This window comes from Alsobacter sp., from assembly GCF_059501845.1.
This window is the reverse complement of record NZ_JCACDK010000005.1, coordinates 57,216-110,128: the sequence shown is the minus strand read 5'-3', so window position 1 is coordinate 110,128 and position 52,913 is coordinate 57,216. Positions and strand designations below refer to the sequence as shown.

52 protein-coding genes (1 of these 52 only partly in view) are annotated in these 52,913 nt (G+C 68.8%); 23 read left to right on the top strand and 29 right to left on the bottom strand.

Annotated features, from left to right (window positions below; genetic code table 11):
* From AC5JCN_RS05775 to AC5JCN_RS05745, 7 genes are all read right to left on the bottom strand, one after another.
* Window positions 1-1,059: 1-deoxy-D-xylulose-5-phosphate synthase N-terminal domain-containing protein (locus AC5JCN_RS05775; protein WP_495754076.1), on the bottom strand; the 1,059-nt coding region annotated here is incomplete at its 3' end.
* Window positions 1,052-1,369, bottom strand: coding sequence for a hypothetical protein (locus AC5JCN_RS05770; RefSeq protein WP_495754075.1), 318 nt, complete (start codon window positions 1,367-1,369; stop codon window positions 1,052-1,054). The genes AC5JCN_RS05775 and AC5JCN_RS05770, both read right to left, overlap by 8 nt.
* A 20-nt stretch (window positions 1,370-1,389) precedes the next feature.
* Window positions 1,390-2,598 (bottom strand): geranylgeranyl diphosphate reductase, encoded by a 1,209-nt coding sequence (locus AC5JCN_RS05765; RefSeq protein WP_495754074.1) that lies wholly within the window; start codon window positions 2,596-2,598, stop codon window positions 1,390-1,392.
* A gap of 3 nt (window positions 2,599-2,601) precedes the next feature.
* Entirely contained in the window at window positions 2,602-3,966 is a 1,365-nt protein-coding gene (locus tag AC5JCN_RS05760; protein WP_495754073.1) for a BCD family MFS transporter, read from the bottom strand.
* A complete protein-coding gene (chlG, locus tag AC5JCN_RS05755) occupies window positions 3,963-4,847 on the bottom strand; it encodes a chlorophyll synthase ChlG (RefSeq protein ID WP_495754072.1) in 885 nt (294 codons plus the stop codon). Before chlG ends, AC5JCN_RS05760 begins: the two co-directional genes overlap by 4 nt.
* 226 nt (window positions 4,848-5,073) lie before the next feature.
* Window positions 5,074-6,513, bottom strand: coding sequence for a transcriptional regulator PpsR (gene ppsR, locus AC5JCN_RS05750; RefSeq protein ID WP_495754071.1), 1,440 nt, complete (start codon window positions 6,511-6,513; stop codon window positions 5,074-5,076).
* 38 nt (window positions 6,514-6,551) lie between these two features.
* On the bottom strand, window positions 6,552-7,427 hold the full coding sequence (locus AC5JCN_RS05745) for a cobalamin B12-binding domain-containing protein (protein WP_495754070.1): 876 nt from the start codon (window positions 7,425-7,427) through the stop codon (window positions 6,552-6,554).
* A gap of 268 nt (window positions 7,428-7,695) precedes the next feature.
* Here AC5JCN_RS05745 and bchF point away from each other — a divergent pair, with 268 nt between their 5' ends.
* From bchF to idi, 16 genes are read left to right on the top strand one after another with little or no spacing between them, the layout of a single operon-like run.
* Window positions 7,696-8,211 (top strand): 2-vinyl bacteriochlorophyllide hydratase, encoded by a 516-nt coding sequence (gene bchF, locus AC5JCN_RS05740; protein WP_495754069.1) that lies wholly within the window; start codon window positions 7,696-7,698, stop codon window positions 8,209-8,211.
* Window positions 8,208-9,485 carry a ferredoxin:protochlorophyllide reductase (ATP-dependent) subunit N gene (locus AC5JCN_RS05735; protein WP_495754068.1) on the top strand — a complete coding sequence of 426 codons (1,278 nt, stop codon included), beginning with the start codon at window positions 8,208-8,210 and terminating at the stop codon, window positions 9,483-9,485. Before bchF ends, AC5JCN_RS05735 begins: the two co-directional genes overlap by 4 nt.
* A 3-nt stretch (window positions 9,486-9,488) precedes the next feature.
* Window positions 9,489-11,072 carry a ferredoxin:protochlorophyllide reductase (ATP-dependent) subunit B gene (bchB, locus tag AC5JCN_RS05730; protein WP_495754067.1) on the top strand — a complete coding sequence of 528 codons (1,584 nt, stop codon included), beginning with the start codon at window positions 9,489-9,491 and terminating at the stop codon, window positions 11,070-11,072.
* Window positions 11,047-14,766 carry a magnesium chelatase subunit H gene (locus tag AC5JCN_RS05725; protein WP_495754066.1) on the top strand — a complete coding sequence of 1,240 codons (3,720 nt, stop codon included), beginning with the start codon at window positions 11,047-11,049 and terminating at the stop codon, window positions 14,764-14,766. Before bchB ends, AC5JCN_RS05725 begins: the two co-directional genes overlap by 26 nt.
* Window positions 14,763-15,650, top strand: coding sequence for a ferredoxin:protochlorophyllide reductase (ATP-dependent) iron-sulfur ATP-binding protein (gene bchL, locus AC5JCN_RS05720; protein WP_495754065.1), 888 nt, complete (start codon window positions 14,763-14,765; stop codon window positions 15,648-15,650). The genes AC5JCN_RS05725 and bchL overlap by 4 nt, the downstream gene beginning before the upstream one ends.
* The gene (gene bchM / locus AC5JCN_RS05715; RefSeq protein ID WP_495754064.1) at window positions 15,650-16,348 is read left to right on the top strand and encodes a magnesium protoporphyrin IX methyltransferase; all 699 of its coding nucleotides are present in this window, start codon (window positions 15,650-15,652) and stop codon (window positions 16,346-16,348) included. Before bchL ends, bchM begins: the two co-directional genes overlap by 1 nt.
* Window positions 16,345-17,790 (top strand): BCD family MFS transporter, encoded by a 1,446-nt coding sequence (locus AC5JCN_RS05710; protein WP_495754063.1) that lies wholly within the window; start codon window positions 16,345-16,347, stop codon window positions 17,788-17,790. Before bchM ends, AC5JCN_RS05710 begins: the two co-directional genes overlap by 4 nt.
* 15 nt (window positions 17,791-17,805) lie before the next feature.
* Window positions 17,806-18,585 carry a photosynthetic reaction center subunit H gene (puhA, locus tag AC5JCN_RS05705; RefSeq protein WP_495754062.1) on the top strand — a complete coding sequence of 260 codons (780 nt, stop codon included), beginning with the start codon at window positions 17,806-17,808 and terminating at the stop codon, window positions 18,583-18,585.
* Entirely contained in the window at window positions 18,582-19,235 is a 654-nt protein-coding gene (gene puhB, locus AC5JCN_RS05700) for a photosynthetic complex putative assembly protein PuhB (RefSeq protein ID WP_495754061.1), read from the top strand. The genes puhA and puhB overlap by 4 nt, the downstream gene beginning before the upstream one ends.
* Window positions 19,236-19,250: 15 nt before the next feature.
* A complete protein-coding gene (puhC, locus tag AC5JCN_RS05695; RefSeq protein ID WP_495754060.1) occupies window positions 19,251-19,730 on the top strand; it encodes a photosynthetic complex assembly protein PuhC in 480 nt (159 codons plus the stop codon).
* Window positions 19,727-20,032 (top strand): hypothetical protein, encoded by a 306-nt coding sequence (locus tag AC5JCN_RS05690; protein WP_495754059.1) that lies wholly within the window; start codon window positions 19,727-19,729, stop codon window positions 20,030-20,032. The genes puhC and AC5JCN_RS05690 overlap by 4 nt, the downstream gene beginning before the upstream one ends.
* Window positions 20,029-21,114: a magnesium-protoporphyrin IX monomethyl ester (oxidative) cyclase gene (acsF, locus tag AC5JCN_RS05685; protein ID WP_495754058.1), complete on the top strand. Its 1,086-nt coding sequence runs from the start codon at window positions 20,029-20,031 to the stop codon at window positions 21,112-21,114. The genes AC5JCN_RS05690 and acsF overlap by 4 nt, the downstream gene beginning before the upstream one ends.
* Window positions 21,115-21,124: 10 nt before the next feature.
* Window positions 21,125-21,991 (top strand): putative photosynthetic complex assembly protein PuhE, encoded by an 867-nt coding sequence (puhE, locus tag AC5JCN_RS05680; RefSeq protein WP_495754057.1) that lies wholly within the window; start codon window positions 21,125-21,127, stop codon window positions 21,989-21,991.
* A gap of 16 nt (window positions 21,992-22,007) precedes the next feature.
* Window positions 22,008-23,222 carry a 5-aminolevulinate synthase gene (hemA, locus tag AC5JCN_RS05675; protein WP_495754056.1) on the top strand — a complete coding sequence of 405 codons (1,215 nt, stop codon included), beginning with the start codon at window positions 22,008-22,010 and terminating at the stop codon, window positions 23,220-23,222.
* A 4-nt stretch (window positions 23,223-23,226) separates the two neighbouring features.
* Window positions 23,227-23,922, top strand: a complete 696-nt coding sequence (gene crtA, locus AC5JCN_RS05670; RefSeq protein ID WP_495754055.1) for a spheroidene monooxygenase — start codon at window positions 23,227-23,229, stop codon at window positions 23,920-23,922.
* 13 nt (window positions 23,923-23,935) lie between these two features.
* Entirely contained in the window at window positions 23,936-24,493 is a 558-nt protein-coding gene (gene idi / locus AC5JCN_RS05665; protein ID WP_495754054.1) for an isopentenyl-diphosphate Delta-isomerase, read from the top strand.
* A 6-nt stretch (window positions 24,494-24,499) separates the two neighbouring features.
* Here idi and bchO read toward each other — a convergent pair whose 3' ends face one another.
* From bchO to AC5JCN_RS05600, 13 genes are all read right to left on the bottom strand, one after another.
* Entirely contained in the window at window positions 24,500-25,423 is a 924-nt protein-coding gene (bchO, locus tag AC5JCN_RS05660; protein WP_495754081.1) for an alpha/beta fold hydrolase BchO, read from the bottom strand.
* A 76-nt stretch (window positions 25,424-25,499) separates the two neighbouring features.
* The gene (pufC, locus tag AC5JCN_RS05655) at window positions 25,500-26,567 is read right to left on the bottom strand and encodes a photosynthetic reaction center cytochrome PufC (RefSeq protein ID WP_495754053.1); all 1,068 of its coding nucleotides are present in this window, start codon (window positions 26,565-26,567) and stop codon (window positions 25,500-25,502) included.
* A complete protein-coding gene (gene pufM / locus AC5JCN_RS05650) occupies window positions 26,564-27,550 on the bottom strand; it encodes a photosynthetic reaction center subunit M (protein ID WP_495754052.1) in 987 nt (328 codons plus the stop codon). Before pufM ends, pufC begins: the two co-directional genes overlap by 4 nt.
* Before the next feature lie 15 nt (window positions 27,551-27,565).
* Complete coding sequence (gene pufL / locus AC5JCN_RS05645) at window positions 27,566-28,393, bottom strand: photosynthetic reaction center subunit L (RefSeq protein ID WP_495754051.1); 828 nt, start codon at window positions 28,391-28,393, stop codon at window positions 27,566-27,568.
* 158 nt (window positions 28,394-28,551) lie between these two features.
* Window positions 28,552-28,695 (bottom strand): light-harvesting antenna LH1, alpha subunit, encoded by a 144-nt coding sequence (gene pufA / locus AC5JCN_RS05640; RefSeq protein ID WP_495754050.1) that lies wholly within the window; start codon window positions 28,693-28,695, stop codon window positions 28,552-28,554.
* Between the two features lie 11 nt (window positions 28,696-28,706).
* Window positions 28,707-28,931, bottom strand: coding sequence for a light-harvesting antenna LH1, beta subunit (gene pufB / locus AC5JCN_RS05635; protein WP_495754049.1), 225 nt, complete (start codon window positions 28,929-28,931; stop codon window positions 28,707-28,709).
* 195 nt (window positions 28,932-29,126) lie between these two features.
* Window positions 29,127-29,450, bottom strand: a complete 324-nt coding sequence (locus tag AC5JCN_RS05630) for a hypothetical protein (RefSeq protein WP_495754048.1) — start codon at window positions 29,448-29,450, stop codon at window positions 29,127-29,129.
* A complete protein-coding gene (bchZ, locus tag AC5JCN_RS05625; RefSeq protein WP_495754047.1) occupies window positions 29,447-30,904 on the bottom strand; it encodes a chlorophyllide a reductase subunit Z in 1,458 nt (485 codons plus the stop codon). The genes AC5JCN_RS05630 and bchZ overlap by 4 nt, the downstream gene beginning before the upstream one ends.
* A complete protein-coding gene (gene bchY, locus AC5JCN_RS05620; protein WP_495754046.1) occupies window positions 30,898-32,448 on the bottom strand; it encodes a chlorophyllide a reductase subunit Y in 1,551 nt (516 codons plus the stop codon). Before bchY ends, bchZ begins: the two co-directional genes overlap by 7 nt.
* 8 nt (window positions 32,449-32,456) lie before the next feature.
* Window positions 32,457-33,467, bottom strand: coding sequence for a chlorophyllide a reductase iron protein subunit X (locus AC5JCN_RS05615; RefSeq protein WP_495754045.1), 1,011 nt, complete (start codon window positions 33,465-33,467; stop codon window positions 32,457-32,459).
* A complete protein-coding gene (gene bchC / locus AC5JCN_RS05610) occupies window positions 33,464-34,411 on the bottom strand; it encodes a chlorophyll synthesis pathway protein BchC (RefSeq protein ID WP_495754044.1) in 948 nt (315 codons plus the stop codon). The genes AC5JCN_RS05615 and bchC overlap by 4 nt, the downstream gene beginning before the upstream one ends.
* Before the next feature lie 173 nt (window positions 34,412-34,584).
* Window positions 34,585-35,736: a methyltransferase gene (locus tag AC5JCN_RS05605; RefSeq protein WP_495754080.1), complete on the bottom strand. Its 1,152-nt coding sequence runs from the start codon at window positions 35,734-35,736 to the stop codon at window positions 34,585-34,587.
* A gap of 21 nt (window positions 35,737-35,757) precedes the next feature.
* A complete protein-coding gene (locus AC5JCN_RS05600; protein WP_495754043.1) occupies window positions 35,758-36,627 on the bottom strand; it encodes a polyprenyl synthetase family protein in 870 nt (289 codons plus the stop codon).
* Between the two features lie 126 nt (window positions 36,628-36,753).
* Between AC5JCN_RS05600 and crtD the strand changes: the two genes are divergently transcribed.
* The gene (gene crtD, locus AC5JCN_RS05595; RefSeq protein ID WP_495754042.1) at window positions 36,754-38,250 is read left to right on the top strand and encodes a 1-hydroxycarotenoid 3,4-desaturase CrtD; all 1,497 of its coding nucleotides are present in this window, start codon (window positions 36,754-36,756) and stop codon (window positions 38,248-38,250) included.
* The gene (locus AC5JCN_RS05590) at window positions 38,247-39,155 is read left to right on the top strand and encodes a carotenoid 1,2-hydratase (protein WP_495754079.1); all 909 of its coding nucleotides are present in this window, start codon (window positions 38,247-38,249) and stop codon (window positions 39,153-39,155) included. Before crtD ends, AC5JCN_RS05590 begins: the two co-directional genes overlap by 4 nt.
* Here AC5JCN_RS05590 and AC5JCN_RS05585 read toward each other — a convergent pair.
* The 5 genes from AC5JCN_RS05585 to bchI all read right to left on the bottom strand — a co-directional run bounded on the left by AC5JCN_RS05585 (window position 39,143) and on the right by bchI (window position 44,848).
* Window positions 39,143-39,325 (bottom strand): hypothetical protein, encoded by a 183-nt coding sequence (locus AC5JCN_RS05585; protein WP_495754041.1) that lies wholly within the window; start codon window positions 39,323-39,325, stop codon window positions 39,143-39,145. The two genes, AC5JCN_RS05590 and AC5JCN_RS05585, sit on opposite strands and share 13 nt — an antisense overlap.
* Before the next feature lie 4 nt (window positions 39,326-39,329).
* Window positions 39,330-40,409 (bottom strand): phytoene/squalene synthase family protein, encoded by a 1,080-nt coding sequence (locus tag AC5JCN_RS05580; RefSeq protein ID WP_495754040.1) that lies wholly within the window; start codon window positions 40,407-40,409, stop codon window positions 39,330-39,332.
* Window positions 40,390-41,919, bottom strand: coding sequence for a phytoene desaturase (locus tag AC5JCN_RS05575; protein ID WP_495754039.1), 1,530 nt, complete (start codon window positions 41,917-41,919; stop codon window positions 40,390-40,392). Before AC5JCN_RS05575 ends, AC5JCN_RS05580 begins: the two co-directional genes overlap by 20 nt.
* 113 nt (window positions 41,920-42,032) lie before the next feature.
* On the bottom strand, window positions 42,033-43,811 hold the full coding sequence (locus AC5JCN_RS05570) for a magnesium chelatase subunit D (RefSeq protein WP_495754038.1): 1,779 nt from the start codon (window positions 43,809-43,811) through the stop codon (window positions 42,033-42,035).
* Window positions 43,808-44,848, bottom strand: coding sequence for a magnesium chelatase ATPase subunit I (gene bchI, locus AC5JCN_RS05565; RefSeq protein WP_495754037.1), 1,041 nt, complete (start codon window positions 44,846-44,848; stop codon window positions 43,808-43,810). The genes AC5JCN_RS05570 and bchI overlap by 4 nt, the downstream gene beginning before the upstream one ends.
* A 356-nt stretch (window positions 44,849-45,204) precedes the next feature.
* Here bchI and AC5JCN_RS05560 point away from each other — a divergent pair, with 356 nt between their 5' ends.
* Both AC5JCN_RS05560 and AC5JCN_RS05555 read left to right on the top strand, forming a co-directional pair.
* On the top strand, window positions 45,205-45,774 hold the full coding sequence (locus AC5JCN_RS05560) for an NUDIX domain-containing protein (RefSeq protein WP_495754036.1): 570 nt from the start codon (window positions 45,205-45,207) through the stop codon (window positions 45,772-45,774).
* A gap of 96 nt (window positions 45,775-45,870) precedes the next feature.
* Window positions 45,871-46,644 (top strand): NAD kinase, encoded by a 774-nt coding sequence (locus AC5JCN_RS05555; protein ID WP_495754078.1) that lies wholly within the window; start codon window positions 45,871-45,873, stop codon window positions 46,642-46,644.
* Window positions 46,645-46,646: 2 nt separating this feature from the next.
* On the opposite strand, the gene AC5JCN_RS05550 is transcribed toward AC5JCN_RS05555, so the two are convergent.
* Entirely contained in the window at window positions 46,647-48,650 is a 2,004-nt protein-coding gene (locus AC5JCN_RS05550; protein WP_495754035.1) for a DUF2336 domain-containing protein, read from the bottom strand.
* Window positions 48,647-49,756 (bottom strand): lytic transglycosylase domain-containing protein, encoded by a 1,110-nt coding sequence (locus tag AC5JCN_RS05545; RefSeq protein WP_495754034.1) that lies wholly within the window; start codon window positions 49,754-49,756, stop codon window positions 48,647-48,649. The genes AC5JCN_RS05550 and AC5JCN_RS05545 overlap by 4 nt, the downstream gene beginning before the upstream one ends.
* A gap of 108 nt (window positions 49,757-49,864) precedes the next feature.
* Here AC5JCN_RS05545 and AC5JCN_RS05540 point away from each other — a divergent pair, with 108 nt between their 5' ends.
* Both AC5JCN_RS05540 and AC5JCN_RS05535 read left to right on the top strand, forming a co-directional pair.
* On the top strand, window positions 49,865-50,374 hold the full coding sequence (locus AC5JCN_RS05540) for a MaoC family dehydratase (protein WP_495754033.1): 510 nt from the start codon (window positions 49,865-49,867) through the stop codon (window positions 50,372-50,374).
* A gap of 37 nt (window positions 50,375-50,411) precedes the next feature.
* Window positions 50,412-51,284 carry an HpcH/HpaI aldolase/citrate lyase family protein gene (locus tag AC5JCN_RS05535; RefSeq protein WP_495754032.1) on the top strand — a complete coding sequence of 291 codons (873 nt, stop codon included), beginning with the start codon at window positions 50,412-50,414 and terminating at the stop codon, window positions 51,282-51,284.
* Window positions 51,285-51,348: 64 nt separating this feature from the next.
* Here AC5JCN_RS05535 and AC5JCN_RS05530 read toward each other — a convergent pair whose 3' ends face one another.
* Together AC5JCN_RS05530 and AC5JCN_RS05525 are read right to left on the bottom strand one after the other, a co-directional pair.
* Window positions 51,349-51,957, bottom strand: coding sequence for a flavin reductase family protein (locus AC5JCN_RS05530; RefSeq protein WP_495754031.1), 609 nt, complete (start codon window positions 51,955-51,957; stop codon window positions 51,349-51,351).
* An 11-nt stretch (window positions 51,958-51,968) separates the two neighbouring features.
* Window positions 51,969-52,541 carry a nitroreductase family protein gene (locus tag AC5JCN_RS05525; protein ID WP_495754030.1) on the bottom strand — a complete coding sequence of 191 codons (573 nt, stop codon included), beginning with the start codon at window positions 52,539-52,541 and terminating at the stop codon, window positions 51,969-51,971.
* A 162-nt stretch (window positions 52,542-52,703) separates the two neighbouring features.
* Between AC5JCN_RS05525 and AC5JCN_RS05520 the strand changes: the two genes are divergently transcribed.
* On the top strand, window positions 52,704-52,913 hold the start of the coding sequence (locus tag AC5JCN_RS05520) for an RgsD C-terminal domain-containing protein (protein WP_495754029.1). It continues 735 nt past the right edge of the window; the window shows 210 of its 945 coding nt (coding positions 1-210); its start codon is at window positions 52,704-52,706; its stop codon lies beyond the right edge, outside the window.

Genomic DNA, 52,913 nt, shown 5'->3' with positions numbered 1-52,913 from the left:
GTCGAGGCCGGTGCCCGACGGCATGGCGGCGGTGACGGCGACGACGCGCTCGTCCTTGCGGGCGGCCCGGATGAGCTCCTGGGCGAAGACGCGGGTGTAGGCCGGCGCATTGGCCTTGGGCTTGGCCTGTGCACCGGTGACCACGTCGAAGGAGGAGACGCCGTGGTACTTGTCGGCCGAGGCCTCGGCCGGTGCGTAGCCCTTGCCCTTCTGCGTGACGACGTGGATCAGCGTCGGCCCCAGCTCGGAGTCGCGCACGTTGCGCAGCACCGGCAGAAGGTGCTCGAGATTGTGCCCATCGATCGGGCCGACATAGTAGAAGCCCAGTTCCTCGAACAGGGTGCCGCCGGTGACGAACCCGCGCGTCAGCTCCTCGGCGCGCCGCGCCGTCTCGTAGATCGGCTTGGGCAGGTGGCGGACGATCCGCTTTCCCGTCTCGCGCAGCCCGCGATAGGCGTGGGTGGAGAGCACGCGCGACAGATGTGCGCTGAGAGCCCCCACCGGCGGGGCGATCGACATATCATTGTCGTTGAGAATGACGATCAGCCGGCTGTCCATGGCGCCGGCATTGTTCATCGCCTCATAGGCCATGCCAGCCGACATCGAGCCGTCGCCGATGACGGCAATGACGTTGTTCGTCCCGGCCTGCAGGTCGCGGGCCACTGCCATGCCGAGGCCGGCGGAGATCGAGGTCGAGGAGTGCGCCGCCCCGAACGGGTCGTACTCGCTCTCGCTCCGGCGCGTGAAGCCGGAGAGGCCGCCGCCCTTGCGCAGGGTGCGGATGCGGTCGCGGCGGCCGGTCAGGATCTTGTGCGGGTAAGCCTGGTGGCCGACGTCCCAGATCAGGCGGTCGCGCGGCGTGTCAAAAACATAGTGCAGCGCCACGGTGAGCTCGACGACGCCGAGCCCGGCACCGAGATGCCCGCCGGTCACCGAGACCGCGTCGATCGTCTCTGCGCGAAGCTCGTCGGCGAGTTGGCGGAGCTCGTTCTCCTCCAGCGTGCGCAGGTCTCCCGGCGTCAGGACTGTGTCGAGCAGGGGGGTGTTGCTCTCAGACATCGGGGGCCTCCTTGCGGGGAGAATAGGAAAGATGCGAACGCAGGGACGCCGGCCAGCGCATCCACAGGTCGGCGATATGGGCGGCGAAGGCGCCGAGCAGCGGCAGGCTGACCGCTGTCCAGTCCCGACCGGTCAGCGCTGCGCGCAGCGCCAGCATCAGGAACACGCCTGAGAGAGCGGTGACCACGACGGCGGACGGCGCCGGCCCGCGGCCGGTAATGCGATTGAGCACGATGAGCACAATAGTCTCGGCCGCCACGATGGCGAGGACGAGATCGACGATACGGCCGCTGTCGAAGAGGGTGGCCATTGCGCTCTGCATGCCGGGCCCTAGGGCGAAACGAGCCGGAAGAGGTGGGCGAGATCCTTGAAGAAGATCTTCACGTGCGCGACCGGCTTCGAACGGACGAGGCGCTTGTTCATGTAGGAATCCCAGGTCAGCGCCTGAACGTCCTTGTCCCGGCACATGCTGACAAAGCGCTCACGCAGCATGTCGTTGCGGTACCAAACCGCCTGCATCATGCGCAGGATCCAGAAGATGCGGCCGTGGTCTCGCATGAAGCGGCGGCGGACGTCCGCCAGCCTGCGGCCGTCCCCGGCCGTCAGTGCCGCAGCCCCCTCCTCCGCAGCCAGCCTGCCGCTCAGCATTGCGTAGTAGATCCCTTCGCCCGAGGCCGGCGCGACGATGCCTGCGGCATCGCCGACCAGCAGCACGTCGCGTCCGTTGTCCCAACGCTTCAGCGGTTTGAGGGGTATGGGTGCGCCTTCACGCCGCAGGGTCTCGGCGGCCGCGAGGCCCGTTTCGGCCCGCAGGTCCCTGATGGCATCCTTGAGGCCAAAGCCCTTCTTGGCCGTGCCTGTGCCGACGCTCATCGTCTTCCCGTGCGGAAAGATCCAGGCGTAGAAGTCCGGCGACAGCGCGCCGCGGTAGTAGATGTCGCACCGCGTGGGGTCGACGGCGTCGCGGCTCGCTTCCGGGGTCCGGATGATCTCGTGATAGGCGAAGACGAACGGCGCCTTCCCGGCCTCGGGCAGCGCCTCGCGTGCCACGGCGGAGTTGGCCCCGTCCGCGCCGATCAGCAGGCGGGTGCGGACGCAGAGCGTCTCGGCGCCGCCGGCCGGGCGGTAGTGCACGAGCAGCGTGCCGTCCGCGTCTCGCGAGACCGTCTCGAACGTGGCGTCGACGCGGCTGGCGCCGCTCCCGGCCGCACGCTTCCGAAGCCATTCGTCGAAAACCTCGCGATCCACCATGCCGACATAGCCGCCGGTGCTGATGGGCATGTCGACCCGCTTGTCCTTGGGCGACACCATGCGCGCCGCCGTGATGCGGGCGCACAGGAGGTCGTCGGGAATGTCGAAGTCGCGGATGAGGCGAGGCGGGATGGCACCTCCGCACGGCTTGATGCGCCCTGCCCTGTCCAGCAGCAGCACCTCGTGGCCCTTGCGGGCGAGGTCGTCGGCCGCCGTCGCGCCGGCAGGGCCTCCGCCGACCACCACGGCGTCGAAGAGGGCGGGTCGTGGCTCCGGCGGCTTCATCATGGCCTACATCCCCTGTGAACCCGCGGTGGCGGCCTGGCCCAGACGGGCCGGAGCCCTGCGGGAGACCGCGCCACCCGACAGGCGGGCGGCGAGAACCGCCCCGCATACGAAAAGAACCGCCTCGCCGACGAACACCGAGGCGTAGGCGGTGGGCGCATCGGCGAAGACATGGCGAGCCACGTCCACTGCCACGGTGCCGCCGAATCCGCCGGCACCGAAAGCAATGCCCTGCGCGGCACCCCACAAACCCATGCGGGTTCCCTCGCGCCGCCCGGCGCCCGCGCCGGCGAGTGCCATCATCTGGCCGATGGCCGCAACCGCGAAGGTGCCGTTGCAGAAGCCGAGCGCGAAGATGGCGGCCCCGATCGGGTAGCCGGGACCAACGGCAGCCGCACCGCCGATGGCGGCCAGCGCGAGGCCGGAGCCGATGCAGCCGCCAATCATCCAGGCGCGCAGGTTGGCCAGCAGCGGATCGCGCGCGAGCGTCGTGACCAGCGCCACGAGGATCATGCCGGCGAGCACCCCGCCGTGCTGGAGGCCTGAGAGCGAGGTCGTCTGCCCCGGTGTCATGCCGAACACCAGGCCTGCGAACGGCTCGAGGATCAGATCCTGCGCGCTGTAGGCCAGCATGGAGACGAAGATGAAGATCGTGAAGCGGCGCGCCTCGGGCTCTGCCCACACTTCGCGCAGGGCTTCACGGAAGGGCGGCTTGGCGGTCGCCTGCTGTGCAGGCCGAGGCTCCGCGACTCTGCTCTCGACACCCCACACCGCGAGCACCGAGACCAGGAAAGCGATGACGGCGACGGTGGCGGTGACGGCAACGAGGCGGCCGGCGGAGAACGGATCGAGATAGCGGCCGGCCAGCGGCGCGGTCACGGCGAAGCCCGCGATCATCATCACCCAGACGATCGTGGCCGCGGCGCCCCGCCGGCGCTCCTGCGTGCGTGTCGCCAGCAGGGCCAGCAGCGACGTCCCGGCTGCTCCCACGCCGATACCGATGACGAGGAAGGCGACGACCGCAAGGGCCAGACCGGCCCAGAGATGCTCCATGGCGAGCCCGACCGCGACGGAGGCCCCGACACCGCCGATGGCCAGCAGCGCCATGCCGCCGATGATCCACGGCGTGCGGCGACCGCCGACGTCCGACCCGTAGCCCCAGCGCGGCCGCAGCGCCTGAACGGCATAGTGCAGCGTCACCAGGGCGCCCGGCACAACCGCCGGGAGCGCGAGTTCCAGCACCATGACGCGGTTGATGGTGGAGAGCATGAGGACGACGATGGCGCCCAGCGATGTCTGCACCAGACCGAGCCGGACGATGCTTCCCCAGCCGAGGTGTGCCGCTTCTTGATGGACCGCCGGGGCGCTCATGAGAGCGCCTGCATGGCAGGACGCAGCGCGAACGCAGCGACGAGCATTCCGAGGACGTAAAGTGTCGTGCCGGTGGCGTTGTACCAGGCCGCCTTCTCGCGCGGCGCCTTCAGCAGTGGCACCATCAGCACCAACTGTCCGGCGAGGAGTAGGCCGACGCCGGCGGCGTGCCACGGGCTGCCCCAGTGCACCAGCAGGCCGATCACCACGACCTGCGGAACGGCCATGACAGCGCAAGCAAGCCGGGCCGCGGTCCCCACGCCGAGTTGCACCGGGAGAGACGCGACGCCCATGCGCGAATCGCCCTCTACCGACTTGAAATCGTTGAGCGTCATGATGCCGTGGGCGCCAACGCTGTAGAGAAGCGCGAGAACGATGATGCGCCAGTCCGGCAGGGCCGAGGCCATCACGGCGGCGCCCGTGAGCCAGGGAAGGCCCTCATAACAGAGTGCAACGGCCGAGTTTCCCCACCAGCCGTTCTGCTTGAGCCGAAGCGGAGGTGCGCTGTAGGCCCAGGCGAGAACGAGGCCGACGATCACCGCCCCCAGGATCCAGGCGCCGAGCGCTGCCGCGACCGCGAGCGAGAGCATCGTCCAGAGCGTCGCAAGGTAGAAGCCCCACCGCCCGGGCACACGGCCCGACGGAATGGGCCGCTGCGGCTCGTTGATGGCGTCGACATGACGGTCGTACCAGTCGTTGACGGCTTGGCTCGTGGCGCAGACGAGGGGACCGGCCAGCACCACGCCAGCGATCACGACCAGCCAGTTGCCTTGCAGCGACTGTCCCGACGAGACGACGCCGCATGCGAAAGCCCACATGGGAGCGAACCACGTGATGGGCTTGAGAAGCTCCAGGAGAGCCGAGGGAGCCGGTCTGGACATGGTGCAACGCTAACAGGACAGATAGGAGTGTCAAGTTGGCGTTACACTCATTTTCGGGGACTTTGGCGACTGAAAGAGGCCGAAGAAGCCAGCGCGCGGATCCACGGCATCGGGCTCCGATCCCGGCGGACTCACGAACGGAGCAGGCGGGCAAAGCAGGTGCAGGCACCGCGAGGATGAGGCGCGGGAAGCGCCCGCGCTTAAGTGGCGCAGGCCGGGTGCTGGGCTATTCGGGCCCGTCGAGATCCCCGAGCCCGTATCGCCTCAGCTTGGCGTAAAGGGCCTGGCGGCTGAGCCCCAGGATCTCCGCGGCGGAAGCACGGTTGTCCCGTGTCATCTCAAGCGCCGCCTCGATGCACAGGCGCTCGATCATGTCGGTGGTCTCGCGCACGAGGTCCTTCAGGGCGACGCGGCCGACGAGCTCGGTGAACTGCTCCGGCGAGCGCGGCAGCGCCGACGTCTGGGCTCCGGCGGCAGGCGTCCGGCGCCAGCCCACGGCGCGGACCGTGAAGCCCATGCAGGGCTGCTCGCCCGTGGGAACCGAGACCGCGGCGATCTCGACCTCTTCGACCGAGCCGTACTCACCGCGCACGATCGTCGCGAAGTGGCGAACCGACCCATGCTCGCGCAAATTGGAGAGCAGCACGTCGAAGTCGACCGCCGGCCTTCCGATCCAGCGCGAGATGGGCTCGCCGCGCACCTGTTCCTCGGTCGCCATCTGGACAAGGTCGAGGAAAGCTCCGTTCGCGGTCAGGATGCGCCCGCCGGGATCGGTGACTGCCAGGCCTTCCGGCAGGCTCTCGACGACGGAGAGCAGGCTTGCCCGCCCACGCGGCACGCTTTCGCCCGCACCGGCGCCGAGCGGCGACACGCGGACGAGGAAATAGGCGAATTTCTCCTGGCGGAAGAGCGATGCGGAAACCAGCACCGGCTGCCTGCCTTCGGACAACCTTGCATGGACGTCGTCCACCCTTCCGGCCACGCGCACGGCGGCCATCAACGACTGGATGGCGGAGACGTTGTCTTCCTCGAACAGGTCGGCAAAGCCGCGGCCCACGAGGCGCTTTGCATCACGCCCCAAAAGGCGGGACGCAGCAGGGTTCAGCTCGGTAACGCGATTCGTGGTCGCGTCGACGATCAGGATCGCCTCGCCGGCGAGCTGGAAGAGTATGCGGTAGCGCGTCTCGGCACCACGGATGCGGGCATATTCCCGCTCCATCGCCTGCTGCGCATCGGCAAGCCGCTTCTGCAGCATCGCAAGGGAGCGGAGATCCCTGCCGATGGCAACGATTCGACCCTCGGTTCCCACGCGTACGGTGCAATAGCTGACTGGCAGGTCCGGTCCGCGCGGCGACGGATGGTTCACCTGCCGCCAGCGTGTGGGCGCTGCCGCCGAGGCTGTCTTCAGCAGATCCTCGATCTTGGAACGGCTCTCGACCGTCACCGTCTCGGACCATTTACGGCCGAGCCAGGCGTCGCCGCCCTCGTTCAGGAGGTCCTCGTTGCCGAACGAGATGTCGCGAATCACGCCATCGGGATCGATGACGAGCGCGACATCCGCTGCCGCAGCGATGAGCGTCGCGGCGACGTCGGGGTCGAGGTCCGCGAGAGACTCGTGGGGCGTCTCAAAATGTTTGGACGCCTTTGGGGGTGCCACAATCTCCATGACCGCCGTTCGCTCGATGCAACGTTGGAGGGGTCCTTTCAGCAGGCCGGTGCGCGCAGATCAAGCAGACTTTGCGCCAACAGCACCGCAGTCAGGCCGTCCGTCGCTGTCAGATCGGCCCCGACGATCGCGACCAGTTCCGGACGTTCGATAAAAAGGTGTCCACCAACCATGACACCGATGCCAGGGTTCCGGGAGGCCCGGCGCACCGCGCGGATGCACGCGCTCAGCGCCTCCAGCTTCGTCTCGGAGCTCAGTGAAAAGCCGATGATCCCGTAGCGGCGAAGCCCCACATGCTTGGCGGGATCGAGGTCGGAATCGCTTGTGACATCCCACCCGGACGAACGGAAAAACGATTCGACCATCGACAGGCCGAAGGTGTGCTGCTCGCCCGGTGCCGGCGCCAGCAGGATCTGCCGGTCGACCGTAGTCAGCGTGGGCGGACTAAGGAATTCCGGGCTCAGCTCGTGCAGAATGTTCTGGAGGCGTGCGAGACCGGAGGTCACATCCATAAAGTCGCAGATGTCCTCCTGCCACAGCTCGCCGAGGCGGCGGGCCGCCGGTGCCAGGACATCGAGGAACAGCGTCTCGCGTGCGACGCCGGCGGCGAGAAGACGCTCGACATGGGCGTAGGCAGGCTCGCCGTCGGCAGCAAGGATGAGGCGGACGAACTGGTCGATTCCGCCTTCGCCCGCAGTGGCGGGGAGGGGCGGGCCGACCGGCTGCCTGTGGGCCAACATCAGCCGGGGAATGATCTCGTTTTCGATGATCGCAGCCAGCCGGGCACGCGTCGCGTCAGTTGACACATCAGGGCGACGAGGCAGTTCCGCACCCGGAACGGGCATGCCGACCGGCATTCTGTCATGGCGATCCGGACGACCCGGTCCCTCGCCTCTATGCTCCTGCTGATCCATAGGAGCCCCTCCCGAATCTGGGCGAATTCAGCAACTTAGCGGGTCCGTACCTCCGTTGACCGGAACGTTTGTCGAAAGCCCCGAGCAAGCATCATAGGCCCAAGCGCCGCGCCTGAGTAGGAAAACTTGAGCGGCGCGCACCGACAGAATTGGCGTCAAACGAACTGGACGTCAAGTTTGATTGACACATCTGCCGACACGGCTCTAGCATCGACGAAACGCCGAGGCCGTTCAGTCACGAGCGGCGGAGGACGGGGGCAGAGACGTCATGGCGGACAGCGTGGTTCAGGGAAACGGAAGATCCCTCTACACGCCAGAGGAGCGGGCAAGGCGTGACCGCTCGCGTTGGACGCTGGTGCAGGGAGTGCTCGCTCCGCTCCAGTTCGCCGTCTTCCTGCTGAGCCTGTTCCTGGTGCTGCGCTTCCTCGCCACCGGCGAGGGATGGACGGCAGCGACCCTGTCGATCGTGGCAAAGACCGCCCTGCTCTACACCATCATGATCACCGGCTCGATCTGGGAGAAGGACGTCTTCGGGCGCTGGCTCTTTGCGCCGGCCTTCTTCTGGGAAGACGTCGTCAGCATGCTGGTGCTGGCGCTCCACAGCGCCTACCTCGGTGCTCTGGTGTTCGGCTGGCTCGACCCGCGCGCCCTGATGCTCCTCGCGCTCGCCGCTTATGCGAGCTACGTCGTCAACGCTGCACAGTTCATCCTGAAACTGCGCGCGGCGCGGCTCGAATCAGCTGCATCCCCGTCCGGGGCGCCGGCCATGGGGGTCGCGCGATGAGTGCCCCCATCGCAACTCCCACGGGCGGCTGCGTCGGCGCCCCCGTTCTTCGCCAGCGCGGACAGCGCGAGGTCTTCTGCGGTCTCACCGGGATCGTGTGGCTTCACCGCAAGATCCAGGACGCCTTCTTCCTCGTCGTCGGCTCCCGCACCTGCGCCCATCTCGTGCAGTCCGCCGCCGGCGTCATGATCTTCGCGGAGCCCCGCTTCGCCACAGCGATCATGGAGGAGCGTGACCTCGCGGGCGTCACGGACATGAACGATTCGCTCGACGAGGTCGTCGGGCAGCTGCTCGACCGCCGGCCCGAGATCCGGCTCCTCTTCCTTGTCGGGTCCTGCCCATCCGAGGTGATCAAGTTTGATCTCGGCCGCGCCGCCCAGCGCCTTTCCGGCGTGCATTCTCCGCGCGTTCGGGTGCTGCACTATTCCGGCAGCGGCATCGAGACCACCTTCACGCAGGGCGAGGACGCCTGCCTCGCCGCGCTGGTCCCGACTCTTCCCGAGGACCGCTCTTCCGAGCCCTCCCTGCTCGTCGCCGGCGCCCTGGCTGACGTGGTCGAGGACCAGTTTGCCCGCACCTTTGCCGAGCTGGGCATCGGCCCGGTTCGCTTTCTCCCGATGCGCCGGGCCGGCGACCTGCCGGTCATCGGCCCGCAGACACGGCTTCTTCTAGCTCAGCCCTTCCTCACCGACACAGCGAGGGCCCTGGAAGAGCGCGGTGTCCGGCGTGTCCCAGCCCCCTACCCTCTCGGCGTCGAGGGCACGACAGCCTGGCTGCGTGCCGCCGCCGACGCCTTCGGCGTTTCCGCTTCCCGGTTCGCAACCGTGACCGCACCCGGCATCGAGCGTGGCCGCCGGGCTCTCGAGCGTCACGCCGAGACCCTGGCGAGCCGCCGCGTCTTCTTTTTCCCCGATTCGCAGCTGGAGCTGCCGCTCGCCCGCTTCCTCTCCCGTGAGATGGGAATGGAGCCGGTCGAGGTCGGCACGCCCTACCTGAACCAGGCGCACATGGCGCCGGAGCTCGCCTTGCTACCGGAGGGCACGCTGGTGAGCGAAGGGCAGGACGTCGAGCGCCAGCTCGACCGCTGCCGTGCTGCAGCGCCGGATCTGGTCGTCTGCGGGCTCGGGCTCGCAAACCCGCTTGAGGCGGAGGGGCTGACGACGAAGTGGTCGATCGAGCTGCTGTTCACCCCCATCCAGGGCTACGACCAGGCCGGCGACCTCGCCGACCTCTTCGCCCGGCCGCTCGTGCGGCGCGCCAGGCTGGAGGTCTGAGCCATGAAACTGACGCTCTGGACCTACGAAGGACCGCCCCACATCGGCGCCATGCGTGTCGCCACCGCCATGGAGGGGCTGCACTACGTGCTCCACGCCCCCCAGGGCGACACGTATGCCGACCTGCTCTTCACGATGATCGAGCGTCGCGCAGCGCGCCCGCCGGTCACCTACACGACATTCCAGGCGCGCGACCTCGGCAGCGACACGGCGGAGCTGTTCAAGACGGCAGCGCGGGACGCCTATGAGCGGTTCCAGCCCGAGGCCATGATCGTCGGTGCGTCCTGCACGGCCGAACTGCTGCAGGACGATCCCGGTGGCCTCGCCTCGGCGCTGGGACTGCCGGTCCCCGTCATCGCGCTCGAGCTTCCCGCCTACCAGCGCAAGGAAAACTGGGGCGCGGCGGAGACGTTCTACCGTCTCGTTCGCGGCCTTTCGCCTGCACCCGGCTCGGTCCCCGCGCGCGAGGCGCACGGCCAGCCGACCTGTAACATCCTCGGACCGAGCGCGCTCGGCTTCCGCAACCGCGACGACGTGACCGAGGTGACCCGGCTGCTCGAACAGCTCGGCATCGCGATCAACGTGATCGCGCCCATGGGCGCCACGCCCTCCGCCCTCGCTCGGCTGCACGAAGCCGACTTCAACGTCGTGCTCTACCCGGAGGTCGCAGGGCTCGCGGCGCAGTGGCTGTCGCGCAGCTTCGGCCAGAAGTCGACGACGGTGGTGCCGATCGGTGTCGGCGCGACCCGTGACTTCGTCGTCGAGGTCGCCCGCCTGGCCGGCGTCGATCCGGCCCCGGCCCTTGCCGGCTCGCCCTCCCGCCTTCCCTGGTACTCGCGCTCGGTCGACTCGACCTATCTCACCGGAAAGCGCGTCTTCATCTTCGGCGATGCGACCCATGCCGTCGCCGCCGCCCGCATCGCGTCCGAGGAGATGGGCTTCTCGGTGTGCGGCATCGGTACCTATGGCCGGGAGTTCGCACGCGAGGTGAGGGCCGCCGCCGAGCGCTACGGCGTCGAGGCGCTGATCACGGACGACTACCTTGAAGTCGAGGCGAAGGTCGCCGAGCTGCAGCCCGAAATGGTGCTCGGCACGCAGATGGAGCGGCACATCGCCAAGCGGCTGGGGATCGCCTGCGCGGTGATCTCCGCGCCGGTCCACGTGCAGGACTTCCCGGCCCGCTACTCGCCCCAGATGGGCTTCGAGGGCGCCAACGTCATTTTCGACAGCTGGATCCACCCCCTGATGATGGGGCTGGAAGAGCACCTGCTCGGGATGTTCCGGGGCGATTCGGAGTTTCACGACGAGGCGGCCCCGTCCCATCTCGGCCACTCCACGACACGCCCGGCCCCTGCTTCCGAACCGGCCGGCGCAGCCGCCGCCGTGCAGGCCGAGGCCGCCGTCGCCGAAGCGTCCGTCCCCGGCACGCCGGGCTGGGCCGCCGACGCCGAAAAGGAACTCCGGAAGATCCCGTTCTTCGTGCGCGGAAAGGCGCGCCGCAACACCGAGACCTTCGCCCGCGACCGCGGACTTTCGCTCATCACCGTCGAGACACTCTACGATGCAAAAGCGCATTTCGGCCGCTGACATCACGCCGTTCCGCTTCGTCATCGTGACGATGGACACCCATCTCGCGAGCGCTGCCGAGCGCGCGCGCCTGGCGCTGATGGCCGAGATGCCTGGCCTCTCGATCGTGCTGCACGCTGCGTCCGAATGGGCGGACGATGCGGTTGCACTCGACCGCTGCCTTGCCGACATCGCATCCGGCGACGTCGTCGTCGCCACCATGCTCTTCCTCGAGGAGCACTTCGCCCCGGTGTTTGAGGCGCTCAAGGCGCGGCGCGAAAGCTGCGACGCGCTCGTCTGCGCCATGTCGGCCTCCGAGGTCGTGAAGCTCACCCGCATCGGCAAGTTCGACATGGGCGCCCCGCAGAGCGGTGCCCTCGCCCTCCTGCGCAAGCTGAAGGGCAAGAAGGAGCAGAGCGCGGAATCCGGCGCCAGGCAGCTCAAGATGCTGCGCCGCCTGCCGCAGATCCTGCGCTTCATCCCGGGCACAGCCCAGGACGTGCGGGCCTACTTCATGACCCTGCAGTACTGGCTGGCAGGGTCGGACGAAAACATCGCCAACATGGTCCGCATGCTGGTCGAGCGTTACGCGGATGGCCCAAGGCGTCCGTTGCGCGGTGCGCTGAAGGCGGCCGCCCCGATCTGCTACCCGGAGGTCGGCGTCTATCATCCCCGCATGAAGGGCCGCATCGGCGCACGCGCCGACCTCGTCCCCGGCAAGGGCGAGCGTGGCACGGTCGGCCTGCTGGTGATGCGCTCCTACGTGCTGGCCGGCAACGGCGCGCACTACGACGGCGTCATCTCGGCGCTGGAGGCACGTGGGCTGCGGGTGATCCCGGCTTTCGCCGCCGGTCTCGACGCCCGCCCCGCCGTCGAGGCCTTCTTCATGAAGGACGGCGTCGCCACCATCGACGCCCTGGTCTCCCTCACCGGCTTCTCGCTGGTGGGTGGCCCGGCCTACAACGACTCCCGCGCCGCCGAGGACATCCTCGCCCGCCTCGACGTGCCCTATGTCGCCGCCCAGCCGCTCGAACTGCAGAGCCTCGAACAGTGGCAGGGCGCCGATCGTGGGCTATCCCCGGTCGAGTCCACCATCATGGTGGCCATCCCCGAGCTCGATGGCGCGACCGGCCCGATCGTCTTCGGTGGCCGCTCGATCGCAGCGTCCTCGGGCAGCCAGCGCGACATGCGCTGCCACGACGAGCGTGCCAACATGCTGGCGGCTCGCGTCGCCCGCCTGGTGGGCCTGCGCCGCAAGGCACTGGAGGACCGCAAGGTCGCCGTCGTGCTGTTCAACTTCCCGCCGAACGCCGGCAATGTCGGCACGGCAGCCTATCTCTCCGTCTTCGCTTCGCTCTTCAACACGCTGAAGGGCCTGCGCGATGCCGGCTACGCGGTGGACGTCCCGGCCTCGGTGGACGCGCTGCGCGAGCGCCTCCTGAACGGCAATTCCCAGCGCTACGGATCATCCGCGAACGTCCACGTCCGCATCGCTGCCGACGATCACGTCCGTCGCGAGCGCTACCTGAACGAGATCGAGGCGCAGTGGGGCCCTGCCCCCGGCCGCCAGCAGAGCGACGGGTCGTCGCTGTTCGTGCTGGGCGAGCGCTTCGGCAACGTCTTCGTCGGGCTGCAGCCCGCCTTCGGCTACGAGGGCGACCCGATGCGGCTGCTCTTCGAGAAGGGCTTCGCGCCGACGCACGCCTTCTCCGCCTTCTACCGCTGGGTTCGCGAGGATTTCGGCGCCGACGCGGTGCTGCACTTCGGCACGCACGGCGCGCTGGAGTTCATGCCGGGCAAGCAGACGGGCCTGTCGTCGGCCTGCTGGCCGGATCGCATGATCCGCGACCTGCCGAACATCTATCTCTACGCCGCCAACAACCCCTCGGAAGGCGCGCTCGCCAAGCGCCGCGCCGCAGCGACGCTTGTCAGCTATCTGACGCCGCCGGTGACGCGCGCCGGCCTCTATCGCGGGCTCCTCGACGTCAAGGCGTCGCTCGAGCGCTGGCGCGGGCTGGACGCGGAGTCCTGCGCCGAGGCGTTCTCGCTCGCCGAACTCATCCAGACGCAAGCCGCGGCAGTCGACCTCGTGCCAGCAGAACCAGCCTGGGGCGAGACGGCACCGGCCGAAATCGCCCGCCTGAGCGACAAGATCCTCGAGCTCGAATACGCGCTGATCCCGCACGGCCTGCACGTGATGGGCGAGCCCGCATCGGAAGCCGAGCGTGCCGACCTGCTGCAGTCCGTCGCGACCTCCTCGCACGGCCTCGACCTGCCGACCGCGGCCGCCCAGGCGCTCGCCGCCGGCGCCACGCCGGAAGCTGTGCTCGCCATGCTCCCGGCCTCCGCTGACGGCAATCCTGCGGAGATCCTGACGGCGCTGAAAGCGCTGCGCCAGACGGGGGTGCTGCTGGCACAGGACCACGAGCTCCCCGCCGTTCTCCGCGCCCTGGACGGCCGCTTCATCCGGCCGGCGCCCGGCGGAGACCTGCTGCGCACGCCCGCCATCCTGCCGACCGGGCGCAACCTGCACGGCTTCGACCCCTTCCGCATCCCCAGCGCCTACGCCGTGGCAGACGGCACGAAGCAGGCCGAGCGCCTCGTCGCCCGCCACATGGCCGATGGCCAGCAGCTTCCAGAGTCGATCGCCATCGTTCTGTGGGGCACGGACAATCTGAAGAGCGAAGGCGGTCCGATCGCCCAGGCGCTCGCGCTGCTCGGTGCCCGCCCCCGGTTCGACTCCTACGGCCGCCTCGCCGGCGCGACGCTGGTGCCGCCGGCCGAACTCGGCCGCGCGCGAATCGACGTCGTGGTGACGCTCTCCGGCATCTTCCGCGACCTGCTTCCCCTGCAGACGAAGCTGCTGGCCGAGGCGTGCTGGCTGGCGGCCTCGGCCGACGAACCCGTCGAGCAGAACTTCGTGCGCAAGCATGCGCTGGCCTATCGCGACCGCCACGGCTGCGACCTGGAGACCGCTGCCCTGCGCGTCTTCGGCAATGCCGATGGCGCCTACGGCTCCAACGTCAACCACCTCGTCGAGAATGGCGGCTGGGACGACGGCGACGAACTCGCGGAGACCTATACGCGCCGCAAGAGCTTCGCCTATGGCCGCTCCGGCAAGCCGGTGCAGCACGCGGCCCTGCTCCAGAGCGCGCTGGCCGACGTCGACCTCGCCTACCAGAACCTCGACTCGATCGAGCTCGGCGTCACCACGGTCGACCAGTATTTCGACACGCTGGGCGGCATCAGCCGCGCGGTCAGCCGGGCCCGCGGCGGCACCGCGCCGGCCGTCTACATCGGCGACCAGACACGCGGCGAAGGCGTCGTGCGCACGCTCTCGGAGCAGGTCGCTCTCGAGACGCGCACCCGCATGCTCAACCCGAAATGGTACGAGGGCATGCTGAACCACGGCTACGAGGGCGTGCGCCAGATCGAGGAGCACGTCCGCAACACCATGGGCTGGTCTGCCACGACCGGCCAGGTGCAGCCCTGGGTCTACCAGCAGCTCACACAGACCTACGTGCTGGACGCCGCCATGCGCGAGCGCCTGGCCACTCTCAACCCGACCGCATCCGTCAAGGTGGCCAACCGGCTCATCGAGGCGCATGCGCGCGGATACTGGTCCCCCGACGAAGCGGTTCTCAACGCCCTGCATCGGGCCGGCGAAGAGCTGGAAGACCGGCTCGAAGGCATCACTGCGGAGGCAGCGGCATGAATCTCGCGATCCGGAAACCCGTCAACCGGTCAGACGGCAGCATGCAGGTCGAGCTCGACCCGAACGTCAAGATCGGGACGGCGAAGGTCTTCGCGGTCTACGGCAAGGGCGGCATCGGCAAGAGCACGACCTCGTCCAATCTCTCGGTCGCGTTCTCGAAGCTGGGCAAGCGCGTCCTGCAGATCGGCTGCGACCCCAAGCATGATTCCACCTTCACCCTGACCAAGCGCCTCGTGCCGACGGTCATCGATGCGCTGGAGGCCGTGCAGTTCCACTCGGAGGAGCTGCGCACCGAGGACTTCGTCGTCGAGGGATACAACGGCGTCATGTGCGTCGAGGCGGGCGGCCCGCCGGCCGGCACCGGCTGCGGCGGCTATGTCGTCGGCCAGACGGTGAAGCTCCTCAAGGAGCACCACCTGCTCGACGACACCGACGTGGTGATCTTCGATGTGCTGGGCGACGTGGTCTGCGGCGGCTTCGCCTCGCCGCTCCAGCATGCCGATCGCGGCCTGATCGTCACCGCCAACGACTTCGACTCGATCTTCGCGATGAACCGCATCGTCGCGGCCATCCACACCAAGTCGAAGAACTACAATGTCCGGATCGGCGGCGTGATCGCCAACCGCAGCGCCGGCACCGACCAGATCGACCGCTTCAACGACGCGGTGGGGCTGCAGCGCCTGGCGCATTTCCCCGACCTCGACGTGGTGCGCCGCAGCCGCCTGAAAAAGTCCACGCTCTTCGAGATGGAGAGCTCGCCGGAACTGGAGGCCGTCAAGGCCGAGTACATGCAGCTGGCAGCGCGCCTGTGGGCCGGCGTCGACGAACTCGACGCCAGGCCCATGAAGGACCGCGACCTGTTCGAATTCCTGGGGTTCGACTGATGCCCACCATCACCTACGACCGCCGCAAGGGTCAGCTGGAGACTTACTTCGACCGCACTGCGGCCGAAGCCTGGTCGCGCCTGACGTCGGACGCGCCGGTCAGCGGCATCCGCGCCACGGTGCGTGCCGGTCGCGACCGGATGCGCGCCACGCTGCTCGGCTGGCTGCCGGAGGATCTCTCCGGCCGCAGGATCCTCGACGCGGGTTGCGGCACCGGAGCGCTGGCCGTCGAGGCCGCGCGGCGCGGGGCCGAGGTCGTCGCCATCGACATCTCGCCGACGCTGGTCGGCCTCGCCCAGGAGCGCACCCCGCCGGAGCTCGCCGGACGCCTGCACTTCCGGGTCGGCGACATGCTCGACGAGACGCTGGGACGGTTCGACCACGTCGTGGCGATGGATTCCCTGATCCACTACGCCAGCCGGGACGTGACCAAGGCGGTAGGCCGCCTTGCCGCGCGCACCGACCGCTCGATCCTTTTCACCTTCGCGCCCCGCACCGCGCTGCTGACCGTGATGCACACGGTGGGCAAGGCGTTCCCGCGCAGCGACCGCGCCCCCGCCATCGTCCCCGTCACCGAGAGCGGCCTGCGCCGCCTCGTGGCCGCGGAGCCGGGCCTCTCCTCCTGGCAGGTGGAACGGACAGAGCGCATCGCCAGCGGCTTCTACACCTCCCAGGCCATGGAGGTCCGGCGGCCATGAACGCGCTGAAGTCAGCCAGCATCCAGGCCCTGAAGACACTCGGGCCGGCCTTCCTCCCCTTCGCCGACGCGGCGACGCCGGAGCTGCCGATGGGCCGCCTTCTGCGCCTGTCGCTGTTCCAGGTGACGGTGGGAATGGCCGCGGTGCTGCTGATCGGCACGTTGAACCGCGTGATGATCGTCGAGCTCGGCGTCAAGGCCTGGCTCGTCGCGGTCATGGTGTCGCTGCCGCTGCTCTTCGCGCCGGCCCGCGCCATCATCGGCCACCGCTCCGACACCTACCGGTCGTTCCTGGGCTGGCGCCGCGTGCCGTTCATCTGGTTCGGCACGATGCTGCAGTTCGGCGGGCTGGCGATCATGCCGTTCGCGCTGATCCTGCTCTCCGGCGACACGACCGGCCCGTGGTGGATCGGCCATGTCGGCGCGGCCCTCGCCTTCCTGCTCGTCGGCGCCGGGCTCCACACGGTCCAGACCATCGGCCTGGCGCTCGCCACGGACATCGCGCCGGCGCAGGCGCGTCCGAAGGTGGTGGCGCTGCTCTGCGTCATGCTGCTCGTCGGTATGATGGTCAGCGCGGTCGTCTACGGCGCCCTGCTCGCCAATTTCAGCCAGCTGCGCCTGATCCAGGTGATCCAGGGTTCAGCCGTCCTCACCATCGTCATCAACCTCGTCGCATTGTGGAAGCAGGAGGCCCGCAACCCGGACCGCACGCGCCCTGATGTGAAGCACGAGGATTTCCGCACCGCGTGGCGGGGCTTCCTGGCCGGCGGAAAGGCGAGCCGCAGGCTGGTCGCCACCGGCATCGGCACGGTCGCCTTCAGCATGCAGGACATTCTGCTCGAACCCTATGGCGGCCAGATCCTGAAGCTCTCGGTGGGCTCGACGACGGCCCTCACCGGCGCGCTCGCCACTGGTGGCGTCGTCGGACTGATCCTGGCGGCCAGACGCCTCGGCCGCGGAGCGGACCCGCATCGTGTGGCCGCACTGGGCGTGCTCGCCGGCATCTTCGCCTTCTCGGCGGTGATCTTCGCCGGCCTGCTGCAGATGGGCTGGCTGTTTGCCGCCGGCGTGACGATGATCGGCTTCGGTGCCGGCCTGTTCGGCCACGGCACGCTCACCGCAACCATGGCCTCGGCCCGCGACGGCTCCGATGCCGGCCTTGCGCTGGGGGCGTGGGGCGCCGTCCAGGCGACGGCGGCCGGGCTGGCCATCGCGACCGGCGGCATCCTGCGCGACGGAGTGGCAAGCTGGGCTTCGACCGGCGCGCTCGGCGAGGTCATGGCCGAGCCGGCCTCCTCCTACACCTTCGTGTACCACCTCGAGATCCTGCTGCTCTTCGCCACCCTCGTGGCGCTCGGTCCGCTTGTCGCGCGCCGGGTCCGGAGCGGCTCCGGTCATTCCTCTTCCCAAACCCAGCTCGGCCGTCTGGCCGTGTCCAACTGACCTCCGGAGGTCATCATGCCCAGGGGCGCACTTACCGAATATCTGGACGTGGCTCAGGTCACGCTCTACGCGTTCTGGATCTTCTTCGCGATGCTGATCTTCTACATCCGCCGCGAGGATCGTCGCGAGGGTTATCCCCTCGAGAACGACAAGACAGGCGAGCTTGGCTGGGTCGGGTTCCCCTTCATTCCCGAGCCCAAGTCCTTCATCCTGCCGAATGGCCTGGGCACGGTGTCGGTTCCCGACGGCCGGCGTGACCGCCGCCCGCTCGCAGCCGAGAAGATCGCGCCCTTCGCCGGCGCTCCGCTCGAGCCGACGGGCGATCCCATGATCGACGGCGTCGGACCCGGCTCCTGGGCCGAGCGCGCCGACAGGCCCGACCTCGACACCCACGGCAAGCCGCGCCAGCGGCCGCTGCGCATCATCGGCACCTACACCGTGCATGAGAACGATCCGGACCCGCGCGGCTGGGCCGTGGTCGGCATGGACGGCTCGGTGGGCGGCAAGGTGACCGACCTGTGGGTCGACCAGCTGGAACAGACCATCCGCTACCTCGAGGTCGCGACGGATCCGACCGGCCAGAGCCGCACGGTGCTGCTGCCGATCAACTTCGTCCAGCTGGATACCAAGCGCGGCGAAGTCTACGTCCACGCCGTGCGCGGGTACCAGTTCGCGACCGTGCCGACGACCAAGAGCCCCGACCAGGTCACCCTGCTCGAGGAAGACATGATCATGGCCTATTACGGCGGCGGTACGCTCTATGCGACGCCCCAGCGCGCGGAGCCGATCCTGTGAGCGACGAATTCGACGTCGAGCCCATCCCGGGCCTGCCGGCGCTGCCACCCAAGGGTGAAACCATCCTGTGGCAGGGTTCTCCCGAATGGCGCTCCTTCGCCATTTCGGCCATGCATGTGCGCATGGTGTTCGCATGGTTCGGAGTGATCGGCGCGTTCCGGCTGGCGAGTGCATGGCATGACGGAGCCGTGACCTCGCTGGTCTGGACCCAGATCGCCTTCCTCGCGCTGCTGTCGCTGATCTCCGCGGCCCTCCTCTGCGCCTTCGCCTACGCGGTGGCGCGGACGACGGTCTACACGGTCACCAACCGTCGCGTCGTCATGCGCTTCGGTGTGGCGCTGCCGATGACGGTGAACCTGCCCTACAGCCAGATCGACGGCGCCAATCTTCGCGCGCTCGAAGATGGATTCGGCGACATCCCGCTGGTGCTGGCCTCCAACCGTGGCCTCTCCTGGATGGTGCTGTGGCCGCATGCCCGGCCGTGGCGGTTCTCGCGTCCCGAGCCGATGCTGCGCTCGATCCCGGATGCCGCTTCCGTCGCGGCGCTCCTGGCGCGAGCTTTCTCTGAAACCCAGCCCGCCCGCATCGGCGTGGTCGACACGGCCGCCCCGCGCGACGGCGCCCGGCCGCATCTCGCCCCGGCCGGCTGATCAGGAGAGCAGACCATGTCAGCCGCAGCGAACTCCCCCCGGCCCCGGAGCTACCAGCACCGCTTCCCGCGACTGCCGCTCTACACGGCATTCGTGCTGGTGCTGTTCAGCATCGCCGCCGTGGGATTTGGCCGCTACACGGGAATCGGGACGGTCCTGACGCCGGTCACCTACCCGATGGCGGTGCGCGACGTCCGCTTCGTAACGGCCGAGAACGATGTGATCACCGTCATCGACGGCGTCACGGGCGACACGATCGAGGTTATACCGTCCGACAAGGACGGGTTCATCCACGGCGCGCTGCGGGGCATCCAGCGGGATCGCAAATTGCGCGGCATTGCTTATGACGAGCCCTACCGTATCATCCGGTGGGACGACGGCCGGCTCACGCTGTCCGATACGTCCACCGGCATGCGGGTCCAGCTCGATCCGTTCGGCCCCACCAATGCGGGTGCCTTCGCCCGCTTCCTCGAAGGGAGGAGCATCCCCCAATGAACTGGTCGCTGCTGTCGGGCCGTCAGTCCGTCGACGTGCCCTGCGTCATCGAGGTCGAGAACACGTTCGAAAGCCTGCACGCCCATGTCAGGCTCAAGGACGGCATCCTGATCCAACCCGGCGACGAAGTGCGCGTCCATGGAGAGCCCGTCGAGGTGCCCTATGGCGAGAAGCGAGTGCTCGAGCGCATGGCCACCGTGAGCAGGGCCGGCTGGATCGAGCGCCTGTGGACACGCGCCACCGGTGACCTCGAATTCATGGAACTGTGCGAGTTCAGCTTCTCGGAGAAGGCAAAGCTATGAACGCCCACGCACGCCCCCAGGCGATCGGCCAGGCCGACGACGTCAACGAGACGACCCGCATCGCCCAGCAGGACACCCTGCTGACGCCCCGCTTCTACACGACCGATTTCAACGCCCTCGACCGCATGGACGTGTCGTCCGTGCGCGGCGAGTGGGACGCCCTCATCGCCGAGATGAAGGCCGACCCGAACAGGGGCCACTTCCGCCGCACCTCGGAGTGGGAGACGATCGACCTCAACTCCCTCGAGCCGGAGCTCCGCAAGGAGTTCGTGGACTTCCTCGTGAGCTCGCTGACGGCCGAATTCTCGGGCTGCGTGCTCTACAAGGAAATGAAGAGGCGCGGCACGAACCCCGACATCTGCGAGCTTTTCTCCTACATGAGCCGCGACGAGGCCCGCCATGCCGGCTTCATCAACGACGCTCTGAAAGAGTTCGACATCGCGGTGAACCTCGGCTTCCTGACGAAGGCGAAGAAGTACACCTACTTCCAGCCGAAGTTCATCTTCTACGCGACCTACCTGTCGGAGAAGATCGGCTACGCCCGCTACATCACGATCTTCAGGCACCTCCAGGCGAACCCGCAGCACCGCTTTCACCCGATCTTCAAGTGGTTCGAGCAATGGTGCAACGACGAGTTCCGCCATGGCGAGGCTTTCTCGCTGCTGATGAGGGCCAATCCGTCGATGATTACTGGCCTGAACAAGCTGTGGGTGCGCTTCTTCCTGCTTGCGGTCTTCTCGACCATGTATGTGCGCGACCATGCCCGGCCGGCCTTCCACAAGGCGCTGGGCATCGACATCAACGACTACGACATGCGCGTCTTCCGGCTGACCTCGGAGATCTCCAAGCAGGTGTTTCCGCTCACCCTGCCCGTCGACGACCCGCGGTTCCTCGCCGGCCTGAAGAAGCTGCAGGTCATCGCGGTGAAGATGCAGGAAGCGACCGAGCGCGGCGGGATCGGCGGCAAGCTGGCGAAGTGGCGTCTTACCGCAGGGGCTGCGCTGACGTTCGCGCGGCTCTATCTGCTGCCCGTGAAAGCCAACGCCATCCCCGAGACCAGCCGCCTGCAGCCGGTCTGGTAGGAGCAGAACCGTGGAATCCGTCGGCGTCGCCATCGCCTTCGCGCTGTTCGCCTGGTGGTTCTCCACCGGGGCGATCCTGATGCTGGTGCGCCTGCCACGCGCCATGCATGGCGCAGCGATGGTCGCCATGGGCGCTCTCGCGGCCCTCGCCCTTTGGGGCCTGGCCGCGACGCGCGACGACGCGACGCCCTCGGGCGCGCTGGCGGGCTTCACCTACGGGCTCCTCATCTGGGGCTTCCTGGAGACGGCGTTCCTGCTGGGGTACGTCACGGGCCCACGCCGCATCCCGCAGTCTCGCGATGCGACCGGGCTCACGCGCTTCCGGCAGGCTTTCGACACGCTCTCCTTCCACGAGCTCTCGATCCTCGCGGCCGGGGTCGTGATGATGGGCCTGACTTACGGCTCCGCCAACGAGGTGGGCACCTGGACCTTCCTGGTGCTCTGGGCGATGCGCATCAGCGCCAAGCTCAACCTCTTCTTCGGCGCGCCGAACGTATCGGCGGAGTTCCTGCCGCGACATCTCGACTATCTCGCCAGCTATTTCGCGCGGGGCCGTGTTTCCGCCTTCTTTCCGCTTTCCGTGACGCTCGCGAGCCTGCTGTTCGGCGTCACGATGCACGCCGCGGCGACGGCCGGCACCCCGTTCGACCTGGTGGCGAAGACCCTCGTCGCCACGATGCTGGGGCTGGCCATCGTCGAGCACTGGTTTCTGGTCCTTCCGCTGCCCGACGCCGCACTGTGGCGCTGGGCGCTGAAAGGCCCTGCAACGACCCCCGAGGCCCTGGAGGCCGTCGTCCCCGAGCCGGCGAACGATATCGCGCCGGCTTCCCTCGCCGCCCGCACGGGCAGCACGCCGAGACATAATGCCGTCCCGTAACGGCCCGGAGACCGTCATGGATTACGAGAGTTTCTTCACCTCCCGCATCGAGGACCTCCACAAGGAGGGGCGCTACCGGGTCTTCGCCAATCTCGAGCGGCATGCGGGGGAGTTTCCGAACGCCACGCGCCACGGCAAGGCCGGGGCCAGCGAGGTGACGGTGTGGTGCTCGAACGACTATCTCGGCATGGGCCAGCACCCCAGCGTGCTCGCCGCCATGCACGAGGCGCTCGATCGCTGCGGAGCCGGCGCCGGTGGCACGCGCAACATCTCGGGCACGAACCGCTACCATGTCGAGCTCGAGCATGAGCTCGCCGACCTGCACGGCAAGGAAGCGGCGCTTCTCTTCACCTCGGGCTACGTCTCCAACTGGGCGTCGCTCTCGACGCTCGCATCGTTGCTGCCCGACTGCGTCGTGCTGTCGGACGCCGGCAACCATGCGTCGATGATCGAGGGTATCCGCCACAGCCGGGCGGACCGGCTGATCTTCAAGCACAACGACCCGCAGGACCTCGACCGGCTCCTGTCCCAGGTCGCGCCGGGCCGGGCCAAGCTCGTCGCCTTTGAGTCCGTCTACTCGATGGACGGGGACATCGCGCCGATCGCCGAACTCTGCGACGTCGCCGAGAAGCATGGCGCCATGACCTATCTCGACGAGGTGCACGCGGTCGGCCTCTACGGCCCGCGCGGCGGCGGCATCGCCGAGCGCGAGGGGATCATGCACCGTCTCACGGTGATCGAGGGAACGCTGGGCAAGGCCTTCGGCGTGGTCGGCGGCTACATCGCCGCGTCGGCCGCGCTCTGCGACTTCGTGCGCAGCTTCGCCTCGGGCTTCATCTTCACGACCGCCCTGCCCCCGGCGGTCGCGGCCGGTGCGGCTGCGAGCATCAGGCATCTCAAGACCAGCCACTCGGAGCGTGCGCGCCAGCAGAACCGCGTTGCCCTGCTTCGCCGCAGGCTGGACTCCGTCGGGATCCCGCACAAGCCCAACCCGAGCCACATCGTGCCGGTGATGGTCTGCAACCCGGTGAAGTGCAAGTGGATCAGCGACGTGCTGCTCGACCAGCACGGCATCTACATCCAGCCCATCAACTATCCCACCGTTCCGCGTGGAACGGAGCGGCTGCGCATCACGCCTTCTCCTCTGCACACCGAGCAGGATATCGACCGGCTGGTCGGCGCGCTGGAGTCGCTGTGGTCGCAGTGCGCGCTCAGCCGCGCCGTCGCGTGAGACGATGCAGGCCGTCTCGCTGTCCTTCTTCCGCTTCCAAGGGGTGAAGGACAAGGCGTGGGCCTTCGGACAGATGCAGTTCGCCCGGCCCTTGCTGGCCGGGATGCCGGGCATCGGTTTCTGGAAGCTCTTCGGATCGGGCACGGGCGAAGGCTTCACGCCGGTGCCCAATCTCGGTGCCTATGCGGTAATGGCGACGTGGCCGGAGATCGGCGCGGCCCGTGAGGCCGTGTCGGAGGGCAGAGCGTGGCGACGCTATCGCGACCATGCGAGCGAAACCTGCACGATCTACATGTCTGCCGTGTCGTGCCGCGGGCAGTGGGACAGCAGGGCGCCTTTCGAGGTGAGCCCGGCGCCGGACCTGCCGAGCCCCATCGCCGTCATCACGCGCGCTACGCTGAAGAAGCGCTATGTGCTGGACTTCTGGCGAAACACGCCCGGCATCAGCGTCACCGTGCGGGAGCAGGACAGGCTGCGCTTCAAGATCGGCCTCGGAGAGGTGCCCTGGGTGCAGCAGGTGACATTCTCCATCTGGGACGACCCGGATGCGATGAAGGCCTTCGCCTATGGAAGCCAGTCCCACGCGGAGGCCATCAGGGGTGTCCGCCGGAACGGCTGGTTCAAGGAAGAGCTCTATGCGCGCTTCCGCGTCCTCGGCACGGAGGGAACGTGGGACGGCCGGCCGCCGTTGGCGGCGTGAAGAGGACGAGACCATGATACCCGACGCGCCCATCGGCGGGGCCCGCATCCTGCCCGGAGACCTGGTGATCCCCGGCATCCTCGCCGACGGGTCGCTCTATCCCATCGAGAAGCTCGAGGCGCATCGCCAGGGCGCATTCCACCTGGCCATCTCCGCCTTCGTGTTCAGCGGCGGCGAGTTGCTGATCCAGCGCCGCGCGCTGGCCAAGTACCATTGCGGAGGCCTGTGGGCGAACACCTGCTGCACACATCCGCACTGGGGAGAGAGCGTCGGCGACGCCGCCGAGCGCCGGCTGCGGGAGGAGCTCGGCTTCACCACGCCGCTCCTGCGCCGCCGCGTCGTCGAGTACTCGGCCGATGTTGGGAACGGCCTGCACGAGCATGAGCGGGTGCACATGTTCACGGCCGAGGTGGACCGCGACGATCTCGCGATCGCGCCCGACCCGGACGAAGTCGCGGAGACCCGGTGGGTCTCGGCCCCTGTCCTGCGCAGCGAGATCGCGGCCATGCCCGAGCGTTTCACGCCCTGGTTCCGCATCTATGTCGAGCGCTTCCCCGACCTTGTGATCTGAACCGGCTCAGCCGGCGTCCGGCTGGGCATCCGTTTGCTCGGCCGGCAGGGCGCCGCACCGGCGCGCGAGGTCGAACGCCAGCGCCGCGATGTCGACCGGCTTTTCCTCATGCGCGAGATGCCCCAGCCCGGCCACGCGGATGACGCGTGCGTCGGACGCAAGCCTGCGCACCTGTGCCGCCTGCTCGGGTGGCACGGTGCGGTCGTTGGCTGCTGCCACGAGGTAGAGCGGCACGGGCAGGCGCTTCAGGTCGCGCTCGAGCGGTGCGAGATCCCAGGACGCCATCATGCCGAGCGCCCCCGCGACGTGGCCGCGGTCGCCCGCCAGGCGGGAGTAAAGCCCGAGGCCGCGCTCATCGAGGTGCGAGCCCGTCTCCCCGATCAGCCGGTCGGTGACGCGGCGCTGGCCCGCGTGCCAGGCGAAGAGCGAGGGCGTCAGGGGGTTCAGCACGAGCATCTTGGCCAAAGGCGAGAAGAACTGCCCGACCGCTCCGCGGAAGCTGAGGAAGGCGCCGTTCAGCGCCATGATGCCCCTGGGTGTAATCTCGCCGTCGATGGTCATTCGGCTGAGGATCGCCGCCCCGGCTGAATGGCCGATCGCGAAGGCGGGGGGCGGTGCGCCGGTCTCGCGCAGCAGTTCCGACAAAGCGGCCGCCATGCCGGGCAGCGAGCGCTGCGCCGCCGGTGCGCCGTCGGTAAAGCCATGGCCGGGAAGATCCGGCGCGATCACGGTGAAGTGCCGGGCGAGCGCGGGCGCGAGATCCCGGAAGGAATGAATGGAGGCGCCGGTGCCGTGCAGCAGCAGGCAGACGGGCCCCTGCCCCATCCGCATCACGAGCCAGCGCAACCCTGCGGCACGGACGAAGGAACAGGCGTCGCGGTTAGGCCAGTCACGGCCGTCGCGAGTCCAGTCGAGGGTTGGCCTTGTCACGCCGAAAGGGGCGCGGTCGCCCGCGCCCCTGCCGTCTTTTTCGAGAGCTGACACGCCCTGTCCACCCTTCCGCCGGTTACTTGGCAGGCGGATTGGGCCCGCCGAGTTCTGCGACGTAGTCCTTGAGCATGCTCACGCCGTTCAGCGGCTTGTTCACGCCCTGGTGGCACGTCGCGCAGTTCACCTTCGGCACGTCGCCGGTGCGGCCCAGCCGGTTCGGCGGGAACACGCCCTGGAGGGATTCCAGGTAGTCGTGGTTGAGCGCGCGTGCCATCCGGATGCCGTACCAGGCGGGGACGCGCTGGGGCGGGCTCTCGTCCCACGCGTTGAAGGCGCGGGAGTTGTGGCAGAACACGCAGTTGACCCCGAGCGCGTTCGACATGTGGATCATGAGACCGTAGGTGTGCTCGGTGTCCATGATCGTCGACTTGTTCCCCGTCGGCAGCGCGGTGGTGCTGTGGACGCGGATGTTGCGGTCGCCGAGCAGGAACTCGCTCATGTAGTCGTAGGGCAGCGAGGTCGAGTTGGACGTCTTCGTCACGACGTTCTGGCCGTTGCGATAGCCCATCCATCCCGATTCACCCGCGCCGCCCACCGGGCCGGGGCCGTTCTCCTTGAACCAGATGTTGGTCGGGACCGGCTTGCCGCGATGGCAGGTGTAGCAGGTCACCCCGGTCTGCGCGACGTGGGCCTTCCAGTCGGAATTGATCGTGCGCGTCATCTGGATCATGCGGCGGGCCACCTGCAGCGTATACTTGCTGTAGTCCGCCATGTTCTCGGTGTTGTGGCAGTAGGCGCAGCCCGCCTGCTCGTCGGGCACGTTGCCCTGCCCGGCGACCCACTCGGCCATGGAGGCCATGAGCCCGTTGAACTGGTCCTCGTGGAGATCACCCAGGACCTGGAGGTTCGGGTAGAGCTCCTTGGCCAGCGGGCCCGTGGGCTGTGACTGGTAGGGGGGCGGTGGCGCGGTATTCAGCGCCACCAGCTTTTCCTGCCGGTTCTTGTCGTGGATCACCGTCATGCCGGTGCCACGGTAGCCGGTCTGGTCCTGGACCACGGGCGGAAGGCTCCACCCCGCGGTGCCCAGCATCCAGCCGGTGAGGAGGACGGCGATTGCTCCCGTCACCGGAACCCAGAGTTTCATGGCTTGGCTCCCGCAAGTGAGGGATCGACGACCGAGCCGCCGTAGAGGTCCGGGTAGTGCGGCACGAGGCCGTGCTTGATGCCCCAGAGGTACCAGTTGTCCACGACCGTGCCGGTGAGGAGGATGCCGATGCCGCCGGTGAGCGTCGTCAGCACCGCGAACCACCAGGCCCAGCGATGGATGGACTCCATCGTGGCGTTGAAGCCCATGGTCCAGCGCCAGAAGAGGGCGGCGCGCTCCGTGGCCGTGCCGCGGTCGACGATCTGCTCGATCTCACGGTCGCCGCCGTAGCGGGTCACCGCGAGGATCGTCGCACCGTGCATCGCGAAGAGCAGCACGGATCCGTAGAGGAAGACGATCGAGAGGCAGTGGAACGGGTTGTAATAGAGGTTCCCGTACCGGATCGAGAAGGCCGTGGTCCAGTCGAGGTGCGGGAAGATGCCGAAGGGCACTGCCTCGCTCCAGCTGCCCATCAGCACCGGCCGGATGAAGCCGAGCACCAGGTACAGCCAGATGGCCGAAGCGAAGGCCCATGGCACATGGGTGCCGAGGCCGAGCGCGCGGGCCCGGCGATAGGTGCGGACCCACCACAGCAGGATCGACGTGGTGATGAAGAAGCCGGCGATGTTCCACCAGCCACCCTGGTTGAGCGGCGGGATGATCTTCAGCCCCTGCGAGGGCGGTGGCGGCTCGAGCGCCAGCCAGGGCAACTGCCGGACGAACTGGATGGGATCCCAGTGCACCGAGGCCAGCATGTTGAGGCCGATGATCACGAACCCGAGGGTGAACGTGATCAGGGAGAGCATGCCGAGCGTGCCGAGGTAGATCGGCCCGATCTGCGCATTGCCGAACTTGCCGACCCAGTAGTGCGCCTCTGGCTGGCCGATGCGCTCGAACTCGCCGTTCTCGACGGCAATCCCGGGCTCCGGCGCGCCGCGCAGCTGGATGCGCGTGACGATGTTTTGGTATTCGGGGAGGAACATGGCGTGGCCCTTTCCTCAGGATGACCAGATCGGCAGCTTGAGCCACCAGTTCCACCACTCCGGCCAGCTGCGGTTCCAGAAGGGCCCGCTGATGACGATGCACACCGCGCTCCAGAACCCGGCGGAGAGCGCCAGGAACAGGCCGAGACGGTGGATGCCGAGCGTGCCGATCGAGTAACCGATGGTGTCGCGGAAGAAGGTGTCCTCGTGCTCGGGCGTCTTCACTTCCTCACCCGGACCGGGATTGACCGCGGACAGGACGAGGGCGCCGTGCAGCGAGAGCGCGAGCGTCGTGGTGAAGAAGAACGTCACCGCGATCATGTGCGCCGGATTGTAATGGAAGTGCAGGTACTGGTACCCGACGTTCGACACCCAGTCGAGGTGACTGAAAATGCCGTACGGGAAGCCGTTCCCCCAGGCGCCCAGCAGGACCGGCCTGATCACGACCAGCGTGAAATAGGCGAAAATGGCGACGCTGAAGGCGAAGGGGACGTGGTACCCGATGCCGAGCTTTCGGCAGATCTCGACTTCACGCAGCGCCCAGGAGGTGAAGGCCCCCAGCGCGCAGATCGTGATGATCTGCCACAGTCCGCCCTCCAGCATCGGCGCAGGGCCGAGGCCGTATTTGAGGTCGGGCGGCGCGATGCTGATCTGCCAGATGTTCCAGGTGGGGCCCATCGCGGCCCCGTAGAGGATCATGGCGGTGCCGACGAATGCGAAGAACACCGTCGTGACGCCGAAGAACCCGACATAGAACGGTCCGACCCAGAAGTCGAAGAGATCACCCCCGATGAGGGTGCCGCCCCGGACCCGATATTTGCGTTCAAAACTGAGCAAGGCCATGCGCCCCTCCCTCGAACCCCGGACCTGTTTGCCGACCCCGGGGAAGGACCGGCTGGCGGCGGGCGCGGGCCTCTTCGGCCACGCCCGCCGTCTTGCGCTCCCCCGGGCACCCGGTGCTCCCTTGCGGGATTACCGGACCCCGGGGGCGTATTGCCGCCTCACTTGAGCGGAGCCCCGATCAGCCAGTTGAACCGCTCAGTGCTGAGCAGAACCAGGTGGATCAGGACGGCGAGCGAGAACAGGAAGACGCCTTGCGCCACCAGAACCCGCCGTGGGTCAAATACTTTCCAGATGCGCCACATGACGAGCTACCTCACGTGAAATGGGGCAGCACCGTGCTGGCCACCGTGGTCAAGGTTTCGAGTGCCGAGGCCTTGTATCCTGCAGGTCCAGGTATCCACGGCCGCCAAAACCACACCAGGATGTGAGCCACGATGGCTACGGCGACAAATAGATACAGACCCTGCAAGTAGTACCTGTGGAACTCCTCGGCTTCCTGGTCGGACAAACCTGTCCAGGATGCGTTCCTATCAGCCATCGATTGCCCTCCGACTGACGAGTTACCGCACACCACCCGTGCGGCGGAGTTTGCCGCGGCCTTGGGGGCCGCGACGGGTTTCATCCGGGTTACCCCGGACGAAGACGAACACCTGGACGGATCGACGGGCCGCATGGCCTCGGGTGCCCCGTCCGGGCGAAACTCGTTGCCACCGGCATGTGCCGGCGGCGCGCCTCACGCCATGAAGGCGATCGGCAGAGTGGCGGCCGCCATCGCGCGGGCATCGCCCAGCACGGAGCGGCGCTCCTCGCCGCAGACCCTGCGGCGAAGGCCGGGCGCCAGGCGCAGGCCGGCGGCAGCGGCCAGGAAGACCGGGAAGACTGCGGCGCTGACGACGCGGTACTCGCGTTCGGCAGCCCGGCGCGCCCTGCGGCGCTCGGCGAATGCGGCCCGCGCGAGCGAGGCCTCCCACGTGCGGTGCAGCTGCGAGCCGGCGGGAGCGGCCGGAACACGGTGCACGTCGGCCACGGCGTCCTGCATCACGAAAGCGCTGGTCATGCTGCATGTCCCTCCACGAGCACTCGTCCGGTGTTGCGCACGCGGTCGGCGCTGACGCGGCTTTCGCCGCCCGCGCGCGCCGCGCGTTCTGCTGCGTCGCGCAGCCTCTTGGCCGCCGAGATGCGCACCAGCACCGGCTCGGCCTCGACCATGCGGTCGAGGACGTCCTTTGCGTCGGCATCCCAGGGCAGGTCCTCGTGCAGGCGTGAGCGCGTCGGCTCGACGGCGTCGAGCTGCTGGGCCTGCGGAAGAATGGAAAAGAGCGCGTCGAAGAGGGCGTTGCAGACCTCCTGGACGATGTAGGTGGCACCGGAATAGCCCATGAAGGGCGTGCCGGTGTGCCTGCGGATGATCGCGCCGGGGAACGAGGCCGGGATGTAGGCCCCCCGCCCTCCCGCTTCGGCGAGATACATGCGTTCGTTGAAGCTGCCGAAGAGAACCAGCGGCGTCTTCTCGCGCACCATCTTGCGGATGGCGGCATTGTCGGTCTTTTGCCCCGCACGCCTCGCGACGGCGAAGGTGCAGGGCAGCCCGAGATCCTCCTCGAGGAAGTTCCGGACACCGCGGACATAGGTCTCGCCGGCAACGATGCCGAAGCTCGCCGTGCCGAAGAAGTCCTGCGTCACCGAGCGCCAGAGGTCCCAGAGCGGCTTGATCGTGGTGTGCTTCTCGCGCTCGATGAAGGGCTCGGGATCGAGCCCGGTGAGTTCGCCCAGCATGCGCAGGAACTTGGTCGTCGAGTGCAGGCCGATCGGCGCCTGCAGGTAGGGCTTGCCGAGCTCCTCGCAGAGCAGGCGCCCGAACTCGCGGTAGAGGCAGATATTGACGTCGGCATCGACGAGGCGGGAGACGTCGGCCAGATGGCTTCCCAGCGGGAAGACCATGTTGACCTCGCAGCCGATGCCCTCGACCAGCCGGCGGATTTCCGCAAGGTCGGACGGCATGTTGAACGTGCCGTAGATGGGACCGAGGATATTGACCCGCGGCTTGTCGCCTTCCTTGCGGGCCCGCTCCTTCGGCATGCGGCCGCCTTTGGCGCCGTACTCCGTCCATAGCCAGCGCAGCGCCCGGTCGGCGGACTGCCACTGGTCCTCGTCGATGGTGCGCGGCAGGAAGCGCTGGATGCCCGTGCCCTCGGGCGTCACGCCGCCGCCGATCATCTCGGCGATGGAGCCGGTGACGACGACGGACGGCAGGTCCGGGTCGAGTGTCGCATGAGCGCGCTTCATGGCGCCCTCGGTGCCGTTCTGGCCGAGTTCCTCCTCGGCCAGCCCGGTTACCACGATGGGCAGCTCGTGCGGCGGCAGAGCGTCGGTGTAGTGCAGGACCGAGGTGACCGGCAGGTTCTCGCAGCCGACCGGGCCGTCGATGACGACCTGCAGGCCCTTGATCGCCGCAAAGACGTAGACCGAGCCCCAGTATCCGCCGGCACGGTCGTGGTCGAGGATCAGCATCCCACGGCCTCCCCGTTGTCGACGGCGTTGGTCTTGCGATTGCGCGCGGCGTGCTTCTTGCGGAACTCCGGCCGATCCTTCGGCACGTCCTCCCACACGCCGGCGGCGTGACCGGTGCCCACGCCTGCGAAGAACTCCGTCATCGCGGCGAAGCGATCGCGGTTGCCGAGGGCGGCGTTGACCACCTGGGCCAGCGAACCGGCGCCGGCCGGCCCCATCAGCGGCCTGGCCGAGATGAGGTTGGTGAAGTAGAGCGACGGAACAGACTTCTCCTTCGCCTTCTGCACGACGGGCGTCGTGCCGATGGCGAGGTCGGGCTTGAACTCTGCGAAAGCGGCGAGATCGTCTTCCAGGGAAGCGCGGTACCGGACCATGACGCCCCGGCTCTCGAGCCAGTCCCGGTCGGCTTCCGACCAGGGCGTGCGGCCGCAGGCCGTGCCGACGTAGCGCAGGTCAGCGCCGCTCTCGACCAGCAGGCGGCCGACGAGGAGCTCCGAGCCCTCATATCCGGAGAGGGTGATGCGACCCTTGACGGGAGCGCCGGACAGGGCGCCGGCGACGGCGCGCCGCGTGGCATTGCGGGCTGCGTCGATGACCGGGCGGGCGACGCCCGCGGCCGTTCCGACTGCGTCGAGCCATGCATCGGCACCGTCTGCACCGACCGGCGCGGATCCGACGATGGGCCTGCCGGCCGCCTCAAACTCACGGAAGGAGGCGGTGTAGAAGGGATGGATGGCACCCACCACCGCGCAGTCGAGCGCGGCATAGAGTTCGCGCCATTCGCGGGTCGGCACGACGGGCCCAGCGGCCAGGCCCATCGGCTCCAGCATGCGGCCGATGCCGATCGGGTCGGCCGGGAACATCTCGCCGACGAGCGTCACCGTCGGCAGCGAGGAGCGCGGACGATCCGGCGCCTGCACGGGGCCCTGCTCGGCCTCGAGCCGGGCGTAGTTGAGCATCGCGCCGGCCAGCACGTCCTTGGCTTCCGCGTGCGTGGGGACGCCGAAGCCGGGCACGTCGATGCCGACGATGCGGACCCCGTTGATCTCCTTGGGCAGCAGCCGCAGCGGCACGCCGGAGGCGGTAGGCACGCAGAGATTGGTGACGACGATGGTGTCGTACTGCGCGGGATCGGCCAGGGCGAAGACCGCCTCGCGGATGTCCTCGAACAGCTTGCCGGTCACCAGCGTCTCGGAGTTGAAGGGCACGTAGCCCACGCTCCGGCGCGCTCCATAGAAGTGCGAGGTGAAGGTCAGCCCGTAGACGCAGCAGGCGGAGCCGGACAGGACGGTTGCCGTGCGGCGCATGCGCAGGCCGACGCGCAGCGACCCGAAGGCCGGGCACATGCTCTGCGGCTGGTCGTGCGGGCCCTTCGGATAGTCCCGCGCGTAGCGGTCCAGCATCTCCGACTGGCCGGCGGCGCGGGCAGCGCGCTGCATCTCGTCGGCGCCGGCATGGCAGACGCCGCCGGTTGCGGACGGCGCGGCAGCGGACACGTCCTCCGGGCGCTCGTCGAGATGAAGGTCTGTGGGGCGATCGTCCATGGTCGCGCTCACACGCTCTCGTAGACGATTTCGAGGGACGGCTTCTCGACCAGAGAGAGACCGCGCATGTCGGCCTCGGTCGCGGGGTCGAGGACCACGTGACGTCCGACAGTCTCGCCGGAGAACAGGGCGAGCAGCGCGTCCTGGCTCAGCGATGTGGGCTGGCGCGGCGGTGCGTCGGCGACGTTCTGGGCGAGGGCCTCGAACAGGGCGCCCCACTCGCTTTCGGGGCGGCCGATGATCTCGTAGTTCGCGCTCTTGCGGCGGATGTCTTCGTTCGCCGGAATGGCGGCCAGCACCGGGATCCCGACCTCCTCGGCGAAGGCTTGCGCCTCGCCGGTGCCGTCGTCCTTGTTGATCACCACGCCGGCCACGCCGACATTGCCGCCGAGCTTGCGGAAATACTCCACCGCCGAGCAGACATTGTTGGCGACGTAAAGCGATTGCAGGTCGTTGGACGCGACCACGATGACCTTCTGGCACATGTCGCGGGCGATCGGCAGGCCGAAGCCGCCGCACACCACGTCGCCAAGGAAGTCGAGCAGGACGTAGTCGAAGTCCCACTCGTGGAAGCCGAGCTTCTCGAGAAGCTCGAAGCCGTGGATGATGCCCCGGCCACCGCAGCCGCGGCCGACCTCGGGACCGCCGAGCTCCATCGCGAACACGCCGTCGCGCTTGAAGCAGACGTCGCCGATGCGGACCTCTTCGCCCGCTAGCTTCTTCTTCGAGGAGGTCTCGATGATGGTGGGGCAGGAGCGTCCGGCAAAGAGCAGCGATGTCGTGTCGCTCTTCGGGTCGCAGCCGATCAGCAGCACCTTCTTGCCCTGCTGGGCCATCATGTAGCTGAGATTGGCGAGGGTGAAGCTCTTGCCGATGCCGCCCTTGCCGTAGATGGCGATGACCTGGGTCTTGCGCCCGGCCTCGCCGGTCGGCACGGGATCGGGCCCGAGGGCCGCCTCCGCACGCAGCGCCTCGTTTTGGCTCTTCAGGGCGTCGATGTTGCGCGGGGTCGCATTCATGCGCCTGTACTCCAGTCCAGGACCATTTTCAGGCAGCCGGGATCGCCAAAGGCGGTCCGGTAGGCCTCGGGGGCCTCGGCGGCGGGCCGCCGGTGCGTGACGAGTCCATCGAGGGAAAGCCGCCCGGCGCCGACGAGGTCGGTGACGGCCGCGAGGTCGGCGGGGGTGAATTCGGCGGCGATGCGGAAACGGGTCTCGCGCATGAAGGCCGGCGGGAACGCGAAGGAGACGCGATCCTCGTAGAAGCCGGCCAGGACGATCTCGCCGCCGTGCGACAGGCGCCCGACCAGCGTGTCGATGAGGCGGGCGTCGCCGCTGGCGTCGCAGATCACGCGGTAGTCGCGCCGAACGTCATCTTCCGGCGAGAGCACGGGATAGAGGTAGTCGCCTTCGCGGCGGGCCGGGAGCTTTTCCCAGACGGTGGGATGGCCGCCCATGGCGCAGACGATGCGGGCGATCAGCCGGCCGAGAACACCATGCCCGACGACGAGCTCCGGCAGTTCGGCCGGCGAGGTCACGTTCTGGACCACGGCGTGATGGGCGGTCGCGGCGAGCGCGAGGAGAACGGCGCGCTCCTGAAGCGAGGGATCGACGGGTACGACCCGCCCTCCGTCGGCGACGAGGCGCGAGGCACTTGCCCCGAAGAGGCCGCGGACGCCCTCGAAGGCGCGGGATCCCGGCACGAAGACGGTTTCGCCGACACTGCGACCGGATTCGGCACCGGCCTGCGTGATGCGGCCGACCGCCTCGTAGCCAGGCACCAGCGGGTACCCCATCCCCGGGAAGGGCGGCATGCGACCGGTGTAGAGCAGCCGCTCCGTGCCCGTGCTGATGCCGCTGAAGTCCACATCGACGACGACGTCGGTGGCCCGCGCTGGCGAAAGGCCAACCTCGCCGAGCATCAGGTGCTCGGGCTTTTCGAGGATGACGGCGGTCGCGTTCACGGCGCCCTCTCTGTGTTGCCGGGGGTGTCCGACTCGGCCTGTCAGACGATCCCGTCAGGCCCGAACGTCACTGTAACCGCACACTTTTGACTGTCAATTGGTCTTTACACTTTCGGCGGTGTGTCTGCATGCGCGGCAGGCATTGCGTGCCTGATCGCAAGGCACTCAGCCCCTCAGGGGCGAGCGACCAGAAGGCTCGTGAACAGAGGCCGGCGGGTCTTCACCGGCTCGATCCGGCTGAATCCGGCTTCGCGCAGAAGCCCGGTGAGCTCGGCCGCGGTGCGCGACTCTCCGCCACGCATGGCCAGCAGGTAGATCGCGAAATAAACGGCGCCGACCCGGTCGGCATCGCCGGATCCGGCCATCGGTTCGGCCACCAGCAGCGTCCCATCCTCGGGCAGTGCGGCGCGGACGGACCTGAGGATGGCGAGAGCGCGCGGCGTCGGATGATCGTAGAGCACCCGGACGAGGCTGGCCGCGTCGGCTCCGGCCGGCAGCGGATCCGAGAAGAGGTCGCCGCCATGCGCCTGGGCGCGCGACGAGATCCCGGCTGCGTCGAATGCCGCATTGGCGCGCTCGGCGACAGCCGGCAGGTCGAACACCATGAAGCGCGTGTTTTTCACGCGAGCAGCGGCAGATTTGACGAAGGCGCCCTCCCCTCCGCCCACGTCCAGCAGGCAGCGGTGACGCGAGACGTCGTAGGCGTCGAGGATCTCTCCGGCGATGAACTGCTGGGAGGCCGCCATGAGGCTGCTGTACTCGGCGACCTCATTGCTGCCGAGATCGCCCGGAGCTGCCGACGTCGCATACGCCCAGAATTGAGACAGCTGGGTCGGCTCCACAGGGCCGCGCAGCAGCGCCACGGGATCGCGGAGATCGTCGTAGAGGAGCGCGTGGTGGCGCACCATCGCGGCGATGCCGGGGTTGCCCTGGAGCGCAGCGCCGAGATCGCCGAGGCCGAACCGGCCGGCTCCCCTCTTCTCGAGAAGGCGGAGGGCTGCCGCGGCCCCGCACAGCCGCTTCGCCGAATCGAGCGGCAGTCCTGTCTGCGCCGCGATAGCCTCGACCGTCAGCGGCCGCGCTGAGACCATGTCGAGCAGATCGAGGCGAATCGCCGAAGCGAGAACCTGGGAGTAGACGAAGCCCGCAACGAGGTCGAAGAGCTCGCCTGCCCGGCGCCGCGACAGGCGCCGGGTGAATGGGAAGGATGCCGCCCACCTCTGGAATCCGGGCCTGCGCAGAAGTCCGTTGCGCCAGGCAGGCCACCAGTCGGAAACGCGAAGACGCCCGGACGGTGATGCTGGCGCGGGCGCCTTCTCGGCCATGGTCACGATCGCAGTCCTGCGTCAGGCGGCGGTCAGCGCGATGTCCTTGGGCACGAGGCGCCGCGCCTCGCTGCGGATGAGCGCCTCGAGTTCGAAGGCGCGCGGGCAGGGAGGGATCGAGGCGATCGCCCCGGCCACGCAGGCCTGGAGGCGCGCCAGCGTCTCGCCGGCGCCGAAGCGGCTGACGGCGTTCGGGCGGGCATGGGACCTGTCCTGCCCGACCGGCTTGCCGATCTCGTCCTCGGAGGCGAAGGCATCGCGCAGATCGTCGGCGATCTGGTAGGCCGACCCGAGCCGCTCGCCGAATTCGCGCCACGGATGCGGGTCGGCGCCCGCCGCCAGGGCTCCGGCCATCGCTGCGCCGGTGAAGAGCGCACCCGTCTTGGCCCGGTGGTATACGTCGAGATCGATCTCGTCCTCCGCCTCCCAGGCCTGGCCGGCGACGATGCCGAGCGGCATCCCGACGGCACGGGCGACGGTGGTGGTGATCTGGGCCATGCGCGCCGGGGCCTCGATGGCTTCCAGGGCGACGGTCTCGAAGGCGAGCACGATCAGCGCGTCGCCTGTCAGCAGCGCAAGCGGAGCGCCAAAGCGCGCCTGCACGGATGGTCGCCCGCGACGTGTGGACGCATCGTCGAAGCAGGGCATGTCGTCATGCACGAGGGAGGCGCAATGCAGCAGCTCGATCGCAGCCAGCGCCGCGTCGGTGACCGCGGGCAGGTCGTCACCGCAGGCCTGCGCGACGGCCAAGCACAGGCGGGGCCTCACGCGCGCGCCCGCCGGAAAGACGGCGTGACGCACGGCCTCGGAGATCAACGGAGGGGCCTTGGGCCCGCAGGCCCGGCCCACCGCGCGCTCCAGCGCCTGCTCGATGCGGGACCTCGTCTCCATGGCATGCCCTCCGACGGAGCCAAAGCCCCGGAGTGTGAGGCTAACGTGACTGTAATACGTGTCAATGTGTTTTGACAGTCGGGCGCGTTCACCTGTATTCACGATCGAGGTCCGGGGGATCGGGTAGTGGCGTCCGAGCGCGTCGTGATCATCGGTGCGGGGATGGGCGGACTGGCCGCCGCGATCGCGCTCGCCTCCAGAGGCGTGGGCGTCACGGTTTTCGAACGGGCCGCGGCCACCGGCGGCAAGATGCGTGAGGTGCCCGTGGCGGGAACGCGCATCGATGCCGGCCCCACCGTGCTTACCATGCGCTGGGTGTTCGACGAGCTTCTGCAGGATGCGGGCACGTCGATCGAGAATGTCGTCACCCTTATCCCGTCGGAGTTACTGGCCCGGCATGCCTGGAACAGGACGGACCGGCTCGACCTCTACGTCGACATGGAGCGCTCGGCCGACGAGGTCGGGCGATTCGCCGGGGCGGACGAGGCGCGGCGCTTTCGCGCCTACTGCGCCAAGGCAGCGGACGTGTACAAGACGCTGGAAAAGCCGTTCCTGCGATCGAGCCGGCCCAACTTCCTGTCCCTCACGCAGAGGGTCGGGTTCTCGAACCTGCCGGCGCTGATGCGGCTGCAGCCATTCGCGACTTTGTGGGATGCTCTCGGCGCGAGCTTCAAGGACCCGCGGCTGCAGCAGCTCTACGGCCGCTACGCCACCTATTGCGGCTCCTCCCCCTTCGACACTCCGGCCACGCTGATGCTGGTGTCCCATGTCGAGCAGGCCGGGGTCTGGTTCGTCGAAGGCGGCATGTACCGGCTGGCGGAGGCATTGACCGTCGTGGCCGCCAGCCTCGGCGTCGACGTCCGCTGCGAGGCGGAGGTTTCCGAAATCCTGGTCGAGCGCGGACGCGCGTCAGGCGTCAGGCTCGCCGACGGCGAGCGGCTGCAGGCGGACGCCATCGTCGTCAACGCCGATGCGAGCGCGGTCGGCGCAGGTCTTTTCGGTCCCTCTGCCGCCGGAGCCGTCGCGCCGGTCAGTCCAGCCGATCGCTCGCTTTCGGCCGTGGCCGTCACGGCCGTGGCATCGCCACGCGGCTTTCCGCTGGTCCGCCATTCCGTTTTCTTCTCGCGGGACTACCGGGCCGAGTTCAACGCCATCTTCCGCGAGCGCCGGCTCCCGGACGAGCCCACCGTCTACATCTGCGCGCAGGACCGCGGCGACGAGGCCACCGAGCCCCCGCCGGACCGCGAGCGCCTGCTGATCCTCGTGAACGCGCCGGCCGTCGCCGACACCCATGCCTTCTCCGAGGCGGAGATCGCCACATGCCTGAAGCACATGCAGACGAAGCTCGACCAGTGCGGGCTGGAACTGACCCTGGATCCCGAGAGCACGCAGGTCGCGAGCCCATCCACCTTCGAGCGCCTCTTCCCGGCGACCGGGGGAGCGATTTACGGCCGGGCCTCGCACGGCTGGAAGGCCTCCTTCCAGCGTCCGGATGCGACGACGAGCCTGCCTGGCCTCTACCTGGCCGGGGGCAGCGTGCATCCGGGGCCGGGAGTGCCGATGGCGGCGCTCTCGGGCAGACTGGCGGCCCGGGCGGTGCTCTCGGGCTTCGCTTCGACCTGAATGTCCGCCCCGGCGGCTATCTCTGGTGGTACGTCGACGCCCTCAGCGACGACGGCCGCTATGGCCTCAGCATCATCGCCTTCATCGGCAGCGTCTTCTCGCCCTACTATTTCTGGTCGGGGCGCGGCGATCCCGAGAACCACTGCGCCGTCAACGTCGCGCTGTACGGACCCCGCGCGGCACGCTGGACGATGACGGAACGCGGACGCGCCGCCCTGCACCGCGAGCGCGACCTGCTCGCCATCGGCCCCAGCACGCTGCAGTGGGACGGTTCGTCGCTCGTGCTGGACCTGAAGGAGTGGGCCGTCCCCCTGCCCCGCCGGGTGCGCGGGCGGATCCGCCTTCACCCCACCGGCCTCGGACGGCGCGTCTTCGCGCTCGACGCGGCCGGGCGTCATCGCTGGATGCCGGTCGCACCCTCGGCGCGCGTCGAGGTCACGCTCGCCGATCCCGCCTGCTCCTGGCAGGGCCACGGCTATTGCGACACCAATGGCGGCGACGAGCCGATCGAGCGGGCCTTCTCCACGTGGAGTTGGTCGCGCGCCCCGATGGCGGGCGGCCGCTCGGCGATGCTCTACGACGTGGTCGAGCGCAGCGGCGACCGTCGGTCGATCGCGGCGCGCTACGAACCGGACGGGACGGACGAGGATTTCGAGCCGCCGCCACGCGTGAAGCTGGGCACGACGGCATGGGGCATAAGGCGGGAGACGCAGGCCGAGGCGGGATCGACCCCGCGCGTGGTCCGGACGCTGGAGAATACGCCCTTCTACGCCCGGTCCGAGCTCGCCACGCGGTTGTTGGGGGAAGACGTCACGGCCGTGCACGAAAGCATGAACTGCGATCGCTTCGACACGAAACTGGTCCGGCTGATGCTGCCCTGGCGCATGCCCCGTCAGGTGTTCTGAGGGCGATCCGCGGAAGCCGATTCGCTGCGGGCGGCGCGTTCGTCGGGCAGCTTGCCCTCGGCGCGCAGACGGGCGCGTTTCTTCAGGCCATGCAGCTGCCAGTGAATGAAGCCGACGACGACCCCGAAGACGAGCAGCAGTTCGACGAGGGCGTAGACGGACCCGTCCATTGGCTCATCCGCCCCGCTCGGCAGTCCTGGAGGAGGCGAACGCCCCGTAGTCGCGCTGCCGCTCGTCGAGCTCGCCGAAGAGGTCGATGACCCAGCCTACCCTGTCGTCCACGGCGGCCCACGGCCCCCGGAAGTTCTGCCTTTCGGGCCTGGGCGCAGACATCACGGCGCTCACCAGGAACTGCGTCTCGGGAAGCGCGTGATCGAGCCCGACCCGCCCCGGAATGGCCGCTGCTCCGGCCGCTCGAAGGGCCAGCCTGAACTTGCGGCCGCCGGCCACCACGGCGCGCCGGGAAATCGAATCATGGCCGTTGCGGCGGACCTCCTCGCCGATCTCGCGATAGATCAGCCGCGCCGCCTGGATGGCCGGCCGGCAAGCAGCGGGCAAGCCGCGAACACCGCTACCGGCCCGCACATAGAGGCGATCGGCCTCGGCGAGCAGCTGCTGCGTGAGGCGCCCGATCCGCGCGTCGAAGAATGGCCGCTCCAAAAAGCGGTCGGGATCGACCCCTTCCTCCGCCAGCCAGTCCAGGGGCAGGTACACCCGCCCTGCCCTCGCATCCTCGCCCACGTCGCGGGCGATATTGGTCAGCTGCATGGCCACGCCGAGGTCGCAGGCCCGGGCGAGCACCGAGGGCTCGCGCACGCCCATGATGACCGTCATCATCGCCCCGACTGCCGAGGCGACCCGTGCGGAATAGGCGCGCAGTTCGGCGAGTGTCGCGTAGCGCCGGCCCTCCACGTCCCAGGCCAGTCCTTCCAGCAGCGCCTCGGGGAGCGCCTTCGGGATCGCGTAGGCCTCGACGACATGGGCGAAGGCGCGGTCGGCCGGATGAGCGGCCGGTCGCCCTGCATAGAGCCTGCCCAGCCGCTCGCGCAGTCTCTCGACCGCATCGTTGCGTGCGTCGGGCCCGTCTACCGCGTCGTCGGACAGCCGGCAGAAGGCATAGAGCGCGTAAGACGGCTCGCGCACGGATTTCGGCAGCAGAAGGGAGGCGGCATGGAACGTCTTTGAGCCCTGCCGGATCAGCTCCCGGCAGGCTGCGTAGTCGGCCGCGGCCAGGTCAGCGGATTGTCTCGCCATGCGGCACCAGTTCGTCGAGGATTCGTGCGGACGAGATCACGCCGGGCACTCCGGCGCCGGGATGCGTCCCGGCCCCCACAAGATATAGGCCACGGATGTCCTCGCTGACATTGTGAGGGCGGAACCAGCCGCTCTGGAACAGGCGCGGCTCCAGCCCGAAGGCGGCGCCGTGCGTTGACGATAGGCGGTCCCGAAAGTCGATCGGAGTGAACAGGCGCGACGAAACGACCGCCTCCTGCAGGCCGGGCATGATGCTGTCGGCCAGCGCCTTTTCGATCCGGCGGCGGTAGGGCTCGGCCTGCGTTTCCCAGTCCACCCCGCTCTCGAGGTGAGGCACGGGGGACAGGGCGTAAAACGTGTCACATCCCTCGGGCGCAAGCGACGGGTCGGTCGCGGTGGGCCTGTGGATGTACAGCGAGAAGTCGTCCGCCAGCACCTTGCGCCTGAAGATGTCGTCGAGCAGGCCGCGATAGCGGGGACCCAGCAGGATCGTGTGGTGCCCGATGTCCTGGAACTGGCGCTTTGTGCCGAAGTACCAGACGAAAAGGCTCATCGAGAAATGCGAGCGGGCGACTTTGGCCTCGCTCCAGCGCAACTTGCCGGCGCCGGTCACGAGTTTGGTGTAGGTCCAGGCGGGGTCGCAGTTCGAGACGACCACGGCTGCGGGGATCGTATCGCCCGACGCGAGCCGGACCCCCTTCGCAGTGCCGTCCTCGACGAGAATCTCCGCGACCTCGGCGTCGCAGACGACGGACCCGCCCTGTCCCTCGATCAGCTTCACGAGCCCTTTCACGAGCGCGCCCGTGCCGCCCATGGCGAAGTGCACGCCGTAGCGGCGCTCGAGAAAGCTCACCAGCGCGTAGAGGGACGTGACGCTGAACGGGTTGCCCCCGATGAAGAGCGGGTGAAAACTGAAGGCGACGCGAAGCCGCGGGTCGCGCACGTAGCCGGAGACGAAGCGGTACACCGACTGGTCGGCCCTGTGGCGCACGAAGCCAGGTACGGCCCGTGCCATTCGCCCGAGCGTGTTGAGGGGCGACTGGCCGAGATCCTCGAAGGCGAAGCGGTAGATCTTCTCGCTTTCCGCCAGCAGGCGCTCATAGCCCGGCAGATCGGCCGGATTGAGTCGCCTGACCTCCTCCCGCATGGCGGCGTCGTCGCCCGAGCAGGCGAAGTGCGAACCGTCCGGGAACAGGATCTTGTAGAAGGGTGAGAGGGGACGCAGGTCGATGTCGTCGGAGAACGTGCGCCCGCACAGGGCCCAAAGCTCTTCGAAAAGCTGCGGCAGGGTGATGATTGTCGGTCCGGCATCAAAGGTGAAGCCGTCCTGCCGGAACACCGATGCGCGCCCGCCCGGCTGATCCAGCCGCTCCAGCAACGTCACCCGGTAGCCTCGCGCGCCCAGCCTGACGGCAGCCGCCAGTCCGCCAAACCCACTGCCGACGACGACTGCATGCGGCCGGGCGTCTTCAGCCTGGGCCAAGATGCGTGATGTCGGAACCGTCAACATGTCAAGACAGTATCAGCTGTCAACTTGGTGGCAAGCCGGGCTGGAGCGATGCGCCAACCGGTCACGGAGATTCGCAGCTGCAAGGGCTGGGCAAGAGCAATCCCCTCCAGGTGTCAGGATGGGAGAACCTTGCGCACGGCCCGGGAGACACGGGACGCGTCCGCATGAGGCAGCGGAAGGTAACGGGCGGCCATGGCCTCGGCGATTCGTTTCGCGGCCGGCTGCGGTTGGGGCGAGGTGTCGAGGAGCAGGCTGGGGATGCCGGATTGCCGCAGCCGGCGTGCCGATTCGACAGCGTCCTCAGCCGCCCTCGGCCGTCCCGGCGAACCGTCGCGGGCGATGTTGGCCCGCCCATCCGTCAGCAGGACCACGACGGGAGACTGGCCCCGCCGCTGCAGCGCCTCGGCAAGTTCGGCCGCGGCTTCAATTCCGGCGGAAAGCGGCGTCCCGCCGCCGCCCGGCAGGCCGGCGAGGCTGCGCTTGGCCCGCGTGAGCGAGCGGGTGGGCGGTAGCACGAGCTCGGCGCTGGTGCCCCTGAAGGCGACCAGAGCCACCTTGTCGCGGCGGACATAGCAATCAGCCAGCAGCAGCTCGACGGCTCCCTTCGCCTCGGCTAGGCGCTGGAGGGCCGACGACCCCGACACGTCGACGGCGAAGATCGTCGTCGTTTCGCTGCGCTCCTCGTAACGGCGCAGGCGGATGTCGTCGGATTTCACGATCACCCGCCGGGGCTCGCCCTGCTGGGCGCGGCGGCGCAGGGACTGCCACGGCGCGGCAGTGCGCAGCGTATCGACCAGGGCGATGCGCCCCTTGCGCGGATCTCCCGCCACGGTGCCGATGGGCCGGCCGCGCGTCCGGCTGCGGGACGCCGCGCCGGCTTTTCCCGCGGAGGCGGAGCGCGCGAGGTCTCGTGCCTTGAGTGCCGCGAGAAGCCCCGGCGGGATGGCCGCGCGCACGGCCTCCACCAGCATCTTCTCGGGAATGCGTTCGCCCTGCTGCTGGTTCTGGCTGTCGTCCTCCTGCCGGTCCTGCTCGGGCGGTGGGGCGGGCGGCTGTTCCTCGGCATCCGGCGGCGGCGGCAGACGGGTGGCCCGGTGCGCGAACACGAGGGCCGCCGCTACGCTGACGTCCTCCTCGGCAATCTCCGCTCGCCCGGCCAGGGCCGCGTGGGCCCGGGCAGCACGCGCGGCGCACAGCCAGGCACGCGCTGAATCCACGCCGAGGGCGGCGGACACGGCGCAGAGCGCCTGCAGACCCGCGTCGGTATCCGTAACGCTGGCGATCGCATTCCGAGCCGCTTCGACGGCCTGCGTGGATGGAAAGCCCGACGCAGCCTCGCGGATCGAAACGGCGTGCAGATCGATGCGGAAGGCGAGCCGCTCGGCGAGCGCGGCAGGCGGAGCCTCGTCGGCATCCCTGCCCTCGTCGACCAGCACCAGCCCGAAACGCGCGGGCATGCGCAGGGATAGTCCCTCGCGCTCGGCGAGGACCTCGCCCGCGTCGAAGGCCGCGGCGAGGCGGCCGGCGATGCCGGCGGGCAGCCGCTCTCCGCCCGGCACCACGACAACCCCGCCGTGTGCGGCGGCAAGCAGCCCAGAGGCTGCGACGGGGCGGCCCGCCTTCAGCGTCGCCGGAAGGTCGAGGCCGCCGAGGAGCCGGTCGTCGGTGACGGAGGCGGGAACAGTGCGCCACGGCGTTCCAGCCGGAAGCAGGCTGCGGAGGCCCGAGAGGAACCTGTCGCGGACCGGTCCGGCCCCGGCGCGGATGACGAGGCCGGATCGCGCGGGATCGACGCAGAAAAGGGAGGCCGCCAGGACGGCGCGTGCCCATGCCACGTCTCCGGGGTGTGGTGCCCCGCCCGAATTCTCCTCGCCTGACGAGGGAGGCTTCATGATGCCGTTGCGGCTTCGCCGAACACCTCGGCGAGGACCCGCTCCACGCGCACTCCGGACCCCGCTTCGTCGAGAGGATTGCGGCGCAGGCGGTGGCGCAGCGCCGAAGGCGCCACCGCCCGCAGATGCGCGTCAGTGACCTCGGTGTCGCCCGTGAGGCTCGCGAGCGCGCGGGCAGTCCGCATCAGCGTGAGTTCCCCGCGCAGCCCATCGGTGCCCAGCGCGATGCAGATGCGGGCGGCGTGCTCCAGGGCGGAATCGGGTACCTCGACGTCCGGCAGCCGCTTGCGGGCGGCGACGATGCGGCGCCTGACCTGCGCGTCCTTGGACGCCCAGCGCTCTGAAAAGCCTTCAGGGTCACGCTCGAAGGCGTCGCGGCGGCGGACCACCTCGATACGCGTCGGCACGTCGCCGGGCGTCGTCACGTCGACGGCAAGGCCGAAGCGGTCGAGAAGCTGCGGGCGAAGCTCGCCCTCCTCCGGATTGCCCGTCCCCACCAAGACGAACCGCGCGGGATGTCGAATGCTGAGGCCCTCGCGCTCGACCACGTTCTCGCCCGATGCAGCGACATCCAGCAGCAGGTCGACGAGGTGGTCCTCCAGCAGGTTGACCTCGTCGATGTAGAGAAAGCCGCGATGCGCCTTGGCCAGCAAGCCCGGCTCGAAGGCCTTCTCGCCCGAGGACAAGGCCTTTTCCAGATCGAGCGCCCCGACCACGCGGTCCTCGGTTGCGCCGAGCGGCAGATCGACGACGGGCACGGCAATCTTGTGCCATTTCAGCGGCCCCAGCAGAGCGCGCTCCCGGCAGTCCTCGCAGCGTGAGCGCGACTCATCGGGGTCGCAGCCGTAGCGGCAGCCCTGGACGGCCTTCATGACGGGCAGAAGCGCAGCCAGGGCGCGAACGGCTGTTGATTTGCCAGTACCCCGGTCGCCGAAGACCAGCACGCCGCCGACACTCGGGTCGACAGCCGCGATGAGCAGGGCCTGCTTCATCTCGTCCTGGCCGACGATTGCGGAAAACGGGAAGCAGCGGCTCATGCGCGGGACCAATTCGATCGTCGGCCGCGCGAGCAGCCCTGGCCTGCACCCACCCTGCCCAGGGGAGCCTCCCCAGGGTCACGGACGGCGCCGGCCCCAATCACGGCCGGCATGCAGGAAGTGTCAACCACGCTTGTCACCATCCGGCACCGCTGCAGCGGCGTCAAGCCCGTGCTCCTCGACCCGCCGTCTTCGAGGGGGAAGCCGACAGGCAAGTCCACCAAGCGTTCACCGGGACTGAAGGCGGCGCATAGGCAGGCCGCGGAAAATCCACTATGCGATGGGGCTCGACCTGCCGCAGTGCAGCATTCCGGACGACGGAGCGTACGTGTCCGAGCAATTCGAACGGGGGCGGCATGACGGCTGAGATCATTGCGACGGAAATCGTGCACAGCGGCTGGGCCGACTTTTCGGTTGCCACGGTGCGGCTGGAGAGCGGCGAAGTCGTCAGGCGCGAGATCGAGGACCATGGCTCCGCGGTGGCGGTGCTGCCCTACGATCCCGAAGCCCGTATCGCGCTTCTGGTGCGCCAGCTCCGCGTCCCTCCCCTGCACGCCGGCGGCCCGGACCATCTGGTCGAGACCCCCGCCGGGCTTCTCGACGAGGACGACCCTGCCGCGGGCGCCCGCCGCGAGGCCCTGGAGGAGGTCGGCGTCAGGTTGTCCGTTCTGGAGCCCGTGGCGAGCGTCTGGAGCATGCCGGGCATCTCCACCGAGCGCATGCATCTATTTCTCGCGGCATTCTCGCCCGCCGACCGCATCGCGGAAGGCGGCGGTCTGGCGCATGAGCACGAAAACATCACGGTGGTCGAGGTTCCGCTTCAGGAACTCTGGGAGTGGCTCGCGGACGGCAGGCTGGCAGACATGAAGACGGTCCTGCTCGTCCAGGCGCTCAGGATTGCACGTCCAGAGCTGTTCCAGGTCTGAGGTCTTGCAGGGCGCCCCTGCATTGCGCGCCGTGGCGCAGGCCAGCTGGTTCCGTGGTAAGAGGAGCCGCCGGCAAGACCGGCCGCTGGACCTGTGATCATGCGACGCTTTTCCCGACTGGCCTTCGTCACCAGCGAAACGTCGGAGGCGCGGATCGCCGGGGAATCGCTTGGGGCGCGATACGGCGCGACGGATCCGCAGGACGCGGACGTGATCGTCGCGCTCGGCGGCGATGGCCTGATGCTGCAGACGCTGCACCGGTTCATGGGCACGGGAAAGCCCATTTACGGCATGAACCGCGGTTCGGTCGGCTTCCTGATGAACGAGTACCGGGAGGAGGACCTCCCCGAGCGGCTCGAGCAGGCCGAGCGCAGCAATGTCCACCCGCTGTTGATGGTCGCCCGGGACAGCGACGGCGTGTCCCACACGGCCCGCGCCATCAACGAGGTCCACCTACTGCGGCTCTCCGCGCAGGTCGCCAAGCTGCATATCCTGATCGACGGGAAGACGCGCCTGCCCGAACTCGTCGCCGACGGGGTTCTGGTTGCGACGCCGGCGGGATCGACGGCCTACAACCTGTCAGCGAACGGCCCCATCCTTCCGCTTGATGCCCCGTTGCTGGCGCTGACGCCGATCTCCGCCTTCAGGCCAAGGCGGTGGCGCGGCGCGCTCCTTCCCGATCACGCAAGGATCGCGATCGAGGTGCTGGAACCCGGGAAGCGGCCGGTGAGCGCCGTGGCCGACCATCTGGAGTATCGCAACGTCGTGCGGGTCGAGATCGCGATGGACCGCAGCGTCGACCTCGTGATGCTGCACGATCCGGGGCACAGCCTCGAGGAACGCATTCTCCTCGAGCAGTTCGGATACTGAGGTCAGGCGGCGCGGACCTCGCCCGCGGCCCGCTCGCGGGCAACCTCGACGCCGCTGCGCCGCTGCATGGCCTCGACAGCCTCGCGCAGCATCTCTGCCATGGTTTCGCGCTTCATCTCGCGGCCTTCGTCCGGGTCCAGCCCGGATATCTCGGCCGCCTGCTCGAAGACGCGCTCCCAGGCCGACAGGTCCGGCTTTGCCGCGGCGAAACTGCTGCGGGGTGCGACAGGGGGCTGTGACGGGATCTCGACCACCGGCGCGGGACCCGCCGCAACCGGTTCAGCCTGCTCGGCGCCATCGGCCTCCGGCGCGGCGATTGTCGCGACGGCGGTGAGTTCGGCCAGGAAGCTGGCACCGACAAAGCCTTCGGCGGAGACGAGCGCCAGATCCGCCACGACGGCTTCGAGAGCTTCCGCGGTGGGATGGGGAAGTTCGCAGGCCGGCGGCTCCCACTCCTCGGCTGCAACCGGCGCCGCTGCATCGGTCTCGATTGCACTGGCGAGAAGCGCCGCCCAGTCGCGGTCGGCTTTGGCCCGAGAAGCTTCGGCCTCGGTGGGATCCGGCGTGAGCGCAACGTGAAGCGTCGGCTCGCCTGGAGCAGAGAAGGGTTCGAGAGCCGCCTTCAGGGCATCGATAGCCTGGCCCAGCGCGCCTGAGGCTATGGAGACGACCTGACCGGCCGCGTCAGGTTTCGGCTCGGCGATCGCGATCACGTCTTCGGCAAATTCCGGATCCGACGCCATGGCAGGCATGGCGATCTCGACAGTGTCCCCGGCCGTTTCGTCCGCCTCGGCTTCTGTGTCCGGCACGGCGCTTTCGCTCTCCGGAGCGGGCAGCTTCAGCATCGGCGCGCCGAGGAGCAGAGGGCCTTCCGTTTCGAGCCTGTGCTGCTCCAGGAGCTTTTCTGCCGCGTCGCGCGCGGCTTCACGCGAGAACTCCAGCTCGAGCCGGCGGAACATCGCGGAGACATCATGGGTGTCGAGCCCGGCAGAGCGGCAGGCATCGAGCGTGCTGCGGCAGGCTTCCCTGGCACGGCTGGCTGCGCCGACGGGGAAGCCGCGGGCCGCGATCCATCGGTGAGCTTCCAGCGCAGCGCGCAGTGCCGTCACGGTGGCGTGGCCGAGACCCGCCTTGGCGCACAGAGCAGCGAAGCCCGAGCCTTTGCTTTCCTCAACGATGGCCGTCACCCGCCGCCGGTTCATCCGCGACAGGTCGGCGAGAGCCGACGCGACGAAAACGGAATCGGCCTGCGCGGCCGCCCGCAGCAGAAGGCCGGCCGTCAGCTGCCCGGTAGCCCGGAGATAGCCGACCATCTCCTCGCGCTCGCGCTCACCGCCAGACGCGAGCCTCAGGGCCTCGCGCTCGATCGATTCGCGCCGGGCACGTTCTGCACGCCAGCTCGGCTCTCCTTCGGCCGACTTCGCATCGCAACGCGTCGAGGCGACGTGCAGCGCATGCCTCTGTGTGACCGACAGCGTGCGCCCCGCCAGGGCGTCGCGGATCCGCGCGCTCTGGCCGAAGCGCTCGATGATGCGGGTGACGGCGAAGTCCGGGCAGTCGGCCGAACGGTTCGCCGCGAGCGCGATCACGGCTTCCCGCTCTCCCACCTCCGCCAGCGCGGCGGCGACCGGAGCCGTCAGGCCCACGCGACGGGCCACCGCGGCCTGTGCTCCGGCGTCGCCGGTGGCGACGCGCTCGATCAGGTCGGCTTCGCCCAGCACGGGACTGTGTTCAAGAATGATCTCGCCTGCGCGGCCGGGCTCCGCCGCGAGCGCCGAGACGATGTGGCGGGGAGCCATGTCCGACTCGGCGAGTGTCTCTGCAAGGGCGAGGAGCACCGCCGGCGACGGGTCGTCGAGCAGCAGCGTCAGGGCCGCCTCCGCGTCGCAGCGCTCGGCCACGCATGTCTCGTCGGAAAGATAGGCCCTCGCGAGCGCAGCGGCGGCGCCGACGCGAGGATCCTCGGGAGCGGTCTGGGCCCAGGCCAGGAAGCGTCTGACGATCATCGGGTCACCGTGGGCTTCAGGAAGGCGAGAAGATCGAGGGGGCCCTTGCGGGTGCCCGGCAAGGCGCTTGCGGCTGCCGGGGCGGCAGGAGCCGGACGGACGGCGGGCAGCGAGGCGGGGCGCACCGGCGGCAGGGGTACGTCGGCGGGTTGCGCGGCTCCCTTGGCAGCCGCGGCGGGGATCGCACCCGGCGCCGGCGCATCGGAAACCGGCGACTGCAGTGAGGCGGTGCGCGGGAAGAACCCGGGTGCTGCGGAAACGGCGCGCGCCGGCTGGCCGGACCACAGCTTCTCGACGGCCTGGTTCAACGGACCGCGGGCGCCTTCAGTACGAAACAGGCCGTAGATCGCGGGGCCGCCGGGGTGCTCGACATAAGCGGGTGCCGCTATCGGCTCCTGCTGCGCCTGCGGGATCCGCCATGTCGCGGGATCGCCCGGCAGCTTGGCCAGCGCACGGCCCTGGGCGGTCAGGTTGGAATAGACGTCGGACACCGTCCGCGGCGTGCCGCTCGCCTTGTCGTAGAAGATCGCCCGGTTAGCCGCGGCGTGATCGGGAAAGAGATCGGCTGCTGCGGCAGTGGGGCGCGATTGCGCTGCCTTGATGAGATCGGCCGCACCCGCGGCGCCCATGAAGTGGGCCGCATAGAGCTCGCCGTCGGTCGGCAGCCTTCCGATCAGGGAGCCCAGCGTCTGCTCGTTGCGCCGCGTGAACTCGCCCGCCATCACGGCGGCCGTCTGCGGGTCGTTTCGCAGGGAGAGGATGTGCGCCTTGGTCTGCGGGTCGGAGACGTCGTAGCGGCCCGGCTTCACCTCGGTGATCGCCTGCGCATACTCCCCGAGCCCGTGATTGGCGCCGGCGCCCTTCACGACGCCGAGCCAGGTCTGCTCGATGAATTGGAAGAGGCCCGACGCTGATGATGTCCGCGCGCGTGCCGCGGGGTCGAGCGACGATTCGCGGCTGGCGGTCTTCAGCAGGTAGTCGAAATCGGCGCCGGTCTTTTCCGAGCCGGTTCGGATGGCGTCGACGACTTCGCCGGCCGGGCGCGGGACCGCTGTGTCGGCGGAAGCCGCTGCGGCGCTCGAAGCTGGCGTGGTGAACAGGAACATGGGATCCCCACGGACCGGCGCTCTTCGGCCCGGCCCTCCGCGTCACTGTCGGGGATTCATGGTAAACGAAATCTGAAAATCGCCCGGGGAGCAGGCGAGGACGGTGCAATGAATGTCGATCAAGACGCGGCGCGGTCACCACGCCATCCCCGCGGTGGGCTCTGGTTCGAGGATTTCACCCCCGGCCTCGTCATCGAGCACCGGCTGACGCGAACGGTGACCCAGGCCGACAACGTCCTGTTCTCGTCGCTCACCCTCAATCCCCAGCCGCTCCACATCGATGCGCATTTCTGCGCGACGGAGACGGAATGGGGCCGCCCGCTGATGAACTCCCTGTTCACGCTGGGGCTCATGATCGGCATCTCCGTCAACGACACGACGCTCGGCACGACGGTCGCGAACCTCGGCATGACGGACGTGACGTTTCCCGCCCCGCTCTTCGAGGGCGACACGATCCGCTGCACGACGGAGGTGATGTCGGCACGCCTGTCCCGCTCGCGGCCGGAGCAGGGAATTGTGTCGCTCAGGCACCGCGCCTTCAAGCAGGACGGGACGCTGGTCGCCGAATGCACGCGGCAGGCCTTGATGAAGTGCCGCCCCTCCGGCAAGACGGGCTGACCCCAGCCCATCCTGACCCCAAGCCCGAGGCCGGCCCATGCGTTCGCTGCTCTTTGTTCCGGCCGACAGTCAGAGAAAGCTGGAGAAAGCGCTCGGCTGCGGCGCCGACGCGTTGATACTCGACCTCGAGGATTCGGTGGCTCACGGCGCCAAGGCCGAGGCGCGTGCGCTTGCCGCGCAGGGCATTGCCGCCGCGCGAAGCGCCGGACCGGCACCGATGCTCTTTGTACGGGTGAATTCACTCGACACCGGACTGACCGATGCCGACCTCGACGGGGTGATGCCGGCGGCGCCCGACGCGATCGTCCTGCCCAAGGCCACCACCGGGATGGACGTCCAGCACCTCGCCGCAAAGCTCGCGGTCCGCGAGGCGGAGAATGCGCTGCCCGACGGCAGCACACGCGTCATGGTCATCGCGACCGAATCGGCGGCTGCGCTGTTCGGCATGGGCACCTATCGCGGCTCCAGCCACAGGCTCGCGGCGCTTACCTGGGGCGCGGAAGACCTATCGGCCGACCTCGGGGCCGCGGAAACGCGGAACGCCCAGGGCGAATGGCTCGACAGCTTCCGTATCGCCCGCGCCCTGGCGCTGGCCGCCGCGGTCGCCGCCGATGCTGCGCCGATCGACACGGTATACGCGGCCTTCCGCGACCACGAGGGCTTCGAGCGCGAGTGCCTCGCGGCCCGCCGCGACGGATTCACAGGAAAGATGGCCATCCACCCCGACCAGGTGCCGGTGATCAACCGCGTCTTCTCCCCCTCCCCCAGCGAGGTGGAGAGGGCGAGGCGGATCGTGGACCTGTTTGCGGGCAATCCCGGCGCGGGCGTGCTTTCCCTCGGCGGCGAGATGCTCGACCGGCCGCATCTCAGGCGGGCCGAGCGGGTGCTGCAGCGCGCCCGGCCGTCGTAGAGACCGCGCGTCTCCGGACGCGCTTCTTAGGTGAATGCGGGTCTGAAGACCCGCGGTCCCTGTGCTAACCGCCGCCTGGCGGCCTCTGCATCGAGAAGAACGTGTCGGCCACCGCGTAGTCGGCATAACCGGCCCGGGAGATGATGCGTGCGGCCTGCGTGTCGAAGCGGCCGTTGCGAATGAGGTCGTCGTCGATGTGGACGCCGACGACCTCCCCCAAGACGAGGTGGGCGGAGAGCGGCTGGCCGGTGTGGGTTTTCAGCTGGATGACCTCGACGAGCCTGCACTCCAGCGCCGCCCTTGCAGCCTTGACGCGGGGGGCGCGCACGATCCGGCTTTCCGCCATTTCCAGGCCGGCATGGACGAATTCGCTCTCCCCGCGCGGAAGCGGAGCCGAGGTGAGGTTCATCGCCTCGCGCAATTCATGAGTGACGAGATTGCAGACGAACTCGCCGGTTTCCTCGACGAAGGTCACCGCGTCCTTCCGGCCTTCGCTGGAAAAGCCAACGATGGCGGGCCGGCTCGAAAAGAGGTTGAAGAACGAATAGGGCGACAGGTTCACTGCTCCCGACCTGTCGAGGGCGCTGATCCAGCCGATGGGGCGCGGCGCGACGATCGCTTTCAGCGGATCGTGCGGCAATTCCGGCCCGCGTGCGTTCGGTTCGTAGAACATGGCGCCTCCGCTCAGGCCGGTGCTGTCCAGCGCGTGACGATGTCGGCGAGTTCCGGGCGCACGCGGTCCGCCGGCTTTTCGCCCCGCCCGACATAGACGAAACCCGCCATCTTCTCGTGCGGAGCCAGGCCGAGCACATCGAGGACGCGGCGGTCGTAGGCCACCCACTCCGTCAGCCATGCCGTCGCGAAGCCCATCGCATTGGCAGCGACGCAGAGATTGAAGCAGCAGGCGCCCGCCGAGAGGACCTGCTCCCATTCCGGGATCTTCACATGCGGGGCAGCGCGGCTGACGACGCCGACGACGAGCGGCGCGCGCGTGAAGCGTGTCCTTTCGACCGCCAGCCGGTCGTCGCCTTCGCCTGGATTGTCGGCGGCAAAGATACGTGCGGCGGCATCTCCCAACCTGCCTCGTGCGTCCCCTTCCAGGAGAATGAAGCGCCACGGAGCCAGCTTGCCGTGGTCCGGCACGCGCGCGGCCAGCGTCAGCAGGGTCGTGATCTCGTCGGGGGTGGGGCCGGGGCCCGTCATCGCGGCGGGCGCGACGGAGCGCCGGCTCCGCAGCAGGTCGATCGTGTCTGTCATCACGTCTCCGGGCGGATTCAAGGTCCGCATGAGGTCTTCGACGGCCCGGCCACAGTCCTGCCAAGCCGGCGCGGCATTCATGGCTCCGGCGACCGCATGGTGCAAGCCGTACGGCCGTGCTCGCACGAAGTTGACGCCGGAGCCTGCCCGGCGCATGTCCGCATGATGAGCCGCCTTCCTGTCCTCCTGCTCGCCCTTCTCCTCGCCGCGCCGGCCGCGGCGCAGGATCCCGCGACACCTGCCAGCCCGTCGGTGACACCTGGCGGGAGGCCGCCGCCGCCGGGTGCGATGGCGCGCGACGTCGGCACGCTGTCGCTGACCGCCACGCTGGGCTCCGGCCCAGCCCTGCGGTCGGGCCTGATCTGGCGCGTT

Coding starts and splice junctions, on each gene's coding strand:
- AC5JCN_RS05770 (WP_495754075.1), bottom strand. CDS start 1,369: ATGGCCACCCTCTTCGACAGCGGCCGTATCGTCGATCTCGTCCTCGCC.
- AC5JCN_RS05765 (WP_495754074.1), bottom strand. CDS start 2,598: ATGATGAAGCCGCCGGAGCCACGACCCGCCCTCTTCGACGCCGTGGTG.
- AC5JCN_RS05760 (WP_495754073.1), bottom strand. CDS start 3,966: ATGAGCGCCCCGGCGGTCCATCAAGAAGCGGCACACCTCGGCTGGGGA.
- chlG (WP_495754072.1), bottom strand. CDS start 4,847: ATGTCCAGACCGGCTCCCTCGGCTCTCCTGGAGCTTCTCAAGCCCATC.
- ppsR (WP_495754071.1), bottom strand. CDS start 6,513: ATGGAGATTGTGGCACCCCCAAAGGCGTCCAAACATTTTGAGACGCCC.
- AC5JCN_RS05745 (WP_495754070.1), bottom strand. CDS start 7,427: ATGGATCAGCAGGAGCATAGAGGCGAGGGACCGGGTCGTCCGGATCGC.
- bchF (WP_495754069.1), top strand. CDS start 7,696: ATGGCGGACAGCGTGGTTCAGGGAAACGGAAGATCCCTCTACACGCCA.
- AC5JCN_RS05735 (WP_495754068.1), top strand. CDS start 8,208: ATGAGTGCCCCCATCGCAACTCCCACGGGCGGCTGCGTCGGCGCCCCC.
- bchB (WP_495754067.1), top strand. CDS start 9,489: ATGAAACTGACGCTCTGGACCTACGAAGGACCGCCCCACATCGGCGCC.
- AC5JCN_RS05725 (WP_495754066.1), top strand. CDS start 11,047: ATGCAAAAGCGCATTTCGGCCGCTGACATCACGCCGTTCCGCTTCGTC.
- bchL (WP_495754065.1), top strand. CDS start 14,763: ATGAATCTCGCGATCCGGAAACCCGTCAACCGGTCAGACGGCAGCATG.
- bchM (WP_495754064.1), top strand. CDS start 15,650: ATGCCCACCATCACCTACGACCGCCGCAAGGGTCAGCTGGAGACTTAC.
- AC5JCN_RS05710 (WP_495754063.1), top strand. CDS start 16,345: ATGAACGCGCTGAAGTCAGCCAGCATCCAGGCCCTGAAGACACTCGGG.
- puhA (WP_495754062.1), top strand. CDS start 17,806: ATGCCCAGGGGCGCACTTACCGAATATCTGGACGTGGCTCAGGTCACG.
- puhC (WP_495754060.1), top strand. CDS start 19,251: ATGTCAGCCGCAGCGAACTCCCCCCGGCCCCGGAGCTACCAGCACCGC.
- AC5JCN_RS05690 (WP_495754059.1), top strand. CDS start 19,727: ATGAACTGGTCGCTGCTGTCGGGCCGTCAGTCCGTCGACGTGCCCTGC.
- acsF (WP_495754058.1), top strand. CDS start 20,029: ATGAACGCCCACGCACGCCCCCAGGCGATCGGCCAGGCCGACGACGTC.
- hemA (WP_495754056.1), top strand. CDS start 22,008: ATGGATTACGAGAGTTTCTTCACCTCCCGCATCGAGGACCTCCACAAG.
- crtA (WP_495754055.1), top strand. CDS start 23,227: ATGCAGGCCGTCTCGCTGTCCTTCTTCCGCTTCCAAGGGGTGAAGGAC.
- idi (WP_495754054.1), top strand. CDS start 23,936: ATGATACCCGACGCGCCCATCGGCGGGGCCCGCATCCTGCCCGGAGAC.
- pufC (WP_495754053.1), bottom strand. CDS start 26,567: ATGAAACTCTGGGTTCCGGTGACGGGAGCAATCGCCGTCCTCCTCACC.
- pufM (WP_495754052.1), bottom strand. CDS start 27,550: ATGTTCCTCCCCGAATACCAAAACATCGTCACGCGCATCCAGCTGCGC.
- pufL (WP_495754051.1), bottom strand. CDS start 28,393: ATGGCCTTGCTCAGTTTTGAACGCAAATATCGGGTCCGGGGCGGCACC.
- pufA (WP_495754050.1), bottom strand. CDS start 28,695: ATGTGGCGCATCTGGAAAGTATTTGACCCACGGCGGGTTCTGGTGGCG.
- pufB (WP_495754049.1), bottom strand. CDS start 28,931: ATGGCTGATAGGAACGCATCCTGGACAGGTTTGTCCGACCAGGAAGCC.
- AC5JCN_RS05630 (WP_495754048.1), bottom strand. CDS start 29,450: ATGACCAGCGCTTTCGTGATGCAGGACGCCGTGGCCGACGTGCACCGT.
- bchZ (WP_495754047.1), bottom strand. CDS start 30,904: ATGCTGATCCTCGACCACGACCGTGCCGGCGGATACTGGGGCTCGGTC.
- bchY (WP_495754046.1), bottom strand. CDS start 32,448: ATGGACGATCGCCCCACAGACCTTCATCTCGACGAGCGCCCGGAGGAC.
- AC5JCN_RS05615 (WP_495754045.1), bottom strand. CDS start 33,467: ATGAATGCGACCCCGCGCAACATCGACGCCCTGAAGAGCCAAAACGAG.
- AC5JCN_RS05605 (WP_495754080.1), bottom strand. CDS start 35,736: ATGGCCGAGAAGGCGCCCGCGCCAGCATCACCGTCCGGGCGTCTTCGC.
- AC5JCN_RS05600 (WP_495754043.1), bottom strand. CDS start 36,627: ATGGAGACGAGGTCCCGCATCGAGCAGGCGCTGGAGCGCGCGGTGGGC.
- AC5JCN_RS05585 (WP_495754041.1), bottom strand. CDS start 39,325: ATGGACGGGTCCGTCTACGCCCTCGTCGAACTGCTGCTCGTCTTCGGG.
- AC5JCN_RS05580 (WP_495754040.1), bottom strand. CDS start 40,409: ATGGCGAGACAATCCGCTGACCTGGCCGCGGCCGACTACGCAGCCTGC.
- AC5JCN_RS05575 (WP_495754039.1), bottom strand. CDS start 41,919: ATGTTGACGGTTCCGACATCACGCATCTTGGCCCAGGCTGAAGACGCC.
- AC5JCN_RS05570 (WP_495754038.1), bottom strand. CDS start 43,811: ATGAAGCCTCCCTCGTCAGGCGAGGAGAATTCGGGCGGGGCACCACAC.
- bchI (WP_495754037.1), bottom strand. CDS start 44,848: ATGAGCCGCTGCTTCCCGTTTTCCGCAATCGTCGGCCAGGACGAGATG.
- AC5JCN_RS05560 (WP_495754036.1), top strand. CDS start 45,205: ATGACGGCTGAGATCATTGCGACGGAAATCGTGCACAGCGGCTGGGCC.
- AC5JCN_RS05550 (WP_495754035.1), bottom strand. CDS start 48,650: ATGATCGTCAGACGCTTCCTGGCCTGGGCCCAGACCGCTCCCGAGGAT.
- AC5JCN_RS05545 (WP_495754034.1), bottom strand. CDS start 49,756: ATGTTCCTGTTCACCACGCCAGCTTCGAGCGCCGCAGCGGCTTCCGCC.
- AC5JCN_RS05540 (WP_495754033.1), top strand. CDS start 49,865: ATGAATGTCGATCAAGACGCGGCGCGGTCACCACGCCATCCCCGCGGT.
- AC5JCN_RS05535 (WP_495754032.1), top strand. CDS start 50,412: ATGCGTTCGCTGCTCTTTGTTCCGGCCGACAGTCAGAGAAAGCTGGAG.
- AC5JCN_RS05530 (WP_495754031.1), bottom strand. CDS start 51,957: ATGTTCTACGAACCGAACGCACGCGGGCCGGAATTGCCGCACGATCCG.
- AC5JCN_RS05525 (WP_495754030.1), bottom strand. CDS start 52,541: ATGACAGACACGATCGACCTGCTGCGGAGCCGGCGCTCCGTCGCGCCC.